This is a genomic window from Caldicellulosiruptor sp. F32, assembly GCF_000404025.1.
GTDB lineage: Bacteria > Bacillota > Thermoanaerobacteria > Caldicellulosiruptorales > Caldicellulosiruptoraceae > Caldicellulosiruptor > Caldicellulosiruptor saccharolyticus.
The window spans coordinates 1-51,950 of sequence record NZ_APGP01000110.1; the positions used below are offsets into that span (position 1 = coordinate 1).

Annotated in this window: 41 protein-coding genes, 5 pseudogenes and 1 riboswitch; of the genes and pseudogenes, 14 read left to right on the top strand and 32 right to left on the bottom strand. The window is 34.5% G+C overall.

What is annotated here, in order from left to right; genetic code table 11:
* From H964_RS09695 to H964_RS09705, 3 genes and pseudogenes are all read right to left on the bottom strand, one after another.
* A pseudogene (locus tag H964_RS09695) lies at window positions 1–256 on the bottom strand (RNA-guided endonuclease InsQ/TnpB family protein); the annotation flags it as partial.
* Between the two features lie 47 nt (window positions 257–303).
* Entirely contained in the window at window positions 304–3,405 is a 3,102-nt protein-coding gene (pulA, locus tag H964_RS09700; RefSeq protein WP_237738270.1) for a type I pullulanase, read from the bottom strand.
* A gap of 471 nt (window positions 3,406–3,876) precedes the next feature.
* Window positions 3,877–4,053 (bottom strand): HTH domain-containing protein, encoded by a 177-nt coding sequence (locus H964_RS09705; protein ID WP_011916256.1) that lies wholly within the window; start codon window positions 4,051–4,053, stop codon window positions 3,877–3,879.
* Window positions 4,054–4,232: 179 nt separating this feature from the next.
* On the opposite strand from H964_RS09705, the gene H964_RS09710 reads away from it, so the two are divergent.
* The 3 genes and pseudogenes from H964_RS09710 to H964_RS09715 all read left to right on the top strand — a co-directional run bounded on the left by H964_RS09710 (window position 4,233) and on the right by H964_RS09715 (window position 6,708).
* Window positions 4,233–4,940, top strand: coding sequence for a hypothetical protein (locus H964_RS09710; RefSeq protein ID WP_039767146.1), 708 nt, complete (start codon window positions 4,233–4,235; stop codon window positions 4,938–4,940).
* 130 nt (window positions 4,941–5,070) lie between these two features.
* Window positions 5,071–5,169 (top strand): annotated as a pseudogene (locus H964_RS13565) (helix-turn-helix domain-containing protein); the annotation flags it as partial.
* Between the two features lie 318 nt (window positions 5,170–5,487).
* Window positions 5,488–6,708 (top strand): MFS transporter, encoded by a 1,221-nt coding sequence (locus H964_RS09715; protein WP_039767230.1) that lies wholly within the window; start codon window positions 5,488–5,490, stop codon window positions 6,706–6,708.
* A gap of 65 nt (window positions 6,709–6,773) precedes the next feature.
* On the opposite strand, the gene H964_RS09720 is transcribed toward H964_RS09715, so the two are convergent.
* The 13 genes from H964_RS09720 to crcB (H964_RS09775) all read right to left on the bottom strand — a co-directional run bounded on the left by H964_RS09720 (window position 6,774) and on the right by crcB (H964_RS09775) (window position 22,767).
* Complete coding sequence (locus tag H964_RS09720) at window positions 6,774–8,414, bottom strand: response regulator transcription factor (protein ID WP_039767149.1); 1,641 nt, start codon at window positions 8,412–8,414, stop codon at window positions 6,774–6,776.
* A gap of 17 nt (window positions 8,415–8,431) precedes the next feature.
* Complete coding sequence (locus tag H964_RS09725) at window positions 8,432–10,264, bottom strand: sensor histidine kinase (RefSeq protein ID WP_039767152.1); 1,833 nt, start codon at window positions 10,262–10,264, stop codon at window positions 8,432–8,434.
* A 2-nt stretch (window positions 10,265–10,266) separates the two neighbouring features.
* Window positions 10,267–11,598 carry an ABC transporter substrate-binding protein gene (locus tag H964_RS09730; protein ID WP_039767155.1) on the bottom strand — a complete coding sequence of 444 codons (1,332 nt, stop codon included), beginning with the start codon at window positions 11,596–11,598 and terminating at the stop codon, window positions 10,267–10,269.
* A gap of 161 nt (window positions 11,599–11,759) precedes the next feature.
* The gene (locus tag H964_RS09735) at window positions 11,760–13,262 is read right to left on the bottom strand and encodes an ABC transporter substrate-binding protein (protein ID WP_039767232.1); all 1,503 of its coding nucleotides are present in this window, start codon (window positions 13,260–13,262) and stop codon (window positions 11,760–11,762) included.
* 88 nt (window positions 13,263–13,350) lie between these two features.
* Complete coding sequence (locus H964_RS09740) at window positions 13,351–14,256, bottom strand: carbohydrate ABC transporter permease (RefSeq protein WP_039767157.1); 906 nt, start codon at window positions 14,254–14,256, stop codon at window positions 13,351–13,353.
* Window positions 14,257–14,285: 29 nt separating this feature from the next.
* A complete protein-coding gene (locus H964_RS09745) occupies window positions 14,286–15,230 on the bottom strand; it encodes an ABC transporter permease (protein WP_039767160.1) in 945 nt (314 codons plus the stop codon).
* A gap of 268 nt (window positions 15,231–15,498) precedes the next feature.
* Window positions 15,499–17,769: a cellulase family glycosylhydrolase gene (locus H964_RS09750; protein ID WP_039767162.1), complete on the bottom strand. Its 2,271-nt coding sequence runs from the start codon at window positions 17,767–17,769 to the stop codon at window positions 15,499–15,501.
* Between the two features lie 440 nt (window positions 17,770–18,209).
* Complete coding sequence (gene aspS / locus H964_RS09755) at window positions 18,210–19,997, bottom strand: aspartate--tRNA ligase (protein ID WP_011916245.1); 1,788 nt, start codon at window positions 19,995–19,997, stop codon at window positions 18,210–18,212.
* A gap of 27 nt (window positions 19,998–20,024) precedes the next feature.
* Entirely contained in the window at window positions 20,025–21,284 is a 1,260-nt protein-coding gene (gene hisS / locus H964_RS09760; protein WP_039767164.1) for a histidine--tRNA ligase, read from the bottom strand.
* A gap of 210 nt (window positions 21,285–21,494) precedes the next feature.
* Window positions 21,495–21,725 carry a type II toxin-antitoxin system MqsA family antitoxin gene (locus H964_RS09765; protein WP_039767166.1) on the bottom strand — a complete coding sequence of 77 codons (231 nt, stop codon included), beginning with the start codon at window positions 21,723–21,725 and terminating at the stop codon, window positions 21,495–21,497.
* A 3-nt stretch (window positions 21,726–21,728) separates the two neighbouring features.
* On the bottom strand, window positions 21,729–21,953 hold the full coding sequence (locus H964_RS13430) for a DUF4258 domain-containing protein (RefSeq protein WP_333782456.1): 225 nt from the start codon (window positions 21,951–21,953) through the stop codon (window positions 21,729–21,731).
* Window positions 21,954–22,012: 59 nt separating this feature from the next.
* The gene (crcB, locus tag H964_RS09770; protein ID WP_039767167.1) at window positions 22,013–22,369 is read right to left on the bottom strand and encodes a fluoride efflux transporter CrcB; all 357 of its coding nucleotides are present in this window, start codon (window positions 22,367–22,369) and stop codon (window positions 22,013–22,015) included.
* Window positions 22,366–22,767: a fluoride efflux transporter CrcB gene (gene crcB / locus H964_RS09775; protein ID WP_039767168.1), complete on the bottom strand. Its 402-nt coding sequence runs from the start codon at window positions 22,765–22,767 to the stop codon at window positions 22,366–22,368. Before crcB (H964_RS09775) ends, crcB (H964_RS09770) begins: the two co-directional genes overlap by 4 nt.
* Window positions 22,768–22,876: 109 nt before the next feature.
* A riboswitch (Fluoride riboswitch) is annotated at window positions 22,877–22,940 on the bottom strand.
* A 136-nt stretch (window positions 22,941–23,076) separates the two neighbouring features.
* Here crcB (H964_RS09775) and H964_RS09780 point away from each other — a divergent pair.
* Window positions 23,077–24,207, top strand: coding sequence for a DUF58 domain-containing protein (locus H964_RS09780; RefSeq protein WP_039767170.1), 1,131 nt, complete (start codon window positions 23,077–23,079; stop codon window positions 24,205–24,207).
* A 33-nt stretch (window positions 24,208–24,240) separates the two neighbouring features.
* Here H964_RS09780 and pulA (H964_RS09785) read toward each other — a convergent pair whose 3' ends face one another.
* Both pulA (H964_RS09785) and pepF read right to left on the bottom strand, forming a co-directional pair.
* Window positions 24,241–26,718 carry a type I pullulanase gene (pulA, locus tag H964_RS09785; RefSeq protein ID WP_039767172.1) on the bottom strand — a complete coding sequence of 826 codons (2,478 nt, stop codon included), beginning with the start codon at window positions 26,716–26,718 and terminating at the stop codon, window positions 24,241–24,243.
* Between the two features lie 177 nt (window positions 26,719–26,895).
* Window positions 26,896–28,776 carry an oligoendopeptidase F gene (gene pepF, locus H964_RS09790; protein ID WP_039767174.1) on the bottom strand — a complete coding sequence of 627 codons (1,881 nt, stop codon included), beginning with the start codon at window positions 28,774–28,776 and terminating at the stop codon, window positions 26,896–26,898.
* A gap of 301 nt (window positions 28,777–29,077) precedes the next feature.
* On the opposite strand from pepF, the gene H964_RS09795 reads away from it, so the two are divergent.
* The gene (locus H964_RS09795) at window positions 29,078–29,590 is read left to right on the top strand and encodes a flavin reductase family protein (protein WP_039767176.1); all 513 of its coding nucleotides are present in this window, start codon (window positions 29,078–29,080) and stop codon (window positions 29,588–29,590) included.
* 6 nt (window positions 29,591–29,596) lie between these two features.
* Window positions 29,597–30,097 carry a Csac_0668 family 2Fe-2S cluster-binding (seleno)protein gene (locus H964_RS09800; protein ID WP_039767178.1) on the top strand — a complete coding sequence of 167 codons (501 nt, stop codon included), beginning with the start codon at window positions 29,597–29,599 and terminating at the stop codon, window positions 30,095–30,097.
* A 38-nt stretch (window positions 30,098–30,135) separates the two neighbouring features.
* On the opposite strand, the pseudogene H964_RS09805 reads toward H964_RS09800, so the two are convergent.
* Window positions 30,136–30,282: pseudogene (locus H964_RS09805) on the bottom strand (PhzF family phenazine biosynthesis protein); the annotation flags it as partial.
* Window positions 30,283–30,455: 173 nt separating this feature from the next.
* Between H964_RS09805 and H964_RS09810 the strand changes: the two are divergent.
* Entirely contained in the window at window positions 30,456–32,171 is a 1,716-nt protein-coding gene (locus H964_RS09810) for a hypothetical protein (protein ID WP_039767183.1), read from the top strand.
* A gap of 324 nt (window positions 32,172–32,495) precedes the next feature.
* Window positions 32,496–33,827 carry a glycoside hydrolase family 28 protein gene (locus tag H964_RS09815; RefSeq protein WP_237738272.1) on the top strand — a complete coding sequence of 444 codons (1,332 nt, stop codon included), beginning with the start codon at window positions 32,496–32,498 and terminating at the stop codon, window positions 33,825–33,827.
* A gap of 108 nt (window positions 33,828–33,935) precedes the next feature.
* Here H964_RS09815 and H964_RS09820 read toward each other — a convergent pair whose 3' ends face one another.
* Entirely contained in the window at window positions 33,936–35,294 is a 1,359-nt protein-coding gene (locus H964_RS09820; RefSeq protein ID WP_011916232.1) for a glycosyl hydrolase, read from the bottom strand.
* 240 nt (window positions 35,295–35,534) lie between these two features.
* Here H964_RS09820 and H964_RS09825 point away from each other — a divergent pair, with 240 nt between their 5' ends.
* Genes H964_RS09825 through H964_RS09840 form a run of 4 tightly spaced genes read left to right on the top strand, consistent with a single transcriptional unit; the run spans window position 35,535 to window position 38,892 of the window.
* Window positions 35,535–35,954, top strand: a complete 420-nt coding sequence (locus H964_RS09825; RefSeq protein WP_237738273.1) for a sigma-70 family RNA polymerase sigma factor — start codon at window positions 35,535–35,537, stop codon at window positions 35,952–35,954.
* A gap of 6 nt (window positions 35,955–35,960) precedes the next feature.
* A complete protein-coding gene (locus tag H964_RS09830; RefSeq protein WP_039767190.1) occupies window positions 35,961–37,109 on the top strand; it encodes an anti-sigma factor family protein in 1,149 nt (382 codons plus the stop codon).
* Window positions 37,110–37,138: 29 nt separating this feature from the next.
* On the top strand, window positions 37,139–38,038 hold the full coding sequence (locus tag H964_RS09835) for an ABC transporter ATP-binding protein (RefSeq protein WP_039767193.1): 900 nt from the start codon (window positions 37,139–37,141) through the stop codon (window positions 38,036–38,038).
* Window positions 38,038–38,892 (top strand): ABC transporter permease, encoded by an 855-nt coding sequence (locus tag H964_RS09840; protein ID WP_039767196.1) that lies wholly within the window; start codon window positions 38,038–38,040, stop codon window positions 38,890–38,892. The genes H964_RS09835 and H964_RS09840 overlap by 1 nt, the downstream gene beginning before the upstream one ends.
* Window positions 38,893–38,938: 46 nt before the next feature.
* Here H964_RS09840 and H964_RS09845 read toward each other — a convergent pair whose 3' ends face one another.
* The 11 genes and pseudogenes from H964_RS09845 to H964_RS09900 form a co-directional block, all read right to left on the bottom strand.
* Window positions 38,939–41,170 (bottom strand): ABC transporter permease, encoded by a 2,232-nt coding sequence (locus tag H964_RS09845; protein WP_039767198.1) that lies wholly within the window; start codon window positions 41,168–41,170, stop codon window positions 38,939–38,941.
* Entirely contained in the window at window positions 41,170–41,868 is a 699-nt protein-coding gene (locus tag H964_RS09850; RefSeq protein ID WP_011916216.1) for an ABC transporter ATP-binding protein, read from the bottom strand. Before H964_RS09850 ends, H964_RS09845 begins: the two co-directional genes overlap by 1 nt.
* A gap of 82 nt (window positions 41,869–41,950) precedes the next feature.
* Window positions 41,951–42,586: a TetR/AcrR family transcriptional regulator gene (locus tag H964_RS09855; RefSeq protein ID WP_039767200.1), complete on the bottom strand. Its 636-nt coding sequence runs from the start codon at window positions 42,584–42,586 to the stop codon at window positions 41,951–41,953.
* A 271-nt stretch (window positions 42,587–42,857) separates the two neighbouring features.
* Window positions 42,858–43,541 (bottom strand): methyl-accepting chemotaxis protein, encoded by a 684-nt coding sequence (locus tag H964_RS09860; RefSeq protein ID WP_039767203.1) that lies wholly within the window; start codon window positions 43,539–43,541, stop codon window positions 42,858–42,860.
* Between the two features lie 18 nt (window positions 43,542–43,559).
* Window positions 43,560–44,714 (bottom strand): annotated as a pseudogene (locus tag H964_RS13130) ([Fe-Fe] hydrogenase large subunit C-terminal domain-containing protein).
* A gap of 91 nt (window positions 44,715–44,805) precedes the next feature.
* Window positions 44,806–46,437 carry a M48 family metalloprotease gene (locus H964_RS09875; RefSeq protein ID WP_039767211.1) on the bottom strand — a complete coding sequence of 544 codons (1,632 nt, stop codon included), beginning with the start codon at window positions 46,435–46,437 and terminating at the stop codon, window positions 44,806–44,808.
* 129 nt (window positions 46,438–46,566) lie between these two features.
* Entirely contained in the window at window positions 46,567–46,932 is a 366-nt protein-coding gene (locus tag H964_RS09880) for a hypothetical protein (RefSeq protein ID WP_039767214.1), read from the bottom strand.
* 148 nt (window positions 46,933–47,080) lie between these two features.
* Window positions 47,081–47,365, bottom strand: a complete 285-nt coding sequence (locus tag H964_RS09885) for a hypothetical protein (protein WP_039767216.1) — start codon at window positions 47,363–47,365, stop codon at window positions 47,081–47,083.
* A 232-nt stretch (window positions 47,366–47,597) separates the two neighbouring features.
* Window positions 47,598–48,308, bottom strand: a complete 711-nt coding sequence (locus H964_RS09890) for a SurA N-terminal domain-containing protein (protein ID WP_039767219.1) — start codon at window positions 48,306–48,308, stop codon at window positions 47,598–47,600.
* A gap of 289 nt (window positions 48,309–48,597) precedes the next feature.
* A complete protein-coding gene (locus H964_RS09895; RefSeq protein ID WP_011916208.1) occupies window positions 48,598–48,999 on the bottom strand; it encodes an arsenate reductase ArsC in 402 nt (133 codons plus the stop codon).
* A gap of 52 nt (window positions 49,000–49,051) precedes the next feature.
* Window positions 49,052–49,399 carry an ArsR/SmtB family transcription factor gene (locus H964_RS09900; protein ID WP_039767221.1) on the bottom strand — a complete coding sequence of 116 codons (348 nt, stop codon included), beginning with the start codon at window positions 49,397–49,399 and terminating at the stop codon, window positions 49,052–49,054.
* Window positions 49,400–49,595: 196 nt separating this feature from the next.
* On the opposite strand from H964_RS09900, the pseudogene H964_RS13570 reads away from it, so the two are divergent.
* Both H964_RS13570 and H964_RS09905 read left to right on the top strand, forming a co-directional pair.
* Window positions 49,596–49,721 (top strand): annotated as a pseudogene (locus H964_RS13570) (cell shape determination protein CcmA); the annotation flags it as partial.
* Window positions 49,722–49,816: 95 nt separating this feature from the next.
* Window positions 49,817–51,139 (top strand): ATP-binding protein, encoded by a 1,323-nt coding sequence (locus H964_RS09905; RefSeq protein WP_039767223.1) that lies wholly within the window; start codon window positions 49,817–49,819, stop codon window positions 51,137–51,139.
* A 68-nt stretch (window positions 51,140–51,207) separates the two neighbouring features.
* Here the strand turns inward: H964_RS09905 and H964_RS09910 are convergent.
* Window positions 51,208–51,950: endonuclease NucS domain-containing protein (locus H964_RS09910; RefSeq protein ID WP_039767225.1), on the bottom strand; the 743-nt coding region annotated here is incomplete at its 5' end.

The following is a 51,950-nucleotide window of genomic DNA, read 5'->3' on the forward strand; positions in this document are numbered from 1 at the left end:
GAAAAGACTTAAAAGCTTCATCCACTGAAATAAGTGTTTGCTGGGCAACCTGCGATGGCAAAAGTCTATAGTTTTCGTTCTCTTTCACAAGATGATATACACTCTCATATCGCAGATATTCCTGAGTTTTAAAGTAGTGTTGCCTTATATGGTACAGAGCATAGTTGTACAGATTTTTTGAGAAGTGGCAAAGCTGACGTAGCAGTCTGTATGTTTGTTTATCACACCTTATATGATTTTTCTGTGTTTTGTACATTTGAAATCACCTGAGGAATATTATATCATATTTTTAGCAATTCATCTTTATCTTATAGAAGATGGAGTCTCTTGCTTAATTTTTTGATAAACTTTTGGAACTGCTACTGTGCTTGAGCTTTCTAATGATACAGGGTCCTTACCGGTTACTTTAGTAAAACCTTGCGGAAATTCATTGCTCTTGTATGCAACAAACATTGAAATTGGTGCAACCAATGCTTTGCCAGCAACAAAGTTTGTAAGATTCTTAATTGGTGTTGTGCCAACTTCATCTCCATTTGCAACAACAACCCAGTTCCCCTCTGGCAATGTGACCTCTTGTACTTTCTTTGTTGAGTTGTAAACAACTATAATGTCATTCCATGTATCTTTTGGATATGTGAGTCTGAATCCTAAAGTCCCCTTTGGTGTTTGGATAAATGTGAGATATTTTTGGATATCTTCTGCAGTTGTCATTCTGAAGGCTGGATGAGCTTTTCTTAGTGCAATTAAACCTTGATAGTACTTAAAAGTATTGTACCACTTTACTTTCAAGTTCCAGTCATATTTGTTTATTTTGTCACCCGCATTATATGAGTTGCTGTTCATATATTTTGTTCTGTTGAATTCAACTCCACCGTGTAAGAATGGAACACCTTGTGCTGTCAAAACGATTGCATTTGCAAGTCTACCCATCTTATCTTTGATATAATCTGGTTCATTTGGAACACTCTTTTGAAGTTTGTCCCACAAAGTCAAGTTATCATGTGCAGATACATAGTTGATACATTCATCTGGGTCTGTTGCAAAATCACCAAGTCCACCTTGAATACCTCTCTTGAGGTCTTCAAGTCTAAAAGAATAGTTCCCTTGCATAAATCCTTTTGACTCATTGTCAAGGTTGCCTCTGATTGCTTCTCTTATTCTGTCGTTAAAAAGCCCAATGTGAAGCCCTGCTTGATTGAATGAGCCTATTTCCATTCTAAGTGATGGATCAAGTGGCGATGCACCTGCCATCCAGCCTTCGCCGTAGATTACTGCTGATGGATTTATCTTTCTTACTTCTTCCTGTGCTTTTGCCATTGTAACTCTATCTATTGCTGCCATTAAGTCAAATCTAAAACCATCTATGTGATATTCTTTTGTAAGGTATGTCAAGGTATCAATTATAAACTTTCTTACCATCGGCTTTTCTGTTGCAATTTCGTTACCTACACCTGAGCCATTGGAGTAATTACCGTCTTTGTCTTTTCTGTAAAAGTACCCTGGCACTATCTTGTCAAAAATCGAGAATTTAGCATCTCCTATCTGGAATGTGTGGTTAAATACAACGTCTTGAATAACACCTATTCCTGCCTTGTGCAGAGCCATAACCATCTGTTTGTACTCTTTAATCCTCGCAATTGTATTTGGATTTGTAGCATACGAACCTTCAACATTTTGATACAAAACAGGATCATATCCCCAGTTATAGCCTTTTTCAGGATTTGTCTCATCAACCGAACCAAAGTCATATGTTGGAAGCAGATGTACATGGGTTATACCAAGCTCTTTTAAGTGGTCAATACCTGTTTTCACGCCATTTGGTCCTTTTGTACCTGTTTGTGCAAATCCTAAATATTTGCCTCTAAATTCTGGTCTTACACCACTTGAAGCATCTATTGTAAAGTCTCTTACATGCGTCTCATAAATTATTGCATCTTCTTGGTTTTCAAGCTTTATAAATGTATCTTTCTCCCAGCCAACGGGGTTTGTATCTTTTGGGTCAAATATTAAAGTTCTTTCAGAGTTTGCCGAAGTTGCCCTTGAATATGGATCTGGTACAACATATTTTCTGATTGAGTCATCAGTTAAAGAATTTGATGCATGCCAAACTTCGTACTGATAGTACTTTCCTTTCAAATCACCTTTTATCTTAAGGTACCAAGTACCGTTCACAGACTGCTCCATTTCATACTCTTTGTATTTTGTGGTTTTGTAATCGTCATAAAGTCTTAAAATAACTGCTATTGCAGTTGGCGCCCAAAGTCTAAATGTAGAATAACTCTTTGTATACACAAGCCCAAGGTCATTTCCTTTGTAATAATATTTTGGATTGTCCAATATGTCTCTTGCCTGAGCAATTGCAGATTTAAAACCATCTTTAGAAATAACATATGGAACCTGTGGCTCAAGTTCCTCTTCAGTTGTAATCATGAAAGTGTCAATTTTTGTTATCTTCTCATTTCCTGTGTAAAGTTCCTCAATTACTTTGTCATTTCCCATTCCATCTGGGTACCACTTTGCAGATGTACCATCCCATGATGTGAACTTGAACTTAGCACCAATTACAACGCCGTCTTTGCCAAGTTCTTTCACAAGCTCATAGTATCCTTTCTGCGGATTCCATGTCATTTTCCATTCAGGAAGTGGTTTATATTTTCCTTCTGGAGAAGCTGTTCCGCCCCAGTCGTTCATAGTTCCTGATACGTATACATCAAGTTTACCAGTTGTATCTGTGAACTTAAAATCACCTGCACCTGGTTTTAAGACAAATCTTACCTTTGTGCCGCCATCAATGAGCTCATACCCTGCTTCTTCTGGCTTAAAATTCTTATTTATCTTGGGCAAAACTGGCTCAACTTTTTTGATAGGAATTTCTTCATAAAATGCCGTAACTTTGAACCCTTGAGTTTTGTTATTTGGAAGAATATCTGCTTTCTTCGCAAGCTTTACAACGATTGTATTAAGTCCATCAATGAAAGCTGTCATCTTAGGAGTTTTTTGAGGCTGGGATGTGTAGATTTGCTCTTCTCCTTCAATTAGCCAAACCTCTTTTGTTCCGTTGATGTTAGAGATGAATCTGTCAAATGCAACATCTTTTGCTTCCCAATTGCCCTTTCTTACGATAATACCCACTTTAGTTATTTTGCCAGGAAGCTCTACAACTGCTTTCACACCAAAGTCATCTTTAGAAGTAAACTCATAAGCTTTCCCTTCTGCCCCAACCGGCTCAACAGGCCAGATCCAGAGGTTCCAGCCCTGATAGTCTTCGTTATAACGGTAGTAGTGAATGATGAGAGTGGTCTTTTCATCTGCAGCAAAAATTGAAAGTGGCAAAATGATTGAAACTAAAAAGCTCAAAACAATTAAAACTGACATCAAACGTTTGCTCAAGTTAGTTTTAATCATTAGTATAAACCTCCTTTAAATTGGATTAAGAGATAAGAAAAAGCTAAGTTCAAGTTAAGCTTTATACATAAATTAAAATTGACAATTAAAAAATTTGAAGAGGTTAAAAGTTTATGCAAATGTTTGCTTGGCTTTGTTTTGATTATATAATTTCTGATGAAAATTGTCAATATGCTGCAGATTGCATATTTTAGTTGCTCAAATTTATGAATAATATACAAAGATAAATAGAGTTATTCAAAAACAATAATTTTGAATAACAACTAATATCAAACTTTTTGTGTATTGAAAGGTGACATTAAATTATACATTAAAAAAAAGAGGGGCGCCTATCATTTAGCCCACCCTCTACATATCAATACCTTCTATATTACAAGTACCCTAGTTAGGGAAGTTTCTTTATTTTGTTTCAACTTTCTTTGCACCTTCACTCAAAGGCTTTCTCTACTTTTTCAAAATTTCCAAACATTCTCATTTTGCCTTATAATAACAGCGCTTTGGCGACTCTATCAGACCTTCATCTTTAAGATCTTTTATTGCCTTTTCCACTTCCTTTTTATCAAGCCCCGTTTTTTCAACAATGTCTTGGGTTTTCAAGGGCTGGTCAGAGCTTTTTAGCGCCTGCAACACAATTTCTTTTGAATCCATTTTTGCTCTCTCTCCTTTCACACTTTTAAAATGTTAAATCTATTTTTTCACTCTTTCAGTAAATATATTACCACTATTTCTTAGTTCTTTAACAGAAAGAGAAAAAGATCGGCAAGGAATGATATAATTTTAAGTAGAAAACAGCAACATACAAAAGCTAAGAAGGAGATGATGAGCAGGTGAAGAGCTTATTGTCTTCTTCTTATGTGTTAATGTTTGACAATTACTATTCTTTTCAGCCAAGACTCAAAAGCTTATGCAAAACAATTGACCTGAGTAACATTAGCTCTACAAGATACATGTGTTCAACAAATACCTTAGAAATGATCTCTGATAAGATTAAAAATATAAAAAATTCATTGTGTTTCCTTGGCTCAGGTGACTTTCATCATTTTTCATTGGTGCTTCTCAAAAACATTTCTCAAAAAATCTCTTTAATTGTCTTTGATAAGCACGTTGATTACTCAAACTTTTTTGAAGGATTTGTAAGCTGCGGCTCGTGGTTAAAAGATGCATGCGATTTAGAAAATGTAGCTGAGGTCTTTGTACTTTCAGAGGAAAAAAAGAATGTTGAAAATCAAAAGCTAAAAATAGCATTACCCTCAGAATACAGAAAAATCCAACCTCGATTTGATATTTACATAAGCATTGACAAAGATATTTTGAGTTCTTCCTCTTTAAAAACAACATGGGACCAAGGAAGCTGCGATGTCGCCACCCTTTTTGAGATTCTTTCCTACTTTGCTTCTAAATACACCATAATTGGCTCTGATGTTTGCGGAGAACCACCTGTCAATTTCTTTTCGCCTGAGCACAAGAAAAGTGAAGATATTAACTTGAGATTACTAAATTTTTTCACATCAAGTTCACAACTTTTAGCTGGATGAGAAACATCTCCTCTATTTTTTTTGCACCTTTTCCTTGGTGAAGATTATTTTGCATTGCAATTTAGATTCATTTAAACTATAATATAACTATAAATTAACTGTAACTTAACTATAATTTGAGGTGATTTTAATGGAAAAAGAGGTTTTGAATTTTGAAGAGGCGGCTAAGTTTTTGGAAATATCAAGCAAGACGTTTAATCAGCTTTTAAAGGATGAAGATATCCCTGCACGAAAGATCGGAAGAGAGTGGCGGTTTTCAAAAAAAGCCTTGCTTGAGTGGCTTGGTAAAGGCTCATCAAGGGATTATTTCAAAAATCAAACTATTACACGGTTCGAAGAAGTAAAAAGTGGAAAAACTGAAAACTTGATCTCACACGCAAAAGAGATACTTGACACAATTGCACAAGAAAAATCAATTACCATTGAAGACAAAAAATTTGAATTTCCTGATAACGTAGAGATGGAGGTAAAAATTAAAAAAGAGTTGACACCATCAAGTTTGAGCTTGAATTTGAATGGCAGAATGAGGAAAAAGGAGATGAAGAGGATGAATAATAAGAATTCAAAAATTCAGGAAAAGAAAGTCTTTGGTATACCGTGGAATGCGTTTATATTTGGTTTTGTGAGTTTTTTAAACGACTTTTCAAGTGAGCTGACAATAAGAGCGTTGCCTCTTTTTTTGAAAAATGTCCTAAATACAAAAACATCTATTATAGGACTTATAGAAGGAATTGCAGATTCAACCGCCACTATTTTAAAAATTTTCTCAGGCTATCTTTCTGATAAGTTAAATCAGCGAAAATGGCTTGTCACTTTGGGCTATGGCCTTTCTGCAATCTCAAAACCACTTTTGTACTTTGCAAACAACTGGGTATTTGTACTGATAATAAGGTTTCTCGACAGAGTGGGCAAGGGTATTAGAACATCTCCAAGAGATGCACTCGTAGCAAATACCACAAAAAAAGAGGAACTTGGAAAGGCGTTTGGTTTTAATAGAGCAATGGACCCGGCAGGTGCAATCCTGGCACTTTTGGTAGGCTCTGCAGTTATCTATTTTTCCTCAAAGAATGCAATTAAACTTACAGACCATTTATTTAAAATTTTAGTTTTAATTTCAATCTTCCCAGTATTTATTGCTCTTTTTCTCATAGTTGCATTTGCTGTAGATGTTAAAAATGGAAACAGCAGTACAAACAAAGTGAACCTCTCTTTAAAAGGTTTTGACAAAAGATTTAAGCTGTATCTTCTCACAATTGCAATCTTTACACTTGGTAACTCTTCGGATGCGTTTTTGATACTTCAAGCTCAAAACAGAGGTTTGAGTATCTTAGAGATATTTTTGATGTTAGCGGCATTTAACTTTATCACCACAATCAGTGCCTATCCAGCAGGACTTCTTTCAGATAGAATAAAACGTCAACATTTAATTGTCGCTGGCTGGATTGTGTATGCTCTGATTTACTTGGGCTTCGGCCTTGCAACAAAGACATACCAAATAGTCATTCTGTACATTCTATATGGTCTCTACTATGGACTGACAGAAGGTGTTGAAAAGGCACTTGTTGCTGATTTAGTTAAGCCTGAAAAAAGAGGAACCGCTTATGGACTTTACAACGGAGCTGTTGGAATATTTGCATTTCCTGCAAGTTTGATAGCTGGATTTTTGTGGCAATACATCTCACCTTCCGCACCGTTTATATTTGGTGCAGTCCTTGCAATTATCGCTTCTATATCTCTTTTGAAAGTGCTCAGCTTAAAAAGAGATTAAAAATGGTTACTCGAAAATTGATAACCTGGGGCCAGCTCAATATCAAAAGCTGTTGCCCCATTTTTCTATCCATTCAACCTTACATTCTTAAACTTTACTACTTCTTTGTACTCAGAGGGGCTATAACCTGTATATCGCTTAAATATCCTCGAAAAATAGTGAGGGTCCGGGATGCCCACTTTATCTGCCACCTCATATGTTTTCAAATCAGTTGTTGCAAGAAGCTCTTTAGCCTTCTCAATTCTGTATTCATTTATAAAATCAGAAAGATTCTTTCCTGTTTCCTTTTTGAATAGTCTACTTAAGTATGAAGGACTTACAAAGAACTTTTCCGAAATCTCTGAAAGTGATATTTCATTGTAAGAGTAGTTTGCTTTAATGTATTCAATCACCTTTTTAATTAAGCTGCCCATCTTGCTCTGGTTGTGCTTTTGTACTTCTTCGATTGTCTTTTGGATTGACATTTTAAGTACACCATTTAGCTCAGAAATACTTTTACATTTTAAAATCTCACTCAAAAACTCAATGTCTTGCAGCTTGTCTTCTTGTTCATATTGGCTTGAGCTTGACAAAACCTGAGCTTTTATCATGTTGATCTCAATTAACATAAGATAATATAGATTGAATATATATTGTTTGTCAGCCTTTGATTTTTTTAGTGTCTCTTCAAGTTCTGATAATAGTATATCTATATTTGAAATATTGCCATATCTTACATTTGAAATAATTTCATTTTTCAAATATTTTAATTTTTTATCATCAACATACACAAAAAGATGTGAAAGGTCCTTGTAATATATTATGTCTTCATTGTCAAAGTAAAACTTGTAGTTAATAGCATCAATGCACTCTTTGAATTTGTTTGGAAGCTCTACAATACCGTAACCCCATGTACTGACAACTAATGTCAGATCTATGTTAAAACATTCAATAGCTGCTTTTTTGAGTTGTTTTAAAAGTTCAAAAAACTCTAACTCCTCTTTTTTGGAAGGTTCACATTCAAAACTTACAACATAGACTGCTTGAGAATTGTTTAGGTATATTGTATATATAGAACAATCTTTATCAATAAAATCATTCAGTATATTAGAAACACCCAAAAGATACAAATGACTATTTGGTTTTTCGTTTTCTTCTTTTATTCCACATTCTGCCAAAATCATGACAAAGTTCTTTATATCAATTTTGTATACTTCTGCCATCTGGACAATTTCATCTTCATTTGTAATCATCTCAAATATGACATTGAACAAAAAGTTTTCTCTCAAAATTGGCAATTTCTCTTGTAAAAGTCTATTTATCTTCTCAAGTTCTTCTATTATTGTTTTTTCTTTATTTATCTCGGCAATAGCTTTTTGAACAACATTTATTATATCTTCCACCTTTGTTGGCTTTAGCAAAAAATCAAATGCCCCAAATTTTATGGCTCTTTGAGCATATTCAAATTCTCTGTAAGCCGTGAGAATAATAATCTTACACTGAGGCAAAATGGCCTTTATTCTCTCAATTAGCTCAATCCCATCCATGTTAGGCATTCTGATGTCTGTAATGACTATGTCAGGCGTAAACTTTTTAATAAGCTCTAAGGCCTCCTCGCCAGTTGAAGCTTCGGCACAGATCTCACAGTCAAAATCTTTCCATCTAATTACATTTCTAATTCCCTTTCTTATAAGCATATCATCATCAACGATTAAAATCTTGTACATCTTTAAATTACCCCTCTTTACAAGTATTCTAAGTTATCTTCATAGACCTTTTCTATTGCCTCAACCAAAATTTCTATCTTTATTGTGGTGCCCTTATTAGGCACACTTTCGATTGAAAAGTGAGCATTACTACCATATATCAATTTTAATCTCTTTACAACATTCAGAAGTCCAATTCTTGTGTATGATTTTTCTTCTTGGTCAAACTCAAGCTCATTTGCAAGACCATCACGAATTTTATTTAATTTTTCTGGATTCATCCCTATCCCGTCGTCTTTCACAATTATGTTGAGCTTTTCATCAAACACATAACATCCAATAAAAATCTTGCCTCTCCCTTTTGGTCTTATCCCATGAAAAACAGAGTTTTCTACAAGCGGTTGAATTAAGAGTTTTGGAATTCTAAACTTTAAAGCCTCTTTGTCTGCGTCAATCTCAAGTTTCAGATTTTCCTCTCCAAAGTTTATCTTTAAAATAGAAATGTACGAAGTTATGTATTTTAGCTCCTCTTCAAGAGGCAAGAATTTTTCTTCTTTCAAATTCACCTCTAAAAGTCTTGAGAGGGCTATCACAACATCACTAATTTGAGATACCCCGTTTAGCTGCGCAAGCCAGTTAATTGATTCTAATATGTTAAATAAAAAATGAGGATTGAGCTGACTCTGCAGCGCTTTTATTTCAGCTTCTTTTCTCGTTATTCGCTCTTTGTAGATAGAATTTATAAGATGATTTATCTTCTGTACCATGCTATTGAAGTTCTCAATTAAAAGCCCAAGCTCATCTTTTCGCTCAAGGTCATTTATTGTAGTATACTCCCCACTACTTACTTTTTTTGTTGCCTCAACAATAGCCGAGATTGGTTTTAAAAAATCCATAGAGAGTAAAAGAGCTGTAGCAGACGTTATCATGAAAGATAAAAAGCAAAGGATAATTAACCATATGCGAAGTTTATCTATATCTTTAAAAAGAACTTTTACAGGTATTGATGTTACAATATACCAATTTACTTCTTTTATTGGCAAGACATTTAAAATAGACTCTTTCGAGGTATATGTAACAACGCCATTTTCGTTTTTTATACTATCGGTAAGCTTCATAACCTCTTGTTTGTTGAGCTGTCCTTTTGTACAAACGAAGGTGTTTTGACCAATGAGCGAAATTGCTTGACTTTTTTCTGCAACAAGCTCTGAAAATGTCTTTGTAAACAGTTCGCTATTTACCATAATTGCTAAAATTCCTTGAAATTTTAACGTCTTAGGATTATTAATGAGCCTTACAATAAGAACAGCTGGGTTATTTTCGTTTTCACCATCGATATTTGCAACATACCATACGGGTTTTCCATCGCCGTTTGATGCTATACGGTAGAGTCTCTCAAATGTAATGGCCAGTGGTACAATCTCATCAAGTCCCTTTTTCTGAGATGTGTTGTCAACTATACACAGTTTCTTGTCTTTTGTAAAAATTCCAATAGATTGTATATCACGATGTCCTAAGATTATCTTTCTAAGTTTATTCGTAAATGAGGCAACATCGTCGTAATAGTCAATTTTTCTTTGGGCTTTTTCAAGTACATTATATAACTCACTTTGATACAATACATCTTGGGTAATCAGATTTAATTCATTTATTTTATCAACAATTCTCAATCTTGCAGTTTTTATAACATCAGAGGTGTAACCAATATACTTTTCGAAAATCAGGTCTGAAGAAATTCTAAAGCTTACAACACCTATCAGTATTATTGGAATAAAGATTTGGATATATGCAACTGCCAAAAATTTCTTGTCTATTGAAATGCTTCTGTAATATTTTAAAAACCTATCCAAAATTCCTTTACTTTTTCTCATACTTATTCACCCAATTTTTTCATATTCTCTTCCCATGCCAAAATAGCTTTTGCCCAAAACTGCTCAGGCGTAATTTTGTCATTTAGAACATAAGGAATGTTTTTAGTAACAACCTCGTCCCAAATAGTCCTATCAATAAAATGGTCAGGCGGTGAAACAAGCACTTCTGCATCTTTAATAAGCCCTTCAGCCTTTGCTCTGAGTGGATTTGTAATTTTTGGTGGATTTGTTATTTTCACGTTTGGAATAAGTCCCGTCCTCTCAACAAAGATTCTTGCTGTTTTTTCTGAGGTGAGATACTTTAAAAGTCTTATTGCTGCATCCCTCTTTTTGGGGTCTTTCCAGCAAGATGCGCTCATATAAAATGTTCCTCCACCAAGCCCATAAATTAGCTGTCTTTTGCCACCTGATATTACCTGAGGGAAAAAATATATATCTACTGTTTTTGGATCACATTTTGGAATAAACCAAGACCCTTGAACAATCATAGCTGCCTTTTTGGATAAAAATAAATCATTTCGCTGTTTGCTTGTAAGAGTATAGTAATTATCAGGAAACGCTCCTATTTTGTAGAGCTCTTTTAAGTAATCCAGCGCTTTTATGTAAGATGGTGATATCTTATGACCTTTTAAAGGGTTTTCCACTTCTTGCTTTGTCCCAATTGCAACTACTAAGTTTTGATATATGTACGTACCTTCTGGCTGAGCATTGAAAGCAATGGGAATGATCCCTTTGGCCCTGAGTTTTTTACACACGTCCTTGAGCTGAGTAAAATTTTGAGGTACTTTCAAATGATATTTTTCAAATATGTCCTTGTTTACAAAAAGACACTCAACAATTGTCTCAAAGGGGAGTCCATAAATTTTCCCATTCCACATAACATATTTCCACATATTAGGATAAAAACCTTCGTACCACTTTCTATCACTTTTTAGCACATTGGTTAATTCAGCAACTTTATCGTTTTTAATCAATATATCTCTAACAGACCCTGGGAAAAGACCAAAGACATCAGGAGAGTTTCCTGAAGCAAAATCAGTTTGGAGTTTTATCAAAAAATCATCACCAAATAAAGACTCATTAACAACCATAATATCCTTATTCTCTTCTTGGAACTTATTCAAAACAAATGAAAGTGTGTCAGCATAAGGGTCAACACCCCCCCATGAACTAATAAATCTCAGCTCAGTTTTAATATTTGTTTCATCATTGACAATCATTATGCTTTCTTGAATGTTTTTTTGTGTATTCAAAATTAGCATCAATATTATTGTAATGGTAGTTATTAGCGGTATGAAAAAGCTAAAGTAAGCTATCTTCTTTTTACTAAACATTAAAAATCCCAACCTTACACTCTTGCTTGAATAACTACATTTTTAATTATATTTTACCTTATCTTTCATGCCCCAATCAATTTAATTAATTGACTAATATTAGTAACAAACGGGATACCAATATAAAACTGACTATTGGTATCCCGTTTGTCTATATTTTTTTATTTCTTTCTTCCAGTCTTCTTTAAGAACTCATCATATTGTTTCTGAGCTTCTTTTATTATAATGTCAACTCCAGCTTGTTTAAACTTCTGGATTGCCTGTGGTATATACTTATCTGGGTCAACAGAACCTGTCTCAAGAAGTGGAATGTACTGTTTCCATACACTCTTGCATGCAGCAACTTGAGTCTTAACCTTTGAGTCATCAAAGTTAAACCCAAGGCTCAAAAGTGGCAGTGCTTTCTTGTTATACTCTTCAAAGTTCTTCCACTTGTTCGGGTCTTCATTCTCATAGATGTAGTTTATAAACTGGTTACCAAACATCCAACCAAGACCTGGGCTGTAGTCTTTTGCTTTTGGACCAGGAGCAATAATACCTTTCTTTTTATCTTTGAATACGTAGTGCTGACCTTCGATACCAAAGTTTACTAAGTTGTTTAGATACTTGTCTGTGTTGAAGAGCTCTAAGAACATGAGTGCTCTTTCAGGATTCTTAGATTTTGCATTTATTGCCTGCATTGAACCAATACACTCTCTTGTAGACATAACAGGTGGTGTGATGTCAATCTGCTTCCACTCATATCCTGTTGAGATTGACATTTCAGCATCTTTACCAGGTTTTAAAGACTGTGGCATTACGAATACCTTTCCTGCCTTCAAATCTGACATCCAGTCTGTAACCTGAGCTGCGTCTTTTCTGATGTAACCTGCCAAGTAATACTTTCTTACTGTCTTAAAGAGAGCTTTTGTATTTGGCTGTTTAAGTTCATTTACTATCTTTGTACTCTTGTTATTTGGATAGAGTGAAACAGGAACATCATCATCTACAACCTTATCCCAGTCAAGCAAGAATCTTGGAGACTCACCTGCATATGCTCCTAATGGATATACTCCCGGCTCTTTTTGCTTAATAATCTTCAGATATGGCTCTAAATCTTCTAACTTCTTAACTTTTTTGAACATGTCCTGAAGCTTATACTTCTTTACCAAGTCCATTCTTACAATAAATCCCCAGTTATGAGCCTTTTCTTTGTTTGCAGGAATTGCATACAAAATGCCATTAATTGAAGCACCCTTTATAAAATCATCACCTAAAAGCTTCTTTGTCTTTGGTGCATACTTTGAAAGAAGGTCTCTTCCTGGTTTGTTGAGTGGTAAAAACGCACCTTTTGCAACGTTAGTTCTGTAGTTGTTTGTCCAAATAGCTGTAAAACAGATGTCAAATGGCTCACCAGCTGCAATCTTTGTCTGCATTCTGTCGTTGTACTCGCCCCAGTCAAACATTGTCATTTTGATTTCAGCGTTGAGTTTTGGTTTAATGTACTCATTTACCTTTTGGTTAATCAAATCCCAGTCTTTCTGTGGTGTACCGATGACATACCATGTGAGTTTAACATAAGGAAGTTTAGATGAAGATGCTGCAAAGCCACTTACGATGCCAATCACGCTTGTCAACGCAAACGCTAAGATGAGCATTACTACAAAGAACTTTTTGAGTTTCACAAAAACCAACCTCCCCAACTTTTTGTTTTTTATTATAAGCCCCAAAGCCTGTTAAAACCAGACTTTTGAGGCCTATATCCACCACGCATTATCCTTTGATAGCACCTATTGTAAGACCTTTAACAAAATATCGCTGGAAGAATGGATAAGCTAAAACTATTGGACCCATTCCCAAAACTGCCATTGCCATTCTTGCAGATTCTGCAGGTATGTCAGGCGGAATAGATGGATTCATCGCTAATTTGGAAGCAATCTCTGCTAAGTATTGTATTTTTTGCTGAACCCTGTACATTAAATATTGCAAGTTATATAGTTCTTCCTTTTCAATCAACATAAACGGAAGCCACCAGTCATTCCAGTACATTATTGCTGCAAAGAGTGCTATTGTTGCAAGTCCCGGCTTTACTAATGGAATAACTATTTTGAAAAATATAGTAAATTCCCCGGCACCATCAATCTTGGCTGATTCAATTATAGAGTCAGGCAAGGACATTGAAAGGTATGTTCTAAAAATCAAGACGTACCACATATTCATTACATATGGAAAGATGAGAGCAAAAATTGTGTTTTTCAAATGCAGTACATTTACACAAACTATATACCACGGCACAAGTCCAGCGTTAATCAACATTGTGAAAAATCCAAAGAAAGTGAAGAATTTTCTATACTTAAAATCTTTTCTGAACAGTACATATGCGTACATTGAAACTACCGCAACACATAGAAGTGTACCTACCACAGTTACAAATATTGTGATACCATATGCACGTGCAATTGCAATCCCTTGTCCAAGTACAAAATCATACGACTTCGTACTAAATTTGACTGGAATTAGTCTATACCCTACTTGTCTCATTGCCTCATCATCACTTAGAGATATAGCAACAACTGCCCAAAGAGGAACCAAACATAAGAAAGTTATGATTAAAAACACTACGTGCAATATCACTTCTGCCGATGTTGATATTTGCATAAATCTGCTTCTTGAATGCATGAATCCTCACGCCTTTCCTATTTTGATTGTTAAAAGAGAGCTTTTTCTGGATCAAGTCGTCGAACAATTAGATTTGAAGTCAACACTAATATAAAACCCATTATCGACTGGTAAAAGCTTGCTGCCGAAGCCATTCCTATGTCATTCATCCCCATTAATGTCCTGTATACATATGTATCAATGACGTTTGTAACATCATAGAGTGCACCGCTGTTCATAGGAAGCTGATAGAAGAGACCAAAGTCTGCATAAAATATTCTTCCTATACCAAGCAGGACAAGTACCACTACCAGTGGAGACAAAAGTGGAAACGTGATATGTTTTATCTGTTGCCACTTGCTCGCTCCATCAATAAGCGCTGCTTCATAGTACTCAGGGTCGATTCCTGTAATTGCAGCTAAGTATATAACCGCATTGTATCCTGTGTATTTCCATAGATTTGCTAAAATAAGTATCACCGGCCATGGTTTTGGCTCAACATACCATGCAATTGGTTCTATTCCAAGTTTAGGCAAAATCAACGTATTTAATATTCCAAGGTCAACACTCAAGAATGCAAACGCCATGTATGCAACAACAACCCATGATAAAAAGTAAGGCAAAAACATTACTGACTGGTAAAACTTTGCCATAAATCTTGCTCTCATCTCACTTAAGGCAATTGCAGTTGCAATAGCAGCTAAATTACCAAGAACAATGAATGCTAAGTTATATAAGAGTGTATTTCTTGTAATTATAAATGCATCAGGCGTTTTGAATAGAAATTCAAAGTTTTTAAAACCAACCCATGGACTTTTTAAAATTCCTACATCATAATGTACATCTTTAAAAGCGATGATAAGACCAAACAGTGGAAGATAAGAAAATGCAATCAGGAGAATTACCCCAGGTAGTGCCATTATAAATAGTGGAAAATTTTTGTTAAGTTCTTTTATAAAACCAGAGCGTGAATATGTGCGCTGACCACTTCTCATCTTGCATGTTCCCCTTTCTATGTTAAATCTTTGGAAATATCCCTTGTGCTGAGTTTGATTTTCAACTATAGTTTACAATCTTACTTATAAAAAATGAATTGATAAAATTGCATTCTTTTTGTTAATTATTGATATGTAAATTTGCATTATTTTGATTTAAAAGCAGTCAAAAAAGTATAAATTAAAAAATGTAGAAGGCAGAAAAAAAGGAACTATCCTATTTGATAGTCCCTTTATGTGGTACAAGCTTATTATAAAATCTATCCTTTTACATCTTTCCTGTAAGTTCTAAAATTTTGTAGATTATTTGTGTAGCCTCTGCACGTGCAACCTTTGCTTTTGGCCCAAAACTTCCATCTGTAAATACATCCATGAGTCCAAGCGAAATAGCAGCATTTACATCTTGTCTTGCCCAGCTACTGATTGAGTTTTTGTCTGATATTGCAATCTCTTCAGTAGCTTCAGCTTTTTCATCTGTCAAAATCCTGTAAATTCTCATTGCAAACACTGCCATTTCTTCCCGTGTCACTGCCTTCTCTGGTTTTATATATTTGCCATCTCCCAAAATTATGCCTGCCTTATATGCCGTAGATACTTCATTTGCATACCAGCTATTTTTGCTTACATCTGTAAACTCTCCGTTGTAGCTTTCCTCTTGCAAATCTAAGAGTCTGACTGCCATAGCAGCAACCTCAGCTCTTGTGACTGCCTTTTCAGGGCCAAATAAATTTGTAGAAATTCCATTGACTATTTTCTTAGAATAAAGCTTTGAAATAGCCTCATACCCAGTTGTCTGAGGGGTAACATCTTCAAAAAGCATATTTGTAAATCTTACATTGTCTAAGTACATTCTACCTTTAAAATCACTGTTTACATCTGCAACAACTATGATTATGTCTCGCAGATGGGTATCAGGTCCAATAATCTTCCCCTCTTTTATCTTATCTAAATCAAAAGAAATTTTGAAAGAATAAAGGTCATCTGGTGTTTTCTTCAGTGTAGATAAATTGCTCAAATCTATATTAAAGCTATCCTCTGCCTGTGCCCAATAGTTAAGAGAAGGTGGTGCAAACGCCAGGAAGATTGCAAGCTCACCTTTTGTTGCCTGTTTTGGTTTTAGGTAAAAGTCAAAGCAGAGATACTTACAATCACCTCTTGTTGTATTTATATTCCTCAAAATTAGCCTTGGAGCAGAAGCCCAACCATCTTGAAGCTTTTTTTCAGGGTACTCAACCTCCCATGAAAGTGCATTTGAACCATTTGCCTCTTCTATTGTTAAAGCACCTTTAACACCAGATGGTCCATCCCAGTCCCAACCTTGCCGTGTACCATCTTCAAAATCAGATGGCAAAATAGGTTGACCAATTGGGGCACACGCGACTTGATCTTGAGAAATTTTCAATGTTCTCTCAATAGGCTGATATGGAATACCCTTTATTCTTGATCGTACATATTCACCAGAGATGCTAAGTTCTGAAATATCCCATTTCTGGTCGCTGCCAGGGTCCAAATCTGTTGCTTGAGACACACCGCTAATGTAGGGTACAAAAGCACCAGAAGTCTCATTTTTATTTGTCAAGGACCAGTTTACCCAGCTTATATTGTTTGCGTTGAGGTACTCAAGCCATTTGTCAGCCTCATCAAGATATGGTCCACCATCACCGCTTGCCTCACTTGTCCCCCATTCTGTTACAAATACTGGAACGCCTGCTTCAATTGCCATCTTCATATTTTCAAACACATATCCATCTACCTTGTGTGTACCTGTATAGAAATGAACAGAATACATGACCTTGTCATCTGCAATTGGGTCTTTTATCGCAAAATCTGGTCTTTGGCTCCAATTTGGCGAACCTACAATTATAATGTTTTCATTTCCCATCTGACGCAGCATCTTTATAATTGGTTCAGCATAAGCTTTTACCTTTTTCCACCCTGCTTCATCATTTGTTACACCTGGGTCTGTTGGGTTTGGCTCATTACACAACTCATAAATTATATGAAAATCGTTTGGAAATTTTTGGGCTATCTCCTTGAAAAAGTCTTTTGCCCCTTTATAAATTTCTGCATTGGGGTCGCCGGGATTGAGAACATGCCAATCTACGATTACATACATGTCGTTTTGAATTGCCAATTTAATACCTTCAATGACCTTGTCTTTTACTTGAGGATTTGTAGCATATCCACCTTCTCCTATATACATTGCCAAGCGAATTACATTGCAACCCCAGTCATTTGCAAGTGCAGCAAACGCATTGTTGTTAATTATCTGTGGAAACCATTGCAGACCGTGTGTGCTCATACCACGAAGCTGAATAGGCTCTCCATTTTGGTCGGCTAAAATCCTTCTTCCATTTTGTTTGATAATTTGCAGTCTTCCAGCCACAGAAGGTTTTTTTACCAAGCTGTTGCCAATCAGGTGTGGATACTTATCCTTTTCATACGCAGTATTTTGAGCAAATGTAACAAAGGGAAAAAGAGATAGTAAAAAAGTAAAAACCATAAAGACTGCAAAAACTCTAAGACATTCTTTCTTCATAAAACTCACCCTCCTAAAATAACGTTTGTAATCATTAAAAAATTCCCTAAATACCGCATGAAAATTTACCTTGCACACCTTTTGTCTCCTCTTCTCTTGTAAAATCTTCTCCTTTTTCGTCAAAGAAAAAAATCCCTCTCAGATACGCAACTTTGAAAGGTCTAAATAATTTTAAAACAACTAAATCTAACTACCAGTACATGTAATCGTTATCATCTCTTTAGAAATTACTATAGTTCATCTTCTGACTAAATTGAATTAAGAATATTGAATTTTTGTTTTGAAACCTTGACATGGTATTTGTACTATATTGAAATGAAATGAAGTAAAAATTTTATAACAACAAAACAAGGCTCATACCCTTTTTCAAGTTTAGGTACTTTTCTCAAGGATATGAGCCCTTTAAATCTTTTTATATCAACTCTTTCTCCAGTGATTATCTATACCTTCACAACATCTACCTTAATATGAAGCTCACGAAGCTGTTTTGGCTCAACCTCTGATGGTGCATCTGTGAGCGGGCAAGATGAGTCCTTTACTTTTGGGAATGCAATTGTATCTCTTATTGAATCAAGCCCTAAAAGAAGCATACAGAGTCTGTCAAACCCATATGCAATTCCGCCATGCGGTGGTGTTCCGTATTTGAAGGCCTCAAGCAAAAATCCAAATCTGTCTTGTGCTCGCTCTTCAGTAAAGCCAAGTGCCTTGAACATTCTCTTTTGCAGCTCTGTTGAGTGAATTCTTATTGACCCACCACCAATCTCTGTTCCATTTAGAACAATGTCATATGCTTTTGACCTGACTCTTGCTGGATCTGTCTCCAAAAACTCTATGTCCTCATCCATTGGCGATGTAAATGGATGGTGTTTTGCCACATACCTTCCTTCTTCTTCTGAGTATTCAAAAAGCGGAAATTCTGTTACCCACAAAAGATTGAATTTAGACTTGTCAAGAAGGTTCAATCTTCTTGCAATCTCAAGTCTGACATTTCCAAGGACGTCAAATACAACCTCGTCTTTGTCTGCTGAGAACAAAAGAAGGTCGCCAACCTGCGCATCAAGTCTCTTTAAAATCTCATTTATCTCTTCTTCCTTTAAAAACTTGACAATTGGTGATTTTAATCCATCACTTTCAACTGCTATCCATGCAAGTCCTTTTGCACCAAAATTCTTAGCGTACTCAACCAAGGCATCTATCTCTCGTCTTGAAAATTTCACAGCACACCCTTTTGCGTTTATTGCTCTAACTGATCCACCTTTGTTTGCGGCATCTGCAAAGACCTTGAACTCACAGTGTTTTACAATGTCAGTGAGATTAACAAGCTCCATTCCAAAACGTGTGTCAGGTTTGTCTGTTCCAAATCTTTCCATTGCTTCTTTGTATGTCAGTCTTGGAAGAGGAAGTTTTAGATCTATTCCAAGCATTTCTCTGAAAATTGTCTGAAGAAGCCTTTCGTTTATCTCAATCACATCATCTACATCAACAAATGACATCTCAATATCAATCTGCGTAAACTCAGGTTGCCTGTCTGCACGCAAGTCCTCGTCTCTGAAGCACTTTACAATCTGAAAATACTTGTCAAACCCAGCAACCATTAAAAGTTGTTTGAAAAGCTGTGGTGACTGTGGCAGTGCAAAGAACTTGCCAGGAAAGATTCTGCTTGGAACAAGATAATCCCTTGCACCCTCTGGTGTTGATTTTGTAAGCATTGGTGTTTCTATTTCAATAAAGCCGTTTTGGGATAAGAAATTTCTAACCACTTGGTAAAGTTTGTGTCTGAACATTAGGTTTCTTTGCATATCAGGTCTTCTGAGGTCAAGGTATCTATACTTTAGCCTTACAGCTTCATTTACATTTATCCCTTCTTCAATTGGGAATGGCGGTGTTTCGGACTTGCTAAATATCCTAAGCTCCTTTGCCCTTACCTCAACCTCACCAGTTTTGATCTTAGGGTTTACTGTGTCAGGTGGTCTTTTTTCTACAATGCCTCTGATGCCAATACAATATTCGCTTCTCAAACTGTCTGCTTTCTCCATAAGTTCTTCGCCCATCTTCTCGTCAAACACAACCTGAACAATTCCAGTTCTGTCTCGCAAATCAACAAATATTATTCCACCAAGGTCACGTCTTGTGTCAACCCAACCTGTCAAAATCACTTCTTTCCCAACATCTTCAAGCGACACTTCTCCACAGTACTTTGTTCTTTTGAAGCCTTTGATGCTTTCCAATAATATCACCCTCTTTGTAAATTTTGTTTATATCTTACTTTTGATGTACTGAGCCAAACTTTCTATTCTTACAACCTCTTCTGATGATGTCTTCATGTTTCTTAGTTTGCAAACACCTTTTTCAATCTCATCATCGCCGATTATGACTGAAAAATCACAACCCAGCTTATCTGCATATTTCATCTGAGACTTTAGACTCCTTGAAAGCTCCTCAATCACAGTTGAAATCCCTTCAAACCTCAAAGTACTTGCAATTTCAAACGCTTTTTTAGTTGCCAAATCTCCTAAGGTTGCAACAAAAACTTGAGGAACCTGTGGCTTTTGTGGAATCAGACCTTTTTGTGAAAGAAGCATTATAAGCCTCTCAACACCAATTGCAAAGCCAATGCCAGGGGTACTGCTTCCACCTATCTGCTCTATTAAGTTATCATACCTTCCCCCACCACAGATTGCAAGTTCTTTGTCCAAAACAACGTCAACAATCTCAAAAACTGTCTTTGTATAGTAATCCAATCCTCTTACAATGTAAGGGTCAACTCTGTAACAAACACCTGCTGCGTCCAAATACCCTTTTAGAGCTTCAAAATGAGTTTTGCACTCATCGCAAAGATACTCTATTGGCTTTGGAGCATCTTGGGCAATCAGCTTGCAATTATCTTCTTTGCAGTCCAAAATCCTCATCGGATTTTTATCAAGCCTTTGTTTGCAGGTTGGACAGAGCTTATCATAGTAGCCTAAAAAGTATTCCTTGAGATTTTTTACATAGTCCTTTCTGCAAACAGGACAACCAATACTGTTTATATTCACAACAATATTGTCAAGCCCAAGAGAAACAAAGAAATTGTATGATAGTGAAATAATCTCTGCATCTGTCACGGGTGACTTTGAACCAAAGTTTTCAATACCAAATTGATGAAACTCTCTGTACCTTCCGCCTTGGGTATTTTCATATCTGAATGCTGATATAATGTAATAAAGACGCTGTGGCATTGGTCGGGAGGCAAAACCGTGTTCAATGAACAGTCGCGCAACAGAAGCTGTCCCTTCTGGACGCAATGTTATACTTCTTCCACCTTTGTCTAAAAAAGTATACATCTCTTTTTGAACAATGTCTGTTGTCTCACCAACGCCTCGCTGGAAAAGCTCTGTATATTCAAATGTTGGGAATCTTACTTCTTGATAGCCATAAAGTTTGCAAATCTGCCTGAATTTGCTCTCAACATATTGCCATATATAGCTTTCTTCTGGCAAGACATCCTTTGTTCCTTTTGGTGCTTGGATTTTCATAATAGTTGTCTCTCCTTGAAGGTAATTTATTTTTGATTTTTACAATATTTAAATTATATACTACCTGTGAAGAAAGTTTCAATCTCTAAAATAAAACAAAAAGCTACAGGATGGTTAAAAATCTATATATCTCCTGTAGCTGGCTTCGTGTAATTATCGCATCTAATCCTATAAGGGATAATTAAATCCACCATAAAATTGTACAAATGTCTATGCTGCAATATCTGAATAGTTTGCTATAATTATCTCTGTTTTAGTTTTAAGAAGTTCATCCACTATCTTTTCAAGCTTAAGTGCTGTTTCATCATCAAGATAAGCTTCTCCACATTGTCCACATACAAGGGCTGGAACGTTTTTTATAATCACAGTTTGGTTACCAACATCAACAATATGTTTAATCTTTCCTTCTTTCATTTCTGTTCTACACAATGGACACTTCATTTTTTATTTCCTCCTCGTTTTAAAATCAATCATCCATTCGTCCTCAGAAGGAAAATATGCAGTTATAAGCCACAAAAAACCATCTCCAACTGCACAGACTACATGAAGTGGTGAACCATTTTTGGGTACCCAAGAGAGTAAACAACTCGGATTAGGATAATCATTTTCATACTGCCCTATAATTATTGTTACTTTACACCTTGTTGGTTTTGTTGTATCTAATAATATTCATTCTTGATTATACCACATTTTCATATTCTTTATATCTACTATCTTAGCAAAAAAAGCTAATTGGCATTCGCCAACCAAATCCCTACACCTGCTGCCATTATGCCAAACACAACAGAGAGGAACACATACAGAAAAGCCTTTTTATGCTTTGATTTTTTTACATACATTGATGCCTCAAGCATAAAGGTAGAGTATGTAGTGAATCCACCCAAAAGACCTGTTGTTAAAAACAGTTTGTATCCTTGTGGTAAATGCTTTGATGATAAAAAACCTATGAAAAAACACCCAACTACGTTTATAAACATGGTTGAAATTGGGTGCTCTCTTTCCATAACTTCTTTGAAAATCTTAGAAATTACATATCTCAAAACTGCACCTACAACCCCGCCAAGTCCAACAATAAAAAGGTTCATACCTCTTGAGCCACCTCTTCTTTTTGCTTTCTTGTTGCAACAAACTCTGCTGCCTCATAACCCAGTAGCGCTGCAAAAAGCCCAAGCAAAATTGAAAGCACAGGATACACAAAAGCCTTTGCCGCCTCACCTTTTGAGATAAGTTTTATTATCTCAATTATAAATGTTGAAAAGGTTGTAAAACTGCTTATAAACCCAGTTGTAATCATGTGACGAACAGCTGGTTTTATTTTTATATGATCAATAGTAATCTGTGCAACAAAGCACAAAATAAAGCTTCCAAGCACATTTATAAAAAGTGTGGCTGTTGGAAAATCAGTTACATAAAGCTGTGAAATTAAGTACCTGCTTATCGCACCAAAAAATGCACCTACTGATATCGCAGCAATGTTTTTCATCTTTTTTGTCTCTCCTTCCTTCTGGGTAAGTTGCTCATAATTAGAAGGACAATTTTGACTATATAAACAAAAAACTCCTACAAATATTACGCCTTTTTACAAAGACGCAATATTTGTAGGAGTCATCAGCCATCATTGGCATTTGTTCGGCGGACTCCATCGCCGTTGCAGTAGTATTATAACATGTGAAATTGAATATGTTCAATAGCATTTTTAAACAAAAATTTTAGCTAAATTCTTAGTTTGAATATTCAATATTATGGGCTATAATAAGAATAAACTGAATTAAAAAGAGGTAATAAATCCAAGATGGAAACATTTTGGTTGTTTTTGATATGTTCTATTCTGTTTGCTCTCAACTTCTTTGTTACAAAAAGGTATGGGCTTAAAAATGTAGAATATGAAATTTATTTTGAAGAAGAAAAAAGTAGTGAAGGGCAAGAAATACATATAGTCGAGAGAATCTACAATGGCAAGATTTTGCCTCTTCCATGGGTAAAGTCTGAGTTTGAAATTTCTTCATCTTTTTTTATGGAAAACTCTAAAAACTATGTTGTCGGAGACAAGCTAAGATATATTTCTATCTTCTTCTTGCTGCCCTATCAGCAGATTGTAAGACGTCATAAGTTTGTCGCAACAAAACGTGGTTTTTATAAGCTTGACAAAATCTATCTTGTAACAGGAGATTTGTTTGGCCTGGCAACTGCTGATAGATGTTACTATGTAAGTGACACTTTGACTGTATACCCTGCATTTTTGGACTTGCAAAAACACCTTTTGCCTCGATCAAGCTTGTCTGGAGAGACAATTACTAAGAGACATTACTATGAAGACATCTTCCACTTTGCCGGAATAAGAGAGTATCAGACCTACGATGCCTTTAACAGAATAAACTGGAACGCAACTGCAAAGTACAATACTTTGATGGTAAATAAATATGAATACACCTCATCGGGTGATGCAATTATTCTTTTAAATGTCCAAAGTTCAGAGTATGAAAGAAAAGAGGTTTTTAATAAAAACATCATTGAATTTGGAATTAAAATTGCAGCAAGCCTGGCTAATGAATGCCTAAAAGCCTCCACACCGGTGGGATTTGCGTGTAACTCACTTGATGAGGAAACAGGCCAGCCTCTTGAAATTCTTCTTCCTTCTCAAGATGCAAACCAGCTTCTAAAGGTGTGTGAGGCTTTGGCACATGTCAAAATTCAAGTAAATCAGTACTTTGAGGTTTTACTGTATGATGTTTTAAGATCATACAACTTCAGAGAGCTTTTTATCATCACATGCTTTGTCAACAAAGAAATGGAGGAATGTATAAGACTTTATTCATCTTTTGGAATAAAATTTACACTTATTATGCTCGAACATGACCCACATGCATTTGATTTAGAATCAGAAAATGTGAGAGTATTTTTGGCAAAAGAGATTGTAAAATAAATACTGAAGTTTGTTTAACCCCCAAATTTTCTTCTATTTCTGGTATGCAATAAAAAGGCTCACTGGTGCAATCTCAAAGCTGCCTATTGCTTCTTTTTCAGAAGAGTCAGGGAAAACAATGCCATCATTTGCTTTTATACGCCAGCTACCTTCTGGAAGCTGCAAAATCTTTTTTTCCTTAAAAGGATTGTAGGCAACAATAATCTTTTTCCACTCATCATATGGGTATGTTATTATAAAAGCAACAACCCCATCTGGTGCAGGAATAAATCTTAAGTATTTCTTTATCTCTCCGCTTGACCTCATCCTAAAAGCAATGTGCTTTCTTCTCAGGTTTATCAAATCACAGTAAAACTTAAACGTGTCAAAGAACTTCTCTTTTAAACTCCAATCAATTTTGTTTATGTCATCGCCAGCATTGTAGGTATTAGGATGACCACCTTTGCTCCAGTTAAACTCAACTCCACCATGTAAAAAAGCAACCCCTTGCGATGTCAGCACAATGGCATTTGCAAGCCTTGATGCCCTGTCAATCCAAAAGATGTCCTCACCAACTATTGTCTTTTGCAGCTTGTCAAAAAGTGTCAGGTTGTCATGACAGGAAACATAGTTTACACATTCATCAGGTTCTTTTGCAAAATCATCAATTGCCGCTTTGATACCCTGTTTTAGCCTCTCAACATCTGATAGATTTCCATGCACATATCCCGTTTTGTAGCCGTCAAGGTCACCTCTTATGGCATCTCTAATCCTGTCGTTAAAAAGTCCGATTGAATAGCCTTGATGACAAGATGACAAGATTGTAGCCATCTCTTCAACAAGGCAGGTGCTATCGCCCATCACCCAACCTTCACCATAAATCAAGGCTTTGGGATTTCGTTTTCGCACCTCATTAGCAATATGCCTCATTGTTTTACAGTCAATAAGCCCCATCAGGTCAAACCTAAAACCGTCTATGTGAAACTCCTCTGTCCAGTAGATAATAGTGTCAAGGATGAATTTCCTCACCATTGGCTTTTCTGTTGCAAGCTCATTTCCACATCCTGTCGCATTTGAATAATCTCCATAGTCATCTACCCTGTAAAAGTATTCAGGTACAATCTTGTCAAATATAGAGAATTTTCCGCCCTTTGTGTGATATGTGTGATTAAAAACAACATCCATCACAACTCCAATTCCATTTTCATGAAGCTTTTTTATCATTGTTCTAAGTTCTTTCAACGCTTCAATACCACCGCTTTTTGTCGAGTACCAATACTCAGGACACTGGTAAAGCACTGGGTCATATCCCCAATTGTATCTTTTGTCCGGGTTTTTGTCATCAACACTCCCAAAATCAGATATTGGTAAAAGATGAACATGAGTCACTCCAAGCTCTTTTAGGTGCAAAAGACCGGTTGAAATCCCTTCCTTGTAATATCCTTCCTGACAAAAACCTAAAAACTTTCCTCTCAAATTTTCATCAATTCCAGAACTTTGGTCAATTGTAAAATCTCTTACATGCATCTCGTAGATTATAGCATCATTTTGCTTTTCAATATTGTCAACAAAACTATCAGCTTGCCATCCATCTATCAAGCCATCTGCCGGGTCAAATATATAACTTTTGCCAGAGTTTGACGAAGATGCCTTAGAGTATGGGTCTGGGACGTGATATACAATATAGCCTTCATCATCTTCGTAATTGTAATGCCAGATTTCGTAAAGGTAAAAATGATTCTTTAAATCCCCTGGGAGATATACATCCCAAGTACCATTCTCTGCCCTTGACATTTCCTTTTCAAATTTGAAATTTTCATGCTCATCAAATATCTGAATTTTTACCTTATAAGCAGTTGGAGCCCAAAGTCTAAAATAGGTTCCATATGGTTCATACCTTGCACCAAGCTCCCTGGCATAGAAATACTCGTTTCTTATCAAAATCTCTCTTGGACGTGCATATTTGTATTCGTTTTTGTACATTACTTTGTATTTCAAATTTGCCCAAAGCCTTTTGGTAGTTGTAATTTTCACCATGTTTGTGAAAGCTGCTTCTCTGTCAAAATAGTCCTCTATTACAATATCATTTCCATATCCTGGAGGATACCAAAGTTTTCGGCTTGCTCCTTCTGCAAATTTAAACTTTTGCCCAATCTTAATATCCTTTAAATCTTTTATAAGCTCATACCTTCCCCTGAGTTTTGAATAAGTAAGTTCCCACTCAGGCGAAATTGTCCAGTTGTTCATATCCCCAATAACAAAAACTGGCCTTACCGTAGACTTTCTGTGAAAATCAAAGTGTCCTTCTTTTAAAACAAATCTAATCTTTCCTTTTTGTTCGCAGATTTCATAGCCTCTTGTTTCTGCTTCAAATGGATTTTCTGAGTGTGGCATGAGCTTTTCTACCTTTTCAATATCTATTTCCTGATCATCTAAAAAAACCTTGAAATCTTCCTTTTTAACTGAATGAACCATCTGAGCAAGTACTACTGTTATCTCGTTAAAATCGTCTATATATGCTTTCACTATCATCAAACTCACCCTATCATTCTTATGATTTAGAATATGACAATAAGATTATTCTAATTCATCTTTATTGATTTTTTAATACCCTAAAAGTTTTATTGAAAAAACGAAAAGGGGACTATTCACTTTGCCTTTTGAATAGTCCCCTTTCAACATTCTTTATATATGCCAATCTCTCTGCTTTTATATTTTTCCTTGCTTTTTCAATATCTTTTCCATCTCGTCAACAAGCTGTCCAAAGTAAGTTAGCAAATTGTCAACAGGCTTTGTTGATGTCATATCAACACCTGCTTTTTTAAGAACATTGATCGGATAATCTGAACTTCCTGCTTTTAAGAACTCTATATACTTCGCAGTATTGCCCTTTTCAATATTCTTTACAACCTCGTTTGCAGCAGCCATAGAGGTTGCGTATTTATAAACATAAAAGTTCATGTAAAAGTGTGGTATCCTTGCCCACCACAATGTTGCAAGCTTATCAACTTCAAAATTATCACCATAGTACTTCTTCATCAAGTTACCCCAAATATTGCACAAAGTTTCTGCAGAAAGTGCTTCGCCTTTCTCTACTCTTTCATGGATTTCCTTTTCAAACTCCGCATACATAACCTGAGTATAAACAGTACCTCTTATATTTTCTACTAAGGTATTTAGTAGATAAAGTCTTTCATCATCACTTTTTGCTTTCTTAAGTAAATAGTTAATCATAAGAAGCTCATTTGTTGTTGAGGCAACCTCGGCTGTGAAGATTGGTACATTGGAATTTATATACTTTTGTGTCTTGTTTGTATAATATGAATTTATAGCATGCCCAAGTTCATGAGCAAGAGTCAAAACAGAATCCATAGTATTGTTATAGTTCATAAGGATATAAGGATGTGTATCATATGCACCCCATTGATATCCACCTGTATACTTGTTCTCGGTCTCAAATACGTCTATCCACCTATTGTTGAAGGCAATGTTTAAAACATTTAAATAATCATTCCCAAGTGGCTTTAAACCCTCTAAAATTAAGTTCTTCGCCTGTTCATATTCAATGTTGACTTCATAATTTTCAACAAGCGGAACATACATATCATAAATATGAACCTTGTCAAGATTGAGTACCTTCTTCCTAAGCTCTACATACTTATGCAAATACTTGATATTGTTATTAACTGCCTTGATAAGATTGTCATAAACACTCCTTGGAATAAATTCCTGTGCTAAAGAAGCCTCTAATGCTGAATTATATTTTCTTGCCTTTGCAAAAAATACATTTTTCTTTACCTCAGCAGTCAATGTAGCCGCCAATGTGTTCTTAACTTTGTCAAATGAGGAATATATACCTTCAAATGCTCTCTTTCTGAAATCTCTATCTTTGCTTTCAAGATACTTGCCATAGCTTGCTTCTGTAAGTTGAATCTCATTGCCTTTATCATCTTTTATTTTTGGGAATGTAAGGTCTGCATATTTTAGCTGAGTAAATATACTGTAAGGTGAGCCTGCAAAATCCTGAGCTAAGGCTAATAACTGTTCACCTTCTGGAGATAGAGTATGAGGCTTTTGCTTTAAAACCATATCAAGATACATTTTGTAGTCTGCAAAACTTTTATCCTGCATATATGATTTTAAAGTTTTTTCTGGCAACCGCAAAAGTTCAGGCTGGATAAACGAAACAGCAGCTGAGACTTGTGCATACATCGTCTCAGATTTTGACCTCATCTCATTTGCCTTGTTATCAGCTTGATTTTCATCAGCCTTCATATGAGCATAAACATAGACTTTGTCTGCAATTCTCATCATCTCATCTCTTAGTTTCAAACATTCAAGTAACTTATTCCTGTCTGAAAGCTTACCCTGGTAATTCTTAAATTTAGGAATGTAATAATTTAAAACCTTGTTTAGATCTGCATTCCATTTTTCTGGAGAGCTATAAATCTCTTCAAGATTCCACTTGTACTTGTCAGGAATTTCACTTCGTTTTTTTACCCCTGTTGAAGAAAAACCAATAACTGTTGTGGCAACAAAAGAAATGACAATAGCAAGGACTAAAAACTTTCTTAAATGTACTCTTTTCATCTTGCTTGCGGCAGTTGCCGCCTTCCCCCTTTCTTAAAAATTGTATTGATACGCTCTTTTGTATTTTTAAATTTTTATGATTATATAACATTAAAACTATTTCTGCAATATTGTTGTAACAAAACTTTAATTAGTATTCAGAGTTTTGCTTGACCAATAAAAAAGACTTTTATAATCCCTCTATTTGCCAAATTTTGCAACTGAAATGATTTGAAAATTAAAATTTATTGTAGTATATTTAAGTTCAAGACAACAATTGAAAACTCTAAGAACTTCAAAATCTCTATCGAGGTGATTTTTCATGGCACACAAAATGGTCAAAATTGAAGACCTCAGTTTTAACCCCTTTACTCTAATTGGAAAAGAGTGGATGCTCATTACAGCAGGGAACATCAACTCATTTAACACAATGACTGCAAGCTGGGGAAGCCTTGGCTATATTTGGGAAAGGCCTGTTGCCTTTTGTGTAATAAGACCCCAGAGGTTTACAAGAAAGTTTGTTGAAGAAAATGAATTCTTTACACTCTCGTTTTTCGGTAAGGAGTATAGGTCAGCTCTTGAAATCTGCGGCAAATACTCTGGCAAAGATGTTAATAAGGTTGAGATGGCAAAGCTCACCCCCAAAGAAGATGAAGAGTTCAAAACAGTGTTTTTCGATGAAGCTAACCTTGTTTTGATTTGCAAAAAGATCTATTTTCAAGATATAATCCCTGAGAACTTCTTAGACAAAGCTATTTACAATTTTTACACTGCAAAAGATTATCATAGAATGTTTATTGGGGAAATTGTTAAAGTGCTAAAGAGGGAGGAGTAAAAAATAATGGACTGTTGCACACTTTCTAACTTCTCATGCTGTGAAAGCAGCTACATTGAAACTCCCTCTCAAACCTGTCCTATTTGCAAACACCAAGGAATACTCGTTAAGAATTTCACTGTAAAGCATATTGTTTTAGATGAGTATTTGCCTCAAATAGGAATTAATGACTATTTCCTGTGCACAAACCCAGAGTGTGATGTAGGATATTACCAAGGCGAAAATGTCTTTTACAAGCAACAGCTAAAGGTACCAATTTGGCTTAAAAAAGATGCAAATCCCAAATATGTATGTTATTGTGGCAAGGTTACAGAAGAAGATATAATAGATGCGGTTTTGAAAAAAGGGGCAAAAACACTCAGTGAAGCATGTAAAATCACAGGTGCAATGAAAGATTGCAAATGTGAGATAAACAATCCAACTGGAAAGTGCTGTGCTGCTGTTGTCAAAGAAGCATTTGAAAGGGCTACAAGGATTAAAGAAGAAAACAGGGACTGCCTGAACTGATGCTTATTGGCAGTCCTTTATTTCTGTCTTAAAAAAAAGTATTTGCCTGCCGGTGTAGACAAGTTCATTTCCATTGCAATATTTTGCATTACCTCCTCACTCAATGAATCTTCCAATATACAAACTCCTGCTGGGTTACCCTTAAACAATTTGTCCGTAAATGCATCTACCTGATATAGCTTCATCTAAAAACTACCTTCCTTTAAGACAAATTTTGAGAATTATTATATACTATACAGCATTGTATTTGTAGGCATTACTTTTTATTTTACTTAAAAAAGATTGTAATGAAAATTTTAAGTAGTATAATATTCTTTGTAATCGATTTACTCAAATTCTGAAAGGAAGGTTTTCGCAAATGGGATACAAAAACTTTAAACTGGCAATATACTGCCCTGCTGGATTTTTAAAAAATGTAGAGTTTGAAACTCTTGAAAAAGATTTAGAGTTTTTCAAAAGATATTTGGACATCTCAAAGGTATACCTTGAGACACACAGAGGTGCAGATACCGTCCCAAGAAAGAAGATGCTCAAAATAAAAGAGCTTTTTGAGAGGCAAAATATTAAAACATCTGGTGGAATCACTGCAACTGTGGTGTTCGGGAATGAAGAGCTTGATTATTATAGAATCTTTAATACTTTCTGTTACACAAACCAAAAACACTTAGACAAGTTAAAAGAAATTGTTCAATATACATCTTCTTTGTTTGATGAAATCATTTTAGATGACTTTTTCTTCACCGCCTGCACATGCCCATCTTGCATTAGTGCAAAAGGAAACCTTAGTTGGAGCGAATTTAGATTAAATTTAATGACAGAGGTTTCAAGAGAGTACGTGATAAAGCCTGCAAAAAGTGTTAATCCAAATGTAAAATTAATAATCAAATACCCAAATTGGATAGAATCCTATCAAGAGACAGGTTACAACCCTCAAACTCAGGTAGAACTATTTGACTATGTCTACACAGGTACAGAGACCCGCGACCCTGCTTATACACAGCAGCATCTTCCAAGATATGCAAGCTATTCACTTTTGAGATGGTTTGAAAATCTAAAACCAGGCAAAAACCTTGGTGGATGGTTTGACTCTTTAGATTGTCTGTATAATATTGGCAGCTACCTTGAACAAGCAAATTTAACTGTATTCGCAAAGGCAAAAGAAATTACCTTGTTTGACTTTTCGCACCTGAGAAACTCTGTATTTGTCCCAGCACTTGGACTGCAGCTGCGTCATCTTGATGAGATTTGTAAATACATTGAAAATCCTATAGGAATTCCTGTTTACCATCCATTTAATTCATATGGTGAAGACCATGTTTATGATTACTTAGGAATGGTTGGAATACCCTTTGAGCTTACACCACATTTTCCTCAAAACAGTAATATTGTTTTTATCACAGCTGACTGTGCAAATCACAAGGATATTCTGCAAAAGTTAAAAGAACATCTTTTAGCCGGAAAAGATGTAATAATGACATCTGGTTTTTTAAAGGCCATGCAAAGAAAAGGAATTGAAGATTTGACATCTGTGAGAGTGACAGACAAAAAGGTTTTTACAAACTTATTTGCCATCAAAACAGAAGTGTGTTCATTTTCAAAGTATGTATATGGTAAAAAAGAAATACTAATTCCTGTCTTAGAGCACAGGACAAATTCGTCATGGCAGGAGATTGTTGCAATCTCAGGTGAAAACAACTTTCCTGTCCTGATGAAAGACTTTTATGGCAGAGGGATTATTTATACATTGACAATACCTGAAAACTACTCCGACATTTACAACTGGCCTCTTGATGTCTTGACAGAAATCCGAAAGGTATTTATGAAAAATTTTGATTTATACATTGAAGCCGAGGAAAAGATAGGCATTTTTGTATACAGCAATGATACTTTCATAATAGAGTCTTTCTTGCCTTACAGAACTAAGGTAAATATACACATTAAGAATAAAAACAAGAAACTTATTGATCCTTTAAAAGCTTCTGATCTTAAAGTCTCAATGATATCAGAAAATGAAAATATCTATGAAATCAACTTAGAGCCAACAAGTTTTAGAGTCTTGAAATTAGAAAACTAAATTTTTTTGAAACTCTTTTGAAGGGAGAGTGCTTGCAAATGAGCAGTGTTTTTGAAAATGAAGTAATTAGTAAATGGTCAGCCATGGTTTTTTACAGTGATTCAAAATTTTGATATTTTAAACAAAAGTGAGTTTTTTCCTCAAACCTTATAGGGATTGTAAGGAGGGCTTTATGCCCCTTATTTTTTTGTTTATTACAATATGTTTAATCACTGTTATTTACAACCATCAAAATTTAACATTTTCTCAAAATTATTGAGAGGATTTTAGTGATTTTTTAGGTTATTTTAAATGTATGAACCCAAAGTAATAGGAGGTACACTCTTGAGAATAATTGTAACTGACTTTGGAGCAAAACCAGATGGTTTGAGCTTTTGTACAGAGGCAATACAAAAGGCTATTGACACCTGTTTTGAAAATGGTGGTGGAGTTGTAGTTATACCTGCTGGAATTTATTTGAGCCGCCCTATAAGGTTAAAATCTAATGTAACCCTATATTTAGAAGAAGGTGCTGTAATCAAAGCAACCAACAATATTGAAGATTACTACCAAATTGGTTATTACCACAATGAATGGGGAGAAGTTACTTCCTTTTTATATGCAATGAATGAAAAGAACATAGCAATTGATGGAAAAGGTACAATTGACCTTTCTGGAAGCAGTTTTATGGATTTTTCAAGAGCATTTAATCAGTTCGAAGAGCTATCTCAGCTTGATAAAGAGCAGTTTGAAGAGACAGAATGTAAGCCAATTTACAGACCAAATCAACCCATATTCTTCTATAATTGTGAAAATATTTGTCTGAGTGGTATCTCAATTATTGACTCACCTTGCTGGACAGTTTGCATCCACTCATCAAAATACATCAAGGTGCACAACATAAGGATTATGAACAATCTCAGAGTTCCAAACAGCGACGGTATACATCTTTGCTCATGCGAAAATGCAATAATCACAGATAGCTTCTTTACTTGCGGTGATGACTGTGTTGCTATATCTGGCATTACAAACTGGGACAAACCTTGTGAAAATATAATTGTGTCAAACTGTATTATGCAAACACGCTCTGCAGCTGTGAGAATGGGACATTTAGATAGCAAAGTAAAGAATGTGGTTGCTTCTAATCTTACCATCCTTAATTCAAACAGAGGAATTGCAATATTCGCAAACGGGAAAAACGGGTATGTCAAATCAGTCACAATTTCAAATGTTATCATGACAACAAAAATATTTGCTGGTACATGGTGGGGAAAGGGTGAACCAATTGTCATTGCTTCCCCTGAAGAAGGTAATTTTATCGAAGATATCTCTATTTCCAATGTAAAAGCTTACTCAGAAAATGGGATCTTAATCTATGGCAAAGATAATAATATCCGAAATATTTCGCTTAAAAATATTGATATATATCTCAGCTTTGGCAAAAACAGGCCACTTTTTGGCAAAAGAATTGATATTCTCCCAAGTCAATGTCCACCTTTCCCTGATTACATGAATAAAATTCCATGGATTTTTTCAAAAGATGTTTTCAATCTTAAACTTCAAGATATAAACTATGGATACAATTTACAAAGCTTAAAAACTGATTTTGACATAGAAGGAATTTTTCAAAATGTAAATAACTCTTCCTTTTCTGGTATTAGAAAAGTAGCTACTTAAGCTCAAAAGTTTAAAATCCTAATTGCAACAAAATTTCAAGGCTGCCAGTCCACTCCAGAACATATGAAATGACCTTTTTCAAATGGCAGCCTTGAACTTTTATTTTTTTCATCTTCTAAATAAGTCGAATTTATCAAGTGTTATTACGTAAGGGTGGTTATAAACCTTTCTCAGGTGTTCAAACGAATTTATCTTGCCATCAGTTGTAAATCCACCCCACCAAGGCATAAACCAAAGCCAATAAGTCTTTGAACTTTGCAGTTTATCTGGGTCAGGAATTGGTCCGTTTTCTGTTAAAGCTATGGGTTTTTTAGCTTCTGTAAGTTCATAGACATAATCATACCAAAATGAAAGAGGACCATAGTTTTGGGCCGGGGCATAAAAGTCAACTCCTGCAACATCATAGTAGTCCATTTCTATTCTCCAATCAGGATGGGGTGCATTCCAAACCCATATGAGATTGTTTAATTTAAAGTGATTAGTATATACATCATACAAAAGATAGTAAAGCTTTTTGTAAGCATCAAACCCTTTTGCTCCCCACCAAAACCACCTGCCATCAGCCTCATGTAATGGTCTGAAAATAACTGGAACATCTGCATCTGCCATGATTTTCAACCACTTGCCGATTTCATATATATCCTCCATCAGCAGCTTGTTTTCTTCAGTATTAGGGCAAAGAGCAACCTCAATATCAAAATCGGTGTTTTTTGTATAAAAAGTCTTATCGTTGCCTCCTATTGGAGAAAACCAATGCCAGCAAAATGTCACAATTCCTCCTAACTCCTTGTGCCATTTAATTGCTTCTTCAACAGAGCCTTTATTTAAAATTACTTCAAACATTGCATCGTAGGTCATATTATTAGTAATGGTGTGTCTTGTATAGCTTAGAAAATCAAAACCACGAAGAGTTGTTTTTTTGCCTGTTTGATACTCTAAATATGCAATTTCTGGTCCTGCTGCTGTGTTTGTGTGCTGGCCTGCAATAATTGCCTTGCTATAAATCTTTGAAAAATATTCCATTAATTTTTTGCATTTATCAGAGGCATTTTTGTTTGAAAGATCAAATGAAGGAGCACTGTAATTTTGCAACTTATCTTCTTCAAGTTCAATTGCATATATGTGAGCTACTCCCCAGCCACCATAAATTTTGATTTTTTTCTGACCTTTTTCTAAGAAGGCCCTCCCAATCTTCATTTTTGAAACTTTACCCGATTCAGAATGCAATCTAATATCACCATGACACAATCCATCTATATCTACAAGATAGACAACTTTTGTGTACTTTTCTATTTTATAATTCAAATATAGATTGTAATAACCACTTTTTTCTATTTCTATGCAAAACTCAATTTCAAATCTGTCTGATTCAGGCAAAGCACTATAAACATCTTCCCCGCTGATATGTTCTTTTACAATTTTTACTCCATTTAATATTGCTTCTTTTATATATTTGCTTATCTTCATAGCTACCCCATCATCCCTTCATAAAGACTTTTTTTAACAGTTTTTATCGTGATTTAGTCAGCAGTATATCAAATACATCATAAATTAGCATGCAGAAATTTTAAAAAATCTCTTAATACTCTTTTTTAAAACATGTCATAAATCCTGTTTTTAAATTGTTTATAATATTAGAAAACAAAAAACAAAGGGGGTTTTGGGTCGCTGGACTTCGAGCAGATTTACTCTAAATACTATCAAAAGGTGTTAAATTACCTGCTATTTACGCTGAAAAGTTCAAAAGAGGCAGAAGATATTGCACAGGAAGTTTTCTACAAGCTCATTAAAAATCCCCCTCGCGAGGATAATATCCAAGGATGGCTTATTACTGTTGCAAAAAACCTTGCAATAAACTACTTAAAATCGCAAAAAAGAATTACTCTCGGAGAAAAGTATCTGCTTCTTTCTCAACCCCCACAAGATGACATTGAAATACTTCAGGTCAAAATGACACTTGAAAAGCTGCCTGAGGAACAAAGAGAGCTGCTAATTTTGAAATACTCTGGATATACATATGAAGAAATAGCAAAGATTATGAATATAAACCCGAATTCTGTTGGCACTATGATTGCAAGAGCACAAAAGAAGTTCAGAAAAATCTATGAAGAGGGGGAAGGAGAGTGATATTTGATGTGCTTTAGCGAAGGAAAGCTCCAAGAGCTCATTGATGGGGTGCTTTCTAAAGAAGAAAGTTTGCAAATAAAAAAACATCTTCTTGTGTGCAGAAAGTGCAGAAAACTCTACAATGAACTGAAGGAGACAGATGAGTTTGTATCTATGAAAATGCAAAAAGTCCTCAATTTAAGCTCAAATAACAAAAAGGGAGGGTTATTGAGGATGCTTAATAAAAATAGAAAAGTTGTTCTTACAGCAGCTTTAGCAGCTGTATTTTTAGTCAGCATAATATTTACACCATTTGGAAAGGCTTTATCAGATGCTTTGAAAATTTTTAGAGCTTCGTCAATAGAGCCAGTTGCAATTACTATTTCTGACCTTCAGGAAATTGAAAGCAAGCTGCAGCAAGTTAACGCTAATTCTACGATTGATTTAAAACAATTTGGGAAAATTGATTTTAAAAGCTCAGAAAATAATAGCATATATGTGGAATCATTAAACTCAACTGAATTTGAATCTGCAAAGAATATTTTTAAAAAATACAATATAAATCCTGATGAAATAGCTTATCTTTGGCAAAAAGAAAACATCAAGAGTATGATGATAAACGAGAATCCAAATATAGAATTAAAATTCAAACTTGACATTGACAAAGTAAACCAGCTCTTAAAATCACTTGGCTCCAAAACCTTGCTACCTCAAACACTTGACCAAAAAGAGTTTGTGCTTACCATAGAAGGTGCACTTAATTTAATGTTCTACCCTATAAAAAATTCTGAAGAGTCCAAAAAAGGTACTGTATATATGATACCATCATTAGAAATAGGAATTGTAAAAACTCCAAAGTTGACATCCCCTGTTGAGTTAAACGAAATCAAACTATATGAAACCATAGCAAACTTACCATTTATCCCAAACAATATAAGGTCTCAGCTTCTTTCAATCAAAGACCCTCTTTCAACACTCCCTGTGCCTGTGAATAAAGATGAATACGATTATAAGAAAATTAGCATTGCAGGTAATAGCGGACTTATTGTCTACCATAAAAACAATCCTGAGGATAGTGCTATTTTATGGGTGGACCACAATAATAGTGTAAAATATATTAAAGCAGAGTCTACCTCCGAGCAAAAGCTTCTTGAACTTGCAAATTTGTTAAAATAACTGAAAAATAAAAAAGGCAGGGATAGTACTTGATACTGAAAACAGAAAACCTTACAAAAGAATATTCGTCTAAAAACGGGTGCTTTAATATAAACCTTGAAATAGAAAAACCTATGGTGTTTGGGCTTTTAGGTCCAAATGGTGCTGGAAAAAGTACACTTGTAAAAACCCTTGTGGGGCTTTTAAGACCCACAAGGGGAAAGGCTTTTTTGCTTGGGAAACCTCTTGATGATATCACTATTAAATCAAAAATAGGCTATCTTCCTGAAAATTTTAAATACCCTGACTGGATGACAGCTTATGAAGTTATGGAATTTCACTGCCAGCTTTTAAAAATGAAAAACTACAAAAATGAGATTTATTCGCTACTTGAAAAGGTAGGTATAATTGAACACAAAGACAAAAAGATAAGGTGGTTTAGCAAAGGGATGCAGCAGAGGCTTGGACTTGCTGTCAGTATGTTAAATAGGCCAGAGATAATTTTCTTAGATGAGCCAACCTCTGCACTTGACCCAATTGGCAGAATCGATGTGAGAAATATAATAATTGAATTAAAAAACCAAGGAACAACAGTGTTTCTAAACTCACACCTTTTGTCTGAGGTCGAAAAGGTTTGCGACATGGTTGCTATAATCAACAAAGGGTATATCGTTGCGATGGGGACAATTGATGAGCTGACAAGAAAAGCCTTAAAGGTAACCTTTGTGCTGGATAAAGTAGATAGCAAATCATTTGAAATTATGAGTTTGAAAAATATAAATGTCTTGACTCATTCGCAAAATACCTTAGAGGTAGAACTTTCTTCGCAGGAAGACATACCCATCCTTGTTGAGGAATTTGTGAAAAGTGGTTATAAGATATATGAAGTTAAAAAATCCCAAGAGCTTGAAAATGTGTTCTTGCAGGTTATAGGAGAGGGGTTTTTCTGATGGCGGCAATAATAAGATACTCTTTTAAAGAATTTGTGAGAAAGAAAATATTTTTGATTACAATTGTAATGTCAGCAGCCTTTTTGTTTTTGTACAGTTGGGGGTTAAAAGAAATAGCAGAAAATCTAAAACAGCAAAGTACTATGATGACATTTGCAATGCAGCAGGTTACTGTATTTTCATCGCTTGGGTTTTACTTTTCACACCTGATGGTTGCTTTTTTGGTTGTGTTTGCAACATCAGGGATAATTTCGTCTGAAATTGAAAATTACAATGTTCACACAATCATTGTTCGTCCAATTTCACGGTGGAAATATGTGCTGGCAAGGTATTTAGGTGCCTTGATTTTTATAACTTTATATTCAACCGCAATATTCTTTAGCATCTACACTATCAACAAAACTTTAGGATTTTCAATTGATCACACGATGTCACAGGTAGTTTTGGGATGGCTTTTGTTTGAATTAATTGCGATTGTCCTTTTGACAGTCACAATATTCTTTAGCACATCGTTTTCAACTCTTGCAACGGGAATACTTGTTGTACTTCTGTTTGGATTTGCAATGATAGGAGGTTTTTTGGAACAGATTGGCTATGCAATAGCAGATTTTTCAAAGGCTTCAATAACACTTCAGACAATTGGTATTGTATCAAGCTTGATCTTGCCAACTGACAATATTTATCGTGAGATGGCAAATATTCTTTTTAAATCCAATTTGATTGACTTTTCGACCATTGACCCATTTGCGGGAATATCAAAAAATAGCATATACATGAGAATATATTGGTTTTTATATGTATTTGCTTTAATGTATTTAACCATCAAAAGGTTTGACAAAAAGGACTTGACATAACAAAAAGGGCTGAGCTTTTTTCTCATGCAAGCCAGCCCTTTTGACATCAATCAAGCTGCCCTTTTAATATCTCAACCGGCATTACCCTTGCTATTTTCTGCCTTGCCAAAAACCTTGAAATTAGAAAGACTAAAAGAAGTATTACAAATGTAGATAATACGCTCTGCAGGCTCAAATCAAGGCTTATTGCAAAGTCTATATCTTTTGTCACTGTGCTCATAAGCCCATCTATTGTAATTTTAGATAGTGGAATTCCTGCAACAAATCCTATAAAAAACGAAATGTAGTTAAAACCGAGAATCATTTTAAAAATACTCCTTTCACTGTGCCCCAGCATTTTTAAAATTCCTATATTTTTCTTGTTTTCATTTAAAGTCAAAGTAGACAGAACATACACAATCAAAAGAGCAAGCACAGCAGCAATTAGCGCCATCACACCTATAGTCTTTGATAAATCGCCAGCAGATGCCTTTATTGTATTTAAATGTTCAGATTTTGTATAACTTTCAAAAATTAAGCTCTGTGGAATTTCCAACTTTTCTTTTGAGAATATACCAATATACTCTCCACTGCTATATCCAAAAAGCTTATTAAAACTTTCGAGTTCCATATACCCATTGTTCCCAACAGGAAGGTTGGCAACTTTTTTTACTTTTAAAGTATATTCTTTGCCTGTGAATTTGTTTTTTAGTTTAATCTTATCTCCTTCGCCAATACCAAGTTTGCTTGCAAGAGGTTTTGTTATGATAAGTTCACTTGACACAGAGATTTCTTTTCCTTTTTCATCATACAGCTTTATCATATTTGAGTTATTTTTAATACCGTAAATTGTAATACTTAAGTTTGTCCCTTCAATGTCAAAAGACAAAAGGTTGTACGGCTCAGATGTAGCTTTTAACTTAATCTCAGGATGGGCAGAAGAAGAATTTAAAAAATAAAGATAATTGTACTTAAAATTTTTCTCATATGTTCTTTCTATTGCAGTTACGATCGAATCCTTTGCAGTCATACCATACATCATAAGGATTGTTGAAAAGATTATCCCAACTGCCAAAATTAGTTCCCTGCCAATATGACGCCAGCCATATTTTAGCATAATCCTTGTTCCAAACTCAAATCTGTCAAAAAACTTTATTGAAGGAAGCTTGCCAAATTTTATTTCATCAACGCCGTGAAGCATTTGAACAATTGTGAGCTTGAAAAAGTTCTTGATTGCAAGGTAACCTGAAAGAAATATAAATATGGCTGGGAGAAGTATCGCAACAAATATGTGCTGCCAAGGCAAAATTGACTTTATCTTTGGTAATGTAAAATATGACCTGTAAAACTGTGCAAAAGGAGATGCTTCAATAACCCCAAGTACAACACCGAAGATGGAACCAAAAAGCCAAATATAAAGTGGAAACCTCATGAAGACTTTTAGTACATCTTTTTGTGTATATCCCATTGAATAGATTGTACCAATTTCAGCATGCATAGTATTTATTACCCTTCGCATGACAATAAAGAGTATAAAAGATGATACAAGAATTATAAAAAGACTGAGTGGCAAAGTTAAGTTCTTTGCATTTTTAACTTTTATCTCTGTATACATTATTCGCGGATTCTGGTCTCTTTGTACAAATTTCAAAAGCCCCCAGTTGCTATTTAAAAACTCTTTAAACTTGTCAATATTTTCAACTTTGCCTTTGAAACAATAATAATGAACAGGAAAAATGTTGAAAAGTCTTCTCATCTCATCTTCATTCATAAGAGCAAAACCAAAATGCTCAGGGTCAGGAAGTAAGTCTTGGTCATTTTTAATGATGTAAAAATAATCTGGAAGATAAGCAATGCCTGAAACCTTGAAATTTTGTCTACCTATAGTCAGCACTGACCCTATTTTGAGCTTGTGTTTTTTGTAAAAAGCAGGGTCTATGAGTATTTCGCCTTTTGACGGCATTGTGCCTTTTTCGATATATGGTTTGTTTATTTCTTTTGGCACTGAAAAAACTCTCAGTGTAAAATGGTCATTTTGGACATTAGTAAATAGCCTTTGTTCTACATTAATTTTAAATTTTTCTTGTAGAAGTTTTATATCAACCTCTTTTGCAGTAATAAAATTCCCATCTTCCTGATTGTATTTGTTTTTGAACATTTCATAGTTATAATCTATATCCTGCATTGACACAGCAAAAAGTGTATATGTCATTGTGGCAATAGCAACAAGCAGCATTATAGAAAAGAACTGTAAAAACTCTCTCTTGATTACTCGCAGGGGAATTTTTTTGATGACCATCACCATGTCACCTCTTGAGCAGAAATCTTTTGAGGATTTTTCAAAAATTCTACAAGTCTACCTGACCTCAGCCTCAATGTAGCATTTGCCATTTTAGAAATTGCAAGATTGTGTGTAATTATCAAAATGGTTGTACCAAACTTTTTATTTACATCTTCTAAAAGTTTTAACACAAGTTTGCTGCTGTCATAGTCAAGTGCACCTGTGGGCTCATCGCACAAAATCAATGCAGGGTTTTTGACAACTGCTCTTGCAATTGCCACCCTTTGCTGCTGTCCGCCAGACAGTTCAAAAGGAAATTTGTCCTTTTCAGAATAGACATCCATCATTTTTAATACCATATCAACATCCAGTGGATCTTTGCTAAGATGTGCACTTGAGAGCACATTTTCATAAACAGTGAGACCATTTATGAGGTTAAAAAACTGAAATACAAAACCCACATAGTCGCGCCTGTACTCAGAAAGCCTTTTTTGGTCCATTGCAGTTATCTCTTTGCCATCAACAAAAACTCTGCCTCCATCTGCCCTGTCAAGCCCACCAAGGATGTTAAAAAGCGTGGTTTTACCCGACCCAGATGGCCCTATCACAGTGTAGATTTTTCCTTTTTCGAGCTCAAAACTAACTTCATCGAGCGCCTTGATTGTATTTTGACCCATCCTGTAGACTTTTGAAAGATTCTCAACCTTCACAAACACATCAAATCCTCTCCTTTACTTTTCACTTGTACAATATATTATGACTCACTGGTCATATGACTGTTAAGTCATAATATAAAATTTATTTTTTCCCTATTCCTTCTTTTAAAAGTTTTATAAATTGAGACAGTGCATCTTTAAAATAACTTATGTCAAGATCAAGTGTTGTTGATGTTCTGCTTAGTGCTTCTTCGATTACAAATTTTTTCATATAAAAACTTGCACCTTCTAAGAAAATAGAAATTATAACAGGATCAATATCATCCCTTATATATCCTTTTTGCTGATTGTACTTTATAATTTTTACTAAAAACTCTCTCGACTGCTTCAAAAATTTCTCATTTACCTCATCTTTAAAGGGTGAGTCTTGTGAAAAAAACGCTCTTTCCAAAAGCAGGTACTCACTCTTGAGATCTTTCATTGCGACCCAAGTAGTCTCTATTGAATTTTCATAGTAATCAAATAGATTTACATGTACCATATCAAGCTTTTCAAAAAGTTTCAAAAATCTCTGGTAAGAGACCCCTATTGCGTAAAAGTACATATCTTTCTTGTTTTCAAAATACTGGTACATACTCCCTTTTGCAACATTGCACTCTCTTGCAACATCAGAGATATCAACCTTATGGTAAGGTTTTTGTGAAAAGTGCTTTATTAATGTATCTGTTATAAGGTTTCTTTTCTCCTCTGGAAGGTTTAAAAATGTTTGCTTGGGCATAGAACCTCACCTCAAGATTTATTATGACTTTTCGGTCATGTAATGTAAAGAAAATTTTACTTTGATTGAGCTTGATACACGGTATATAGTATATAAATAAAATAACGAGAAGCGAATCAGTTGTATAAGAGATGTTTAAAACAAAAATAGGTCTTTGCAAACCAGGTTTGCAAAGACCCCCACTCTCAATTAGCAAAACAATTAAGAAAAGTAATTTTTTAGGCTTTTCATCCCCTCAGTTATTTTTCTTCTAATACACCTTCTTGCTGAATTAATGCATTGAGTCGTGAAATTTCAGCTGAAATTCCTCACTTTTCGCCGTTAATTCTTCAATCAGGGCACTTTCATTCACTAAAGAACTGTTTATATTTTCAATCGCATTTAAAATTTTCTCCGATAAATCAGGGATTTGGTTCATCAAACTGATCATTGTATCAAATTCCTTTTTTATGATAGATGTTTCAACTTTCATTCTATCTGCAAGTTTCCTTATTTCTGAGGCTATAACAGAAAAACCTTTTGACTCAGTTATTTTTGAAGCTTCAATAGAAGCATTTAAAGCATAAAGGGATATGCTACTTCCTATATCCTGAAGTATATTATTTGTTTTGTTTAGAATATCAATTTTTGTAGACAACTCTTTACTAATACTATCAAGTAACTTAATTTGAGCTAATAATCCAGAAACTGAAGAAGATATATTCTCAATCTCTTTAACACTCTCACTATATCCAACAGCTATCTCTTGCATACTCCTATCTACAACATCTGTAGCAAATGCCACTTCTTTTATTAATTTCTCAAGTTTAATTTGAGTATTGTTAATATTATATAATAGTTTGTTTATTTGTATATTTTTGGTATATAATTCTTCATTCTCAAGAGACATTTTATCTTTTAAGTAATTTATACAATTTTCTTTTCTGTTGTATCCATAGTAGATTGCAATAGCCATTTCTTCACAAGAATCATATCAGCAAGCTGAACAATTTAAATTTCTCTTTTCTATCGAGGTTTTTAGCATTTCATTGTAGATATTTTCTAACACATCAGAAGAAGGCTTTTCTAAATACTTGCTTTTGTTTGAGTATGTTGTCATAAAGTCTTCTAATTTGAGTTTTTTGTCGAAGAACTTAAACAATCTTTTACTTTTGAATTTGTTATACGTACTTTTCTTCATAACATCAAATTCATAATCTATTACATCGATAGGAATATCTAATTTGGTAGCAGTTCCTTTATTGCACCCCTCGTGGCAGTTTAATATGTCAACAATTAGAGGTTTTTGATTGTCTGGAGTATTCAAATAGTCTTTTTCTAAATATTCAAATATTATATCACCTTCAATCTGTTTTACTTTTGCATCCTTGAAATATGCATGAACGTTCTCTTTTAATCCTCCTGGTCTGCTAAAAAGTTTTCCTAAATACCCTTCAGCATAATCAAACTTTCCTGTATCAGCCGCCTTGTTGTATACATCACTAAATTCTTCCATCAAGGAAATATATGTTACATTCAACTGGACAATATCAGGAAATCTTGCTATCTCGTCTTTTTTAGCAATACATGGAGAAATAAAAACTATTGGTTCTGTTTTTTTCAAATATTTTTTCAGAAAAATACTAACACACATCATTGGGCTTTAGATAGGAATCAGATAATTAAGAAGTTGAGAAATGTGTTTTTCTATATAATTAACTACTGCAGGACATGGCTGAGCAATAACACTTTTTTTGGAAAAACGCTGAATGTATCTGATATAAGCCCAAGTGGTTATATCCGCACCAAAAGAAACATCATAAACCTCTTTAAATCCAATTTCCCTCAAAGTATTTATAAGTTTTCCTATTTTGAAATTGGCTCTTGCTGAGGGGGCAACAACTGCAATAGGTTTTATACCAGAAGCTAACATCTCTTTAAGCAAAGAAATATCATCTATAAAACCCCTTGCTCCATATTCACAGTGCTTTATACATCTTCCACACTTGATGCAAAAATCATTGTCAGGTTTTATATATTCTCCGTCAATAACATTAGCAAATTGTACAGGACATACACGTATGCACTTATAACAGTTTACACACTTTTCTTTGTTGATAGTAATCATTAGAACAATCCCCCTATCCATTCATATTTCATTTGTTTAAAATCAACAATTTAGTGTTACCATAATTTTATCACTTTAATTTTTTTATTTGCTATATCACGAATGAATCTTTTTAATTTTCATTGCTATTGAAATACTTTGAAATAACCTTCCCAAGCTCTTTATTAACCCCTACCCATGGCTTACTTCCCCCTTTTACAAAATCTTCCGCTAAAACATATTTCATAATCACACCTGAACTTGATGAAAAAGAATAAATTGTAGGCTGGCTACTCTTTTTGTATATTTCAATTTCATAATCCCTTTTAAATAGAGTATTGGCAAAATCAGATTTAGTTTTTGTCTTGCTAATGCATCTTAAAATACTTTGTATTTCTTTTATGTCAGTGATGTTTTTTTCCACACGTAAATTAACCTTATTGCCGTTTCCACTACCTTCAGACGGCGCTGGAACATATTTTATCAATTTTATCTTTTCAATATTTGCGGAGTCTTTAATCAAATTATTGTTTGGCAGTAGTATACCAAATGTTATATAACTACTAAAGAGCACTACTATTGCTGCCAGCAACATACTATAAACCTTTTTGAAAGGTAGGTAATATTCTTTATATTGTGTTTTTTCAGCATCAGTCAATATCTGAATTCTCTTTTTAAGTGAAAGGTGGGACTGAATCTTCTCAAGTGGTTTTGAAACATCACTTTTTATGTAGTTAAGCGCATAAATAGATTTCAGAGCGTTCTCATAAATTTCTTTATCCACACCACTTTTTAGTACAAATATGTCTGCCTCAATTTCGGCAATTCGACTAATATAACTTACTAACATGAAAAATTGGGTAGTACCTACCAATAAGATAGCTAATATGAAAAGAACAAAAGATACGTTGCTTTTTACAAAATAACTGGTTAAACTTTCAAGTCCAAAAACAAAGGCTAAATAATAAAATACAGCTATAATCCAGCCCAAAAGTATTTTTCTTACATGGTTTCTTTTTATATGTCCTATTTCATGAACCATAATTGCCGCAAGCTGGTCTTCTTTTAAATTTTCTAAAGCATATGAAGTGATTAAAAGCTGAGGTTTAAAAACACCTGCTGCAAAAAGATTTGCAAACTTTTGTCCCATTGTTTCAAGAAGAATAACTTTTATATCTTCAAAATTAAACTTTTTTAAAACTTCTTTGATGAAAGGATATTCATCTATTTTTAGTTCCTTCTTAGGATATTGCAGATTCAAAAATATTAACCAAAATAAATAAAACCCTATAAAAATAGAAATGGGTAAAAGATAGGTATATTTATAATCATCAGTTTTTAAATTGGCTAAAATAGGTATTAAAACTATAAAAAGCATAACAATTAAACCCAAGGAAACAACCACAAACTGCCTTATTACAAATAAACTTTTTAACTTTTGATCAAAAATTTTTTCATGAATTTTATTTGTAAAAAACATTATTACAACATAAATTTCAAAAGCTAACAATATCATGAACAAAGTAAATTCACGCAATCCCTTTACCTTGAGTATCGCTGCCACCGAAAATCCAGCTAACGCTCCTATTGCAGTGCTAACTACAAATATTGACCAAATAAAAAAGGTATTTAGCTTTGCAGCTGCTTCCTCTTTGTTCTTACTGTTTTGAAAGCTTAATATAATGTAATTTTTGATAATATGCATAATAATAATGTATAATGCAATACATGCCAAATCCAGACCCAATATTCTAATCCAAACCATTTAAAAATCCCCCTTGCAAATTTTAAAAATTGTATCTTATAACCCCTCAATTAAAAACATTTTATAACAAAAAATCCTTGATGGCAATAACCACCAAGGAATAGTTTAATTGTTAAGGTTATATTTCATTTATTTTCTGCAATCTTCTTGAACTGCATTTTCATTCTTTAACTTTTCAAAAACTTCACTTGGATTTACACCAAATCTCTCCAATGAGGCAAGTATTCCCAAACACACTGTCACATGGCAAAATACTCTCTCAGCAAGTTTTTTTCCTTTTTCGATTGTGGAAAACTCTAAATAGCCGTTTAGCTCATTTTCCACATCTTCTTTTGTAGAGCTGAACATCTCTTTTAATTCATCAAATGACCTTACAGTCGGTCCAAGTTTGATGGAAGATTTTTTTGACACTTTTGGAAAATGAAATTTCAGATACAAAAGTAAACTTACAACTCCCCCTACGAACCCGACAAAAAACAAAAAAACATTTGCCAAACTATCACACTCCTTCGAAATTTTATTATATCACAAATATTCATGCTGTTACTTTAAATTTTATTTCAGCTTTTTCTAGAAATACTTACTTACATTTTATTAAACTCACCTCCTTTCTTTTGTGTTATTTTTAATTTTCGCAGGGATTTTAATATACTCCGATAGGAACTGTACTACGTCCGTTTAAGACAAATCTGTCATGCTGCCAAACTGACTTGAACAAGAAAGGCAGATCATAGAACTTTCTCTGAAGATGAGGCTTTTGCTTGTAGTGGTACAGGTAAAACGGTTTTTTCGAACCCTCAACATACTGTATCAGCCACTCGTCGCAAATTGTTCTAATTCTCACAACCGTTTGTGTAACTTCATACACTTTAAAGCCATATTCATGAGCCAGTCTTGTTGCTTCTTCAAACAACCAGTTCTGGCTCAAAAAATCACATCCTTTCTTCAATGTTTATTTTAAAGCCTTAAAGCTATTTTCTGTACTTTTTGCCTTCTTTTTTTATTCCCTCCTTCCCAGCCAATCTTGTTTAGTAGCAAGCAGCTAATTTTTTATTATATTCAAAACACTTTTCTAAAAAAGTTCAAATTTTATGCGAAGTTAAAAAATAAAAACCACAGACTTTTCAAGCCTGTGGCCTTTTTCTATATAAATTCCACTTTTAAATACTCTTTTCATATATTGTTACTTTGGCTTTTTTCTTTAATGAATTTATATATTCCTTTCTGAAGTCTTCAATCACCAAATTCTTAGACTTGAGCCTAAACTCTTCAAATTTTGCATTAAGCAGTTTTTGAATTGAAAGCATACTTCTTGTTTGCTCAATAGCCTTTTTATCATATTCTTTTCTTGTTATTCCCCATCCTTTGATGAGTTTCTCAATTGTATCATTTGCAAGCTTTATACCTTCCACATCACCTGAAACTTTTCCACTTATTATCTCCTGCATTGTTTTCATTGCTTTCTCATAGTAGTCTTTTGCTTCTTTCTCTGATATAAAATATCCTTCTTTTTTAGCAGCCTGAAGCAAAAGGAAATGTTCTATCATGTCATTTAAAACCTCTTTTTTTGTCCTTTGCACGGGTGGCTTTAAAGAATTTGTCTTGTATTTCTTTGAAAGCTTCTGATAAGATTCTTTTTGAGACAAATAGCTTGCTTGTTCTAATGCATACACAATCTCTAAATCCTTTTTATAAATCTTCTCGCCATTTACCACTGCTACAACTCTATTGTCTTTTGACTGCTGTATTTTTTTTATTTTTTGTCCACATTCTGTCCAAATATCTGCTGAGAAAACTTTAGAAAAGGACATCAAGCTTATAACTACGACTATTATCAATGAAAAACTTCTTTTAACTTTCTTTTCTTTCAATCTTCTTCACTTCGCTTCCTTAATTTACTATTTTTTTATTATATCAAATACAAGTTATTGAATCAATACTTTGAAGATTAATTGAGGACTTCAAAATAAAAAAAGAGCATTTCTTAACCTTACTTTAAGACATTATTTACTATTTTATAAAATCTCTTTAAATACATCGCCACGTTGACAAGTACAAGTTTGACAGGCACTTCAATCAGCAGTCCAATTACAAGTTGCAAAAGCTTCTTCTGCCCCCAAACCAAATGTTGAAACAGCAACCGTAATTGCAAGCTCAAAGTCAATAATACTGTTTTTTAATCCTCTCAATCAAATCCAAAACCTTCTTTTCTATCTCATCCCTGATTTTTCTAAACTCTTCGATAGGCTTTCCTGCAGGGTCACTCAAGCCCCAGTCTTCTTTGTGTTTGCAAGGTAGGCGTGGACATTCAACTCCACAGCCCATTGTGATTAAATAATCTACTTCTTTTGGAATATCAAAAATTGTCTTTGGATAGTGGCTTGAGATGTCAATTCCCTTTTCTTTCATAACCTCAATTGCCAGAGGATTGACTTTATCTGCTATCTCTGTACCTGCACTGTAGACTTCAATTAAGTCTTTGCCATAGTAACGTACAAAACCTTCTGCCATCTGGCTTCGGCAGGAATTTCCAACACACACAAAAGCAACTTTGGGTTTCATGCAAAACATCCCCTTTCTTCTTTTTAACCTTTTGTAAAAATCCCCTTGTTTTTTATTTAGTTTTCTCGCAGCTAAACCCTTTTTTCTTTTCTTCTTCACACCTTGCCAAATCGCTTTTAAAAAGTTCCTGCAAAGAAAGTTTTGTTTTCAAAAACTCACAAAACTCACCATATTCTTTGCAAAACTCATCAGATACGCGATAGTAAACCCACTGTGATGTTTTTCTGCAAGAAACAATTCTCTTGTTCTTTAGCTCATGAAGATGCCTTGAGACATTCGACTGAGTAAGGCCTAAGACCTTTTCAATTTCACACACACAAAGCTCATTTTCTAAAAGAAGATTTAAAATCCTAAGCCTATTTTGGTCACCCAAGGCCTTGAAAATTTCATCAAGATTCATACTTTCCACTCTACCTTTGTATGAGTATATTTGAATTTAATCATACACTATCAGATTGTTAACAGTTTGTCAATAAAAATTATGAATTTAATAGTAGAGACTTTTCAAAAGAGACTGGGTGTTCTAAAATAAATGTATAGACAAAGAGAATACCATTTTTATCAACTATCTTTAAAGGTTTTTTCCATTCCTTTAAGCAGAATTAATTGAAGGTGATGAAATATATCTTGAGAACACAAAAGCAAAGATTGTAAAAGGAAAAATTGTTGAAATTGGAACTGGTTGTGAGATAGATACCATTGAGTGTTTGGAAAATCCTTAAGTAGCTTATGGCTCTTCGGTTAAAAATCAAGGGAAAGTTGATTAAAACTTTTATTACAAAAGATTTTAATTTTTGTACAAAGGAGATATGCTACAATGGAGGAGAAAATAAGGCTCTATAGACTCTGTTTTGAAAGTTTAAAAGTCTATCGAAGCCTTCTTCATGATAGTGTTCTTGAAAAGCTGTATAATCTTATCTGCTATATTGACGATGGAAATCAGGATTTTAAAAAAGTTATAAATCTTTACAGTACAGTTTATTACAATCTTTTAGAAGCCAGCACAGGGTGTAGTTTGAAAGAATACATTATTGAGAAAATTCTTTTTAGTGAAAATGCCTTCGCAAAATTATCAGCAAAAGGTATTAACAATATAGCAGTAGATGAGAGTCTAAAAAAAGCTGCAGCCCATGATTTAGACTGTCTTGAGTTTATATCAAACTTTTCAGGAAAAGATATTGAAAAATATTTGAAAAGCTTGGATAACTTCCCAAACTTTTCGGCTGAAAATTTTTTAGTGAGTGAAAGCACAAATGCCTTATCGCACACCACCCTTGACAATACTGTCAAAAATATCATTGAGAAGTTCTTGGATACAAGTCCTTGGAGTAGTTTAATTGAGGAGCTTGTAGAATTCCATAGGCAAAATGGCTTTGGAATCTTTGCAAGGTACAAAGGCTTTTCATGGGACGGAAATAATCTTGTGGGTATTGAAAATTTAGACCCAATAAGATTAGATAGCCTTGTAAATATTGACAGGCAGAAAAAGATTGTTGTTGAAAACACTTTGGCGTTTTTAAATGGCCAAAGGGTTAACAATATCCTGCTTTATGGCAGCAGAGGAACTGGCAAGTCATCAACTGTAAAAGCAATTTTGAACGAGTTTTCTCACATGGGTTTGAGAGTTGTTGAGGTATACAAAGACCAGCTTTACACTTTTCCAAAATTAGTAAGAATCTTAAGAGATGTCCCGCTTAAGTTCATAATCTTTGTAGATGATTTGTCTTTTGAAGATATTGAGGTAAACTATACCAAACTAAAAGCCATTTTAGAAGGATCTTTAGAGGCAATGCCTCAAAATGTTGTTATATATGCAACCTCAAACAGAAGACACTTGGTAAAAGAAAGGTTTAGCGACAGAAATGGTCTTTCTGATGATGAAGTACACTTCAGAGATACTTTAGAAGAAAAACTTTCTCTTGCTGACAGGTTTGGAATAGTAGTCACATACCCATCCCCAACCCAGCAGGAATACCTTGCAATTGTTGATGAGATTGCAAAGAAAAGGGGAATTGAAATTACAGAAAAGCTTCACAGGCTTGCTCTGCAGTGGGAAATGAACTACAACGGCCGCTCAGCAAGAACAGCTAAGCAATTTGTTGACTGGTATGAGGCACAGGTTAAAATGGAAAAGGGCTAAGGCACTGACAGATTCGCACTTAGCCCTTTTCATTCATAACCCCCATGGTTAATTAATTATTTCCAGTCTTAGTTTTCTAATAATTGGGAATAAGAATATTCTCCTTCTCTATCTACACCATCGAAAAAATATTTTACAGGAATTATTGACTCATTAATGCAATTTTTTACATTTTTGGGGAAATTTTGTGCTATTAATAACCCAGCTACAGTTTCACTCTTAAGTTCATTTATGTATCTCCGCAATTGTTCTATGTCCTTATTTTGTGCTTTTCCCGCCTTTACTTCAATAAGAATGTACTTATTTGATCCAACTGGATGTTTTAATTTTACAAAAATATCAACATATCCCTCTGGCAAGGCTTTTTCGCTTAAAAATTCAAAATCTGCTATATCGTAATTTAAATTAAAATACTCCATTACTTTCCTAAATATTGTATCTCTGATTTTCTTTTTAATTAAAGATTGAAGAATTAACTCACGAAAACAAAAACGCTCTGGTATTTTTTCTTTCTTTTTCTGGAAAACTATTTTAGGCTCAAAAGTCTTTCCGTCAATTGTTAAAACATTATTTTCTCCTTGATAAGAAACACCCATATTAGAGACATTATAAAACGTTATTGCATCTGCTTGAAAATGTGTCTTCCTATAGCCACCTCTTAAAAGTAAATTTTCAGCAATATATGAAAACTCTGGTCTCACCATAGGTTCATCTAAAATACGTTCTTGGCTTAAAATTAATCTAAAAGGAAAGTAATATGTTTTTCCTGACTCTCTAAAAGTAATCGGTGACCATGGAGGTAGATTTTCTG

Excerpts from the sequence above, each read along its gene's own strand:
- pulA (WP_237738270.1), bottom strand. The coding sequence starts at position 3,405 with ATGATTAAAACTAACTTGAGCAAACGTTTGATGTCAGTTTTAATTGTT.
- H964_RS09705 (WP_011916256.1), bottom strand. The coding sequence starts at position 4,053 with ATGGATTCAAAAGAAATTGTGTTGCAGGCGCTAAAAAGCTCTGACCAG.
- H964_RS09715 (WP_039767230.1), top strand. The coding sequence starts at position 5,488 with ATGAATAATAAGAATTCAAAAATTCAGGAAAAGAAAGTCTTTGGTATA.
- H964_RS09720 (WP_039767149.1), bottom strand. The coding sequence starts at position 8,414 with ATGTACAAGATTTTAATCGTTGATGATGATATGCTTATAAGAAAGGGA.
- H964_RS09725 (WP_039767152.1), bottom strand. The coding sequence starts at position 10,264 with ATGAGAAAAAGTAAAGGAATTTTGGATAGGTTTTTAAAATATTACAGA.
- H964_RS09730 (WP_039767155.1), bottom strand. The coding sequence starts at position 11,598 with ATGTTTAGTAAAAAGAAGATAGCTTACTTTAGCTTTTTCATACCGCTA.
- H964_RS09740 (WP_039767157.1), bottom strand. The coding sequence starts at position 14,256 with ATGCATTCAAGAAGCAGATTTATGCAAATATCAACATCGGCAGAAGTG.
- H964_RS09745 (WP_039767160.1), bottom strand. The coding sequence starts at position 15,230 with ATGAGAAGTGGTCAGCGCACATATTCACGCTCTGGTTTTATAAAAGAA.
- H964_RS09750 (WP_039767162.1), bottom strand. The coding sequence starts at position 17,769 with ATGAAGAAAGAATGTCTTAGAGTTTTTGCAGTCTTTATGGTTTTTACT.
- hisS (WP_039767164.1), bottom strand. The coding sequence starts at position 21,284 with ATGAAAATCCAAGCACCAAAAGGAACAAAGGATGTCTTGCCAGAAGAA.
- H964_RS09765 (WP_039767166.1), bottom strand. The coding sequence starts at position 21,725 with ATGAAGTGTCCATTGTGTAGAACAGAAATGAAAGAAGGAAAGATTAAA.
- crcB (WP_039767167.1), bottom strand. The coding sequence starts at position 22,369 with ATGAACCTTTTTATTGTTGGACTTGGCGGGGTTGTAGGTGCAGTTTTG.
- crcB (WP_039767168.1), bottom strand. The coding sequence starts at position 22,767 with ATGAAAAACATTGCTGCGATATCAGTAGGTGCATTTTTTGGTGCGATA.
- H964_RS09780 (WP_039767170.1), top strand. The coding sequence starts at position 23,077 with ATGGAAACATTTTGGTTGTTTTTGATATGTTCTATTCTGTTTGCTCTC.
- pulA (WP_039767172.1), bottom strand. The coding sequence starts at position 26,718 with ATGATAGTGAAAGCATATATAGACGATTTTAACGAGATAACAGTAGTA.
- pepF (WP_039767174.1), bottom strand. The coding sequence starts at position 28,776 with ATGAAAAGAGTACATTTAAGAAAGTTTTTAGTCCTTGCTATTGTCATT.
- H964_RS09795 (WP_039767176.1), top strand. The coding sequence starts at position 29,078 with ATGGCACACAAAATGGTCAAAATTGAAGACCTCAGTTTTAACCCCTTT.
- H964_RS09800 (WP_039767178.1), top strand. The coding sequence starts at position 29,597 with ATGGACTGTTGCACACTTTCTAACTTCTCATGCTGTGAAAGCAGCTAC.
- H964_RS09810 (WP_039767183.1), top strand. The coding sequence starts at position 30,456 with ATGGGATACAAAAACTTTAAACTGGCAATATACTGCCCTGCTGGATTT.
- H964_RS09820 (WP_011916232.1), bottom strand. The coding sequence starts at position 35,294 with ATGAAGATAAGCAAATATATAAAAGAAGCAATATTAAATGGAGTAAAA.
- H964_RS09830 (WP_039767190.1), top strand. The coding sequence starts at position 35,961 with ATGTGCTTTAGCGAAGGAAAGCTCCAAGAGCTCATTGATGGGGTGCTT.
- H964_RS09840 (WP_039767196.1), top strand. The coding sequence starts at position 38,038 with ATGGCGGCAATAATAAGATACTCTTTTAAAGAATTTGTGAGAAAGAAA.
- H964_RS09845 (WP_039767198.1), bottom strand. The coding sequence starts at position 41,170 with ATGGTCATCAAAAAAATTCCCCTGCGAGTAATCAAGAGAGAGTTTTTA.
- H964_RS09855 (WP_039767200.1), bottom strand. The coding sequence starts at position 42,586 with ATGCCCAAGCAAACATTTTTAAACCTTCCAGAGGAGAAAAGAAACCTT.
- H964_RS09860 (WP_039767203.1), bottom strand. The coding sequence starts at position 43,541 with ATGGCTATTGCAATCTACTATGGATACAACAGAAAAGAAAATTGTATA.
- H964_RS09875 (WP_039767211.1), bottom strand. The coding sequence starts at position 46,437 with ATGGTTTGGATTAGAATATTGGGTCTGGATTTGGCATGTATTGCATTA.
- H964_RS09895 (WP_011916208.1), bottom strand. The coding sequence starts at position 48,999 with ATGAAACCCAAAGTTGCTTTTGTGTGTGTTGGAAATTCCTGCCGAAGC.
- H964_RS09900 (WP_039767221.1), bottom strand. The coding sequence starts at position 49,399 with ATGAATCTTGATGAAATTTTCAAGGCCTTGGGTGACCAAAATAGGCTT.
- H964_RS09905 (WP_039767223.1), top strand. The coding sequence starts at position 49,817 with ATGGAGGAGAAAATAAGGCTCTATAGACTCTGTTTTGAAAGTTTAAAA.